Origin of the sequence: Bacillus sp. JCM 19034 (assembly GCF_001310635.1) — a bacterium.
Lineage (GTDB): Bacteria > Bacillota > Bacilli > Bacillales > Bacillaceae_D > Halalkalibacter.
The window spans coordinates 1-57,671 of the sequence record NZ_BAXR01000014.1; the positions used below are offsets into that span (position 1 = coordinate 1).

Annotated in this window: 44 protein-coding genes, 1 tRNA gene and 12 pseudogenes (1 of these 57 running past the window's edge); 55 read left to right on the plus strand and 2 right to left on the minus strand. The window is 38.2% G+C overall.

Translation table 11 applies throughout. From position 1 onward, the window contains the following. Nucleotides 1-127 precede the first annotated feature (127 nt). The 10 genes and pseudogenes from JCM19034_RS15550 to JCM19034_RS15595 all read left to right on the plus strand — a co-directional run bounded on the left by JCM19034_RS15550 (nt 128) and on the right by JCM19034_RS15595 (nt 14,158). Nucleotides 128-2,020 carry an amylo-alpha-1,6-glucosidase gene (locus JCM19034_RS15550; protein WP_062051169.1) on the plus strand — a complete coding sequence of 631 codons (1,893 nt, stop codon included), beginning with the start codon at nt 128-130 and terminating at the stop codon, nt 2,018-2,020. A gap of 643 nt (nt 2,021-2,663) precedes the next feature. After that, on the plus strand, nt 2,664-4,856 hold the full coding sequence (locus tag JCM19034_RS15555; protein WP_231686988.1) for an AraC family transcriptional regulator: 2,193 nt from the start codon (nt 2,664-2,666) through the stop codon (nt 4,854-4,856). Between the two features lie 32 nt (nt 4,857-4,888). After that, a complete protein-coding gene (locus JCM19034_RS15560; RefSeq protein WP_062051174.1) occupies nt 4,889-5,548 on the plus strand; it encodes a YesL family protein in 660 nt (219 codons plus the stop codon). A gap of 315 nt (nt 5,549-5,863) precedes the next feature. Then, the gene (locus tag JCM19034_RS15565; RefSeq protein WP_062051176.1) at nt 5,864-7,414 is read left to right on the plus strand and encodes an extracellular solute-binding protein; all 1,551 of its coding nucleotides are present in this window, start codon (nt 5,864-5,866) and stop codon (nt 7,412-7,414) included. A gap of 155 nt (nt 7,415-7,569) precedes the next feature. Continuing rightward, nucleotides 7,570-8,528, plus strand: a pseudogene (locus JCM19034_RS15570) (ABC transporter permease). Nucleotides 8,529-8,560: 32 nt separating this feature from the next. Next, nucleotides 8,561-9,430, plus strand: coding sequence for a carbohydrate ABC transporter permease (locus tag JCM19034_RS15575; RefSeq protein ID WP_062051178.1), 870 nt, complete (start codon nt 8,561-8,563; stop codon nt 9,428-9,430). A gap of 84 nt (nt 9,431-9,514) precedes the next feature. Next, on the plus strand, nt 9,515-10,615 hold the full coding sequence (locus JCM19034_RS23425) for a hypothetical protein (RefSeq protein ID WP_062051181.1): 1,101 nt from the start codon (nt 9,515-9,517) through the stop codon (nt 10,613-10,615). Nucleotides 10,616-10,653: 38 nt separating this feature from the next. Further along, complete coding sequence (locus JCM19034_RS23430; RefSeq protein ID WP_062051183.1) at nt 10,654-11,694, plus strand: glycoside hydrolase family 105 protein; 1,041 nt, start codon at nt 10,654-10,656, stop codon at nt 11,692-11,694. Nucleotides 11,695-11,717: 23 nt separating this feature from the next. Next, nucleotides 11,718-12,494, plus strand: coding sequence for a hypothetical protein (locus tag JCM19034_RS23435; RefSeq protein ID WP_062051185.1), 777 nt, complete (start codon nt 11,718-11,720; stop codon nt 12,492-12,494). Beyond that, nucleotides 12,464-14,158: a glycosylhydrolase-like jelly roll fold domain-containing protein gene (locus JCM19034_RS15595; RefSeq protein ID WP_062051187.1), complete on the plus strand. Its 1,695-nt coding sequence runs from the start codon at nt 12,464-12,466 to the stop codon at nt 14,156-14,158. The genes JCM19034_RS23435 and JCM19034_RS15595 overlap by 31 nt, the downstream gene beginning before the upstream one ends. 166 nt (nt 14,159-14,324) lie before the next feature. Here the strand turns inward: JCM19034_RS15595 and JCM19034_RS15600 are convergent, their stop codons facing one another. Then, nucleotides 14,325-14,540: a GPP34 family phosphoprotein gene (locus JCM19034_RS15600; protein ID WP_062051189.1), complete on the minus strand. Its 216-nt coding sequence runs from the start codon at nt 14,538-14,540 to the stop codon at nt 14,325-14,327. A gap of 148 nt (nt 14,541-14,688) precedes the next feature. On the opposite strand from JCM19034_RS15600, the gene JCM19034_RS15605 reads away from it, so the two are divergent. The 9 genes and pseudogenes from JCM19034_RS15605 to rsmI all read left to right on the plus strand — a co-directional run bounded on the left by JCM19034_RS15605 (nt 14,689) and on the right by rsmI (nt 21,324). Further along, nucleotides 14,689-14,883, plus strand: coding sequence for a sigma factor G inhibitor Gin (locus JCM19034_RS15605; RefSeq protein WP_062051191.1), 195 nt, complete (start codon nt 14,689-14,691; stop codon nt 14,881-14,883). 61 nt (nt 14,884-14,944) lie between these two features. After that, entirely contained in the window at nt 14,945-16,393 is a 1,449-nt protein-coding gene (locus JCM19034_RS15610) for an aminotransferase class I/II-fold pyridoxal phosphate-dependent enzyme (protein ID WP_197276425.1), read from the plus strand. Then, a pseudogene (tmk, locus tag JCM19034_RS15615) lies at nt 16,390-17,079 on the plus strand (dTMP kinase). Before JCM19034_RS15610 ends, tmk begins: the two are co-directional and overlap by 4 nt. Then, complete coding sequence (locus JCM19034_RS15620; protein ID WP_062051195.1) at nt 17,048-17,377, plus strand: cyclic-di-AMP receptor; 330 nt, start codon at nt 17,048-17,050, stop codon at nt 17,375-17,377. Before tmk ends, JCM19034_RS15620 begins: the two are co-directional and overlap by 32 nt. Nucleotides 17,378-17,388: 11 nt before the next feature. Continuing rightward, nucleotides 17,389-18,378 carry a DNA polymerase III subunit delta' gene (holB, locus tag JCM19034_RS15625; RefSeq protein WP_062051198.1) on the plus strand — a complete coding sequence of 330 codons (990 nt, stop codon included), beginning with the start codon at nt 17,389-17,391 and terminating at the stop codon, nt 18,376-18,378. 4 nt (nt 18,379-18,382) lie between these two features. Further along, nucleotides 18,383-19,198, plus strand: coding sequence for a stage 0 sporulation family protein (locus tag JCM19034_RS15630; RefSeq protein WP_062051200.1), 816 nt, complete (start codon nt 18,383-18,385; stop codon nt 19,196-19,198). Nucleotides 19,199-19,214: 16 nt separating this feature from the next. After that, nucleotides 19,215-19,562: a DNA replication initiation control protein YabA gene (gene yabA, locus JCM19034_RS15635; RefSeq protein WP_062051202.1), complete on the plus strand. Its 348-nt coding sequence runs from the start codon at nt 19,215-19,217 to the stop codon at nt 19,560-19,562. 134 nt (nt 19,563-19,696) lie between these two features. Further along, nucleotides 19,697-20,451: pseudogene (locus tag JCM19034_RS15640) on the plus strand (tRNA1(Val) (adenine(37)-N6)-methyltransferase). Further along, the gene (gene rsmI / locus JCM19034_RS15645) at nt 20,452-21,324 is read left to right on the plus strand and encodes a 16S rRNA (cytidine(1402)-2'-O)-methyltransferase (protein WP_062051204.1); all 873 of its coding nucleotides are present in this window, start codon (nt 20,452-20,454) and stop codon (nt 21,322-21,324) included. Nucleotides 21,325-21,385: 61 nt separating this feature from the next. Here rsmI and JCM19034_RS15650 read toward each other — a convergent pair whose 3' ends face one another. Next, nucleotides 21,386-21,676 (minus strand): AbrB/MazE/SpoVT family DNA-binding domain-containing protein, encoded by a 291-nt coding sequence (locus tag JCM19034_RS15650; RefSeq protein ID WP_062051206.1) that lies wholly within the window; start codon nt 21,674-21,676, stop codon nt 21,386-21,388. A gap of 345 nt (nt 21,677-22,021) precedes the next feature. On the opposite strand from JCM19034_RS15650, the pseudogene JCM19034_RS15655 reads away from it, so the two are divergent. The 36 genes and pseudogenes from JCM19034_RS15655 to hpt form a co-directional block, all read left to right on the plus strand. Continuing rightward, nucleotides 22,022-22,830: pseudogene (locus JCM19034_RS15655) on the plus strand (DNA double-strand break repair nuclease NurA). Between the two features lie 11 nt (nt 22,831-22,841). Then, nucleotides 22,842-24,671, plus strand: a complete 1,830-nt coding sequence (locus JCM19034_RS15660; RefSeq protein ID WP_062051208.1) for an ATP-binding protein — start codon at nt 22,842-22,844, stop codon at nt 24,669-24,671. A 359-nt stretch (nt 24,672-25,030) separates the two neighbouring features. Beyond that, nucleotides 25,031-27,007 carry a methionine--tRNA ligase gene (gene metG, locus JCM19034_RS15665; RefSeq protein WP_062051260.1) on the plus strand — a complete coding sequence of 659 codons (1,977 nt, stop codon included), beginning with the start codon at nt 25,031-25,033 and terminating at the stop codon, nt 27,005-27,007. A gap of 121 nt (nt 27,008-27,128) precedes the next feature. Continuing rightward, nucleotides 27,129-27,893: a TatD family hydrolase gene (locus JCM19034_RS15670; RefSeq protein ID WP_062051210.1), complete on the plus strand. Its 765-nt coding sequence runs from the start codon at nt 27,129-27,131 to the stop codon at nt 27,891-27,893. 229 nt (nt 27,894-28,122) lie between these two features. Continuing rightward, complete coding sequence (locus JCM19034_RS15675) at nt 28,123-29,379, plus strand: G5 and 3D domain-containing protein (protein WP_062051212.1); 1,257 nt, start codon at nt 28,123-28,125, stop codon at nt 29,377-29,379. Nucleotides 29,380-29,604: 225 nt separating this feature from the next. After that, a pseudogene (gene rnmV, locus JCM19034_RS15680) lies at nt 29,605-30,184 on the plus strand (ribonuclease M5). Beyond that, nucleotides 30,181-31,058: pseudogene (gene rsmA, locus JCM19034_RS15685) on the plus strand (16S rRNA (adenine(1518)-N(6)/adenine(1519)-N(6))-dimethyltransferase RsmA). Before rnmV ends, rsmA begins: the two co-directional pseudogenes overlap by 4 nt. Nucleotides 31,059-31,107: 49 nt before the next feature. Further along, nucleotides 31,108-31,976 (plus strand): annotated as a pseudogene (yabG, locus tag JCM19034_RS15690) (sporulation peptidase YabG). Nucleotides 31,977-32,260: 284 nt separating this feature from the next. After that, nucleotides 32,261-32,527, plus strand: a complete 267-nt coding sequence (gene veg / locus JCM19034_RS15695) for a biofilm formation stimulator Veg (RefSeq protein WP_062051214.1) — start codon at nt 32,261-32,263, stop codon at nt 32,525-32,527. Between the two features lie 136 nt (nt 32,528-32,663). Then, entirely contained in the window at nt 32,664-32,840 is a 177-nt protein-coding gene (locus tag JCM19034_RS15700; protein WP_062051216.1) for a small, acid-soluble spore protein, alpha/beta type, read from the plus strand. Nucleotides 32,841-32,966: 126 nt separating this feature from the next. Continuing rightward, nucleotides 32,967-33,341 (plus strand): hypothetical protein, encoded by a 375-nt coding sequence (locus JCM19034_RS15705; RefSeq protein WP_062051218.1) that lies wholly within the window; start codon nt 32,967-32,969, stop codon nt 33,339-33,341. A 181-nt stretch (nt 33,342-33,522) separates the two neighbouring features. Continuing rightward, nucleotides 33,523-33,939 (plus strand): membrane protein insertase YidC, encoded by a 417-nt coding sequence (gene yidC / locus JCM19034_RS25230; RefSeq protein WP_370622093.1) that lies wholly within the window; start codon nt 33,523-33,525, stop codon nt 33,937-33,939. A 361-nt stretch (nt 33,940-34,300) separates the two neighbouring features. Continuing rightward, nucleotides 34,301-35,166: pseudogene (ispE, locus tag JCM19034_RS15715) on the plus strand (4-(cytidine 5'-diphospho)-2-C-methyl-D-erythritol kinase). Between the two features lie 55 nt (nt 35,167-35,221). After that, nucleotides 35,222-36,064, plus strand: coding sequence for a pur operon repressor (gene purR / locus JCM19034_RS15720; protein ID WP_062051220.1), 843 nt, complete (start codon nt 35,222-35,224; stop codon nt 36,062-36,064). Continuing rightward, nucleotides 36,064-36,441, plus strand: a complete 378-nt coding sequence (locus tag JCM19034_RS15725; RefSeq protein ID WP_062051222.1) for a RidA family protein — start codon at nt 36,064-36,066, stop codon at nt 36,439-36,441. The genes purR and JCM19034_RS15725 overlap by 1 nt, the downstream gene beginning before the upstream one ends. Nucleotides 36,442-36,623: 182 nt before the next feature. After that, nucleotides 36,624-36,917: a septation regulator SpoVG gene (spoVG, locus tag JCM19034_RS15730; RefSeq protein ID WP_062051224.1), complete on the plus strand. Its 294-nt coding sequence runs from the start codon at nt 36,624-36,626 to the stop codon at nt 36,915-36,917. A 174-nt stretch (nt 36,918-37,091) separates the two neighbouring features. Further along, nucleotides 37,092-38,459 carry a bifunctional UDP-N-acetylglucosamine diphosphorylase/glucosamine-1-phosphate N-acetyltransferase GlmU gene (gene glmU / locus JCM19034_RS15735; RefSeq protein ID WP_062051226.1) on the plus strand — a complete coding sequence of 456 codons (1,368 nt, stop codon included), beginning with the start codon at nt 37,092-37,094 and terminating at the stop codon, nt 38,457-38,459. Nucleotides 38,460-38,484: 25 nt separating this feature from the next. Next, nucleotides 38,485-39,435, plus strand: a complete 951-nt coding sequence (locus tag JCM19034_RS15740) for a ribose-phosphate diphosphokinase (protein WP_062051228.1) — start codon at nt 38,485-38,487, stop codon at nt 39,433-39,435. Nucleotides 39,436-39,515: 80 nt separating this feature from the next. Continuing rightward, on the plus strand, nt 39,516-40,145 hold the full coding sequence (locus JCM19034_RS15745; protein ID WP_062051230.1) for a 50S ribosomal protein L25/general stress protein Ctc: 630 nt from the start codon (nt 39,516-39,518) through the stop codon (nt 40,143-40,145). Between the two features lie 129 nt (nt 40,146-40,274). Next, complete coding sequence (gene pth / locus JCM19034_RS15750) at nt 40,275-40,832, plus strand: aminoacyl-tRNA hydrolase (protein ID WP_062051261.1); 558 nt, start codon at nt 40,275-40,277, stop codon at nt 40,830-40,832. A gap of 174 nt (nt 40,833-41,006) precedes the next feature. After that, nucleotides 41,007-41,234, plus strand: a complete 228-nt coding sequence (locus JCM19034_RS15755) for an anti-sigma-F factor Fin family protein (protein ID WP_062051232.1) — start codon at nt 41,007-41,009, stop codon at nt 41,232-41,234. Between the two features lie 217 nt (nt 41,235-41,451). Continuing rightward, a pseudogene (gene mfd, locus JCM19034_RS15760) lies at nt 41,452-44,893 on the plus strand (transcription-repair coupling factor); the annotation flags it as partial. Between the two features lie 240 nt (nt 44,894-45,133). Further along, nucleotides 45,134-45,672 (plus strand): annotated as a pseudogene (gene spoVT, locus JCM19034_RS15765) (stage V sporulation protein T). A 194-nt stretch (nt 45,673-45,866) separates the two neighbouring features. Continuing rightward, nucleotides 45,867-47,462, plus strand: a complete 1,596-nt coding sequence (locus JCM19034_RS15770) for a polysaccharide biosynthesis protein (protein ID WP_062051233.1) — start codon at nt 45,867-45,869, stop codon at nt 47,460-47,462. Nucleotides 47,463-47,467: 5 nt separating this feature from the next. Continuing rightward, a pseudogene (gene mazG / locus JCM19034_RS15775) lies at nt 47,468-48,941 on the plus strand (nucleoside triphosphate pyrophosphohydrolase). Then, nucleotides 48,928-49,185: an RNA-binding S4 domain-containing protein gene (locus JCM19034_RS15780; RefSeq protein WP_062051234.1), complete on the plus strand. Its 258-nt coding sequence runs from the start codon at nt 48,928-48,930 to the stop codon at nt 49,183-49,185. Before mazG ends, JCM19034_RS15780 begins: the two are co-directional and overlap by 14 nt. Nucleotides 49,186-49,273: 88 nt before the next feature. Further along, on the plus strand, nt 49,274-49,585 hold the full coding sequence (gene yabP / locus JCM19034_RS15785) for a sporulation protein YabP (RefSeq protein ID WP_062051235.1): 312 nt from the start codon (nt 49,274-49,276) through the stop codon (nt 49,583-49,585). Continuing rightward, nucleotides 49,582-50,151, plus strand: a complete 570-nt coding sequence (gene yabQ / locus JCM19034_RS15790; RefSeq protein WP_062051236.1) for a spore cortex biosynthesis protein YabQ — start codon at nt 49,582-49,584, stop codon at nt 50,149-50,151. The genes yabP and yabQ overlap by 4 nt, the downstream gene beginning before the upstream one ends. 20 nt (nt 50,152-50,171) lie before the next feature. Next, complete coding sequence (locus tag JCM19034_RS15795; protein ID WP_062051237.1) at nt 50,172-50,552, plus strand: septum formation initiator family protein; 381 nt, start codon at nt 50,172-50,174, stop codon at nt 50,550-50,552. A 73-nt stretch (nt 50,553-50,625) separates the two neighbouring features. Further along, a complete protein-coding gene (locus tag JCM19034_RS15800) occupies nt 50,626-51,114 on the plus strand; it encodes a S1 domain-containing RNA-binding protein (RefSeq protein ID WP_062051239.1) in 489 nt (162 codons plus the stop codon). Nucleotides 51,115-51,302: 188 nt separating this feature from the next. Continuing rightward, nucleotides 51,303-51,376, plus strand: a tRNA-Met gene (locus JCM19034_RS15805). 375 nt (nt 51,377-51,751) lie between these two features. After that, nucleotides 51,752-54,222: pseudogene (spoIIE, locus tag JCM19034_RS15810) on the plus strand (stage II sporulation protein E). Nucleotides 54,223-54,332: 110 nt separating this feature from the next. Beyond that, the gene (locus tag JCM19034_RS15815; RefSeq protein WP_062051242.1) at nt 54,333-55,070 is read left to right on the plus strand and encodes a VWA domain-containing protein; all 738 of its coding nucleotides are present in this window, start codon (nt 54,333-54,335) and stop codon (nt 55,068-55,070) included. Continuing rightward, nucleotides 55,042-56,037 carry a serine/threonine-protein kinase gene (locus JCM19034_RS15820; protein WP_062051263.1) on the plus strand — a complete coding sequence of 332 codons (996 nt, stop codon included), beginning with the start codon at nt 55,042-55,044 and terminating at the stop codon, nt 56,035-56,037. Before JCM19034_RS15815 ends, JCM19034_RS15820 begins: the two co-directional genes overlap by 29 nt. Before the next feature lie 158 nt (nt 56,038-56,195). Then, a complete protein-coding gene (gene tilS / locus JCM19034_RS15825; protein WP_197276426.1) occupies nt 56,196-57,581 on the plus strand; it encodes a tRNA lysidine(34) synthetase TilS in 1,386 nt (461 codons plus the stop codon). A gap of 44 nt (nt 57,582-57,625) precedes the next feature. After that, nucleotides 57,626-57,671: the 5' portion of a hypoxanthine phosphoribosyltransferase gene (hpt, locus tag JCM19034_RS15830; RefSeq protein WP_062051246.1), read on the plus strand. The gene runs 497 nt beyond the window's last position; the window shows 46 of its 543 coding nt (coding positions 1-46); its start codon is at nt 57,626-57,628; its stop codon lies beyond the right edge, outside the window.

Consider the following 57,671-nt stretch of genomic DNA (forward strand, 5'->3'; position numbering starts at 1 on the left):
ATGCGTATAAAAGGGAAAGCACAAGGGCCGGCTGGAACAACAGTGAACAAGTTTACATAATCTTAAAATTATGATCTCCTAACCTTTGATAAAATTTAAGAATACAGTCATGTTAGGAGTGTTATAAATGCCTACATCAAAATTAGAGAAACATGCTATAGTAACTGAAGGCTATTGGTATGAGCCGGTAGAATACGATATTTCAAATCAGAAGCTTCTTGCACAATTTAATGGAAATATTGGAATATCTAAATATTCGATTGCAGGAGAATGGGCAATTTTAAAAGATGATAGCTGGTTTTCTGTATGGTCAGTTAACGGTAAACGATTATCAAATAAGGCACGGAAAAAAGTGAAAACGATCGGTAGAATGATGGAGATTGAGTACGATTCATATGAAGAATTGGATAAAGTAAATGTATGGGCTTATCACTATTGCTCCGATGAAAATGCCCTTTATATACAAGTTAATTTTCAAAATAAAGGCGATGAACCAGCACAAGTCTTTTTGAGGCATGGTATGTTTTTAAATATTGAAAGCTATATATCATCTAGTATTAGAAATAATGGGAGATTTGAAAAAGAACCAATGCAACATTCATGGAATAAGCAAAATACGATATGGGAAGCTACGCTTGGTGAGGATTATGCTGTGCATTTAGCAACAAGTCATTCTGCAGTACAAATTGAACAAGAAGATATAAGAATGGTTTTAGATTATAACGATTACGTTCCACCAAAAGAAACGATATCAATAACTATTGCAATCTCCGGTGGTTCAAAACCAATAACTAGTGATAAATTGATTGGAAAATCGGATCGAGCTTATAAACAAGCAATGGACTATGTCCAATGGTTAAAGGATCGCTTTATTTCGGAGCATCCTATACTAAATTCAATGTTTGTATCTTGTTTAAATGCAGCAACTTCTTCATACAAGGAATGCAGTGATTCTTTTAAAGCATTTTATGCTGGTGTTCATTATCAAAGCCCTTCGAGAACATATTTTAGAGATGGTTATTGGACGATTCTTCCTCTCCTACCTTTTAAACCGGACTGGGTAAAACGTGAGATTTTGACTTTGGCCCATGGGATTGGCGAAGATGGTTCTTGTCCGAGTGCAGTTGTATATAACAATAGAAAGAATAGATTTGAGGCGTTTTGGCCAGATCATTATGATTCACCTTCCTTCTTTGTAATGATGGTCCACGATTATTTAGCATGGACACATGATCAGGATATTTTACATATACGAATGAATGAAAAGACAATTTTACAGTTAGTAGCCTTATGTGTAATGAAATTAGACATCCATACTGATAGAGATAGCCATCAACTAGTAAAGCCGAATAATCGGCGTGATTGGTGCGACAATGTTGTTCGTCAAGGATCAGTGACATATGATCAGCTACTCAACATTCAAGCTCGTTCTTGTTATGCGGAAATACTTAGATTTATAGGGCAAGATCAGGAAGCTGAGGATAAGCAAGAACAAACAAATGAGATGATTTGTTCTTTAAAAAAACTCCTATGGACAGAAGAAGGATATGTGAATTACATCAACACGAGTAACGATCACTTAAGCGAGGAAAATATTTCGATCGAACAAGCTCTTGCTGTTTTATTTAACATCGGATCAGAGCAAGAACATAACGTTCTTTTAGATAAAATGACAGAACATTTAGAGACTAAAAATAATGAGCAGCAGCCTTATGGCGATTGGGGTGTTATGTCCGTTTATCCAGCTTATAGTCATGCCCACCACCTTATTGAAAAATCATCATATCCTTTTCGTTACCATAATGGGAGTGATTGGCCATATTTGAGTGGAGTTTATGCTTGGGCAAAACTGAAGAAGAATCGTGATGATTGGCAATACCCCTTAACTCGTTGGTTTACATATAGTTTAGAACAAAGTTGGCTAACACCAGTTGAATATTATGATCCTATTTTCGGGAAAGGGTCTAATTTGCAGGGCTGGAGTGCAATGCTGCAGCAGCTATTCTTTATGGAGGATTAGGATTACAGGTAAAGTTAAATGAAGAGATGCAATGGAAAGCACCTTCATGGGAGATACGGTCGTTAATGGTATAAACTTTCGCGGCAAAACGTATCAATATGTTGCAGAGAATGGAACGGCAGTAATGAATGAGCTTTAATAGGGAGTATATTAATTGAGAAAAGGCAGACGTATTCTGCCTTTTTTTAAATGTCATTTTTAAAAGAGCCTGTAAATGCTTGCTGTTGAATTTGATCATTATATGTTGATGGGTCATTTAACAGAGGAACAGCAGGGCAAAAAAGTATCATTGCTGGAAAATAATCAATCATATATCGTTATAAATATACTTATGAATAGACAGGGAGGGTTAGTCAAAAAAAGCATTTGACCAATGATTGAACTTAATCTTCCAGATCGAATAGAAACTGACTTTTACATAACAGCCATTCTAGTGTAGTATAATAGAAAGAAAGGGCTTACAAGTCCAGATTTCGTATAAAATCGGGGGAATTGAGTTGATTAAAAAATTCAAACGTTCTCAAAAAATAGGTATGGTTGGAAAAGTCAGTATTTTAGGAAAAATTTTGTGCTCATACTTTTCATTACATTTATTCCTGGACTTATGAGTGGAATAGGTATTTACTGGTTCGGAGTAAATGAAGTGGAAGAATCACTAAAGGAAATGCATACAGACCAAATTCTCGAACGGGCTAAAAATATTGATGATCAGTTTGATTACCTAGAGAAATCACTATCTCACTGGGCTTACGACCCACGCTTTAATTCCTCACTACTTAATTTAAATTATGTTATAGAATTTCAAGAGACGAGAGATATTGTTCAAACATTGCTCGTTTTGCAAGGATCACATCCATTGATTGACCATGTGGAACTATTTGTTGATTCTACTGAACCTGTATTATTTAATCCGCATTATAATGTGTTGGAAGAGAATGATTATAATTTTTATTATGACATTTTAAAGAGTAATAAAAATATTAACTGGAATCGACTTAACGATCTTCCAGACGAATCAAGTATTGAAGACCCACAGCCACTAGTCTTGATTCATAGCATCCCTGGCAATAGTAACGATCCATTTGGCTCGATTGTGGTGACATTAGATCGGAAAAAAATTGCTGATCTAATAAAAACATTAACACCATACAATGAAGGGGCAACGTTTTTATTAAATGAAGAAAATAATCTACTAGTATTTGAAAATAGTACAGAGCAATCACAGTTTGTTCGTGATTTAAGACAAGAAATAGTCGAACGAGCAAACTCTGAGACAGAAGGGTCTTTTGTTTATCACTATCATGATGTAGCTTATTCTGTATCTTATGGAACGATGGGACGAGTAAATGCAGAATGGACATATGTATCTGCAGCACCGATGTCTTCTATTACGACTCCGATTGTTACAATTTCAAAGGTGATTATTTCGATAAGTCTTTTTGGTTTAGTGTTAGCATTGATTTTATCTTGGCTTGCATCAAGAACGATTTATAGTCCAGTTGCGAAGCTAGTAAAAGTTTTGGTAAATGATTCAAAATGGACACATCAAGATGATGAATTTAAAGTTATTGAAAATCAATTTAATGAGCTGTTAACAGAAAGTCAATCATTAGAACAACGTTTAAGCACACAATTACCACAGCTAAAGAATAATTTCTTATTACAATTAATTCAAGGTTATTTATATCATTATAAAGAAGATGAATTAAAGGAAAGAATGGTCAATTATGGTTGGGAGTTAGATGATCATCAGTTTATTGTTATGGATATTCAAGTACTAGGTTTAAATGAAAACAAAAAATCATCAATGAAGCAGGATGAGAGCTTATTGGCCTTTGCATTAACAAATATTTCTGAAGAGTTATCAGAAGAATACTTTGAGCAGTATAGCGTCATACATTTTTATGATTTGTCTGCAGTTTTACTGATTGTTTACCCTGAGAACGAGGATATGAGAACAAAGTTTGACGAATTCTCAGAACAAGCTATTCATGTGCTCAATCGTGTTCTTAAAAGACAAATTACAATTACGATCAGTAAGCCTTCAGATAGTATAAAGCGGATTCCTTACTTATTTGAAGATGTGAAAAAAGGTAAGCGTTATCGTAATTTTGATAAGGAGAATCAAGTCATTGATCTTCAAACGCTAGAAACAAATGACAGCCTTGATCAAATTCACTATCCATTTGAGATTGAAAAGGAAATATTACAAGCAATTCGAATGGGGCAGGTTAATGAATCAGAAAAGCTTATCCATGATTTTATTAAAGAGATGAAGGTGAAAGGGACGAAAGAGATTAATATTAAGCCGTGTATTATTCAGCTATTTGGTAGTATACAGCATGAAATATTACATTCAGGTATTCATCCCTATGATATTTTCCAGGGGAAAAATATGTATGAAGAAGTGAACCGAATTGGACATCCAGAGCAAATGGTCCAGTGGTTAACATATGATGTGATCTCACCATTTATTAAAGCATTAGAAGGCAAGGTTAATATTGAAATGAAACAGCTTGTCGAAGAAGTGTGTTCGTATATTAAATCTCGTTATATGGAGGATATTTCATTAGAGAGCTGTGCAGAAGAAGTCAATACAAATCCTTATACGTTAAGTAAAGCTTTTAAAAAAGTTATCGGCGTTAATTTTATTGATTATGTAACGAAGCTAAGAATCGAAAAGGCAAAAGAACTACTTTTAAATACAAATATGAAAATAAATGATATAGCTGAAGAAGTCGGCTATCGTCATAGCTATTTTAATCGTATCTTTAAAAAACATATCGGCATTCCACCAAGCCAATATCGCAAACAGCGGAGCAATGATGCGATTTAAGAGATTTCAGACCAAAATAAGGGGGGAGTGCAATGAATCAAAGCTCTTTAACTGGATTTATCACGTATTTTTATCGATTTGGTGATTATTTTCTAGTTCTGCTATACGTCAATTTATTATGGATTTGTTTTACGTTACTTGGTGGGATTATTCTCGGATGGGCACCAAGTACAACGGCGATGTTTTCTGTTCTTAGAAAAAAAATTATGGAGAAAGATGAACCAATCTTCAAGCAATATTGGCAAGTGTACCGCCAGGAATTCTTAAGATCAAATGGGTTAGGTATAATTGCCATCACAGCTGCTTTTATATTAGCTGTAAACATTCAATATTTTGCTGTGGAAACAGCGTGGTTATTTATTGCTGTACGTTATTTGATGATTGCTTTAATAATTATTGTCAGTATTATGCTCATGTATGTGTTTCCTTTAATGGCTCATTATGAAACGACTTTACATCATCATTTAAAAAATTCACTATTTCTTATGATCTATCAGCCGATTCGAACGATTGTAACGATTGGTTTATGTTTACTTGTTGTACAAATACTAACGTTATTTCCTGTCTTCATTCCGTTCTTTGGAGTTAGTTTACTAGCTTTTGTTATTATGCTGACGACTTATTTTACATTTCGTCATGTAGAGAAACGACAAGAAGAAATTAGAGAAAGCTTAGAGGAGCAGGAAGTGTAAATGTGAGGATAGAAGCGTGATTTATTAAGGATGGTTTATCCAACTAATTAAGTCATGCTTTTTTATATATTGAATTTGAAATGTGTCAAGATTTGATGATTGTGCAAAAAAGTAGTAGGAAACAAAAAAGTGCAAAGAAAGGGCTTACAAACATTGAATCCCACGGCTTTTTCCAGCTTAACTAGCTATCTGAACAAAAATTGAATATTGTTGGAAAAATGTAAGCGTTTTATATTTTAGATAAGCCGAAGAGCAAATAGGAATAACTGTTCGCTCTTAACAGGTTTAATATTTGTAATCATAAGGAGGAACGAAATGAAAAAATCATTACGTTTATTAGGACCATTTTTCGCAATTATTATGTTAGTAGCACTTATTGGCTGTAGTAATGATGCAAGTCAACCAAGTAATGATTCATCAGATTCAGGAGAAGGTTCGTCTGAAGATCTTTCAGATGAAAGAATGGAAGTAACGATTATGACGACATCTTTTGCTCCAGACCCAGTTGATAATTCAAGTCCAGCATTACAAGCAATTGAAGAATATACAAACATGGATATTAACCTACAATATGTAGCAAATGCCAATTACGAAGACCGTTTTAATGTAACGTTAGCATCCGGTGAGCTTCCTCATATTATGATGGCAACTAAATCAGCAAGTTTCATTAATGCGGCAAGAGACGGTGCGTTTTGGGATATTACAGACTATTTAGATGAATATGACAATTTAAGTCAAGCAAATGATATTGTTTTAAACAACATTTCAGTTGATGGTCGTATTTACGGTGTGTACCGTTCAAGACCACTTGGGAGAAATGCAGTAACGATTAATAAAGAATGGTTAGATAATTTAGGATTAGATATTCCAGAAACAATTGATGATTTCTATGAAGTATTGAGAGCGTTTACGTACGATGATCCGAACCAATCAGGCCAAGATGATACGTATGGAATGGTCGTATCTGAATGGCACGGTCCATGGGATGTTATGCAATTATGGTTTGGTGCACCAAATGCATGGGGATTTGATGAGGATGGTCAATTAAAGCCAACCTTTATGTTCGACGAATATCGAGAAGCGTTAGAATTTTTTAAGAAAATTTATGATGAAGGTTTAGTAAACGAAGACTTTGCTGTTATGGATTCAGGTCAATGGTTTGATCCTATTGTGAATGGTACAGCTGGGGTTGCCATTGATGTGGCTGACCAAGCGAATCGTTTACAAAATCGCATTAAAGAAGGCTATACAGATGATGAAATTACGTTAGATATTTTTGGTGGAGTTGAAGGTCCTGATGGCTTAAGGTTAATGCCAACACCTGGATATGCTGGCATGTTAGCGATTTCAACGACAGCTGTTAAAACAGAAGATGAACTACGACGAGTATTACAGTTCTTAAATGATTTAAATGATGAAGTACCGCAGAACCTTTCATACAACGGTGTCGAAGGTATTCACCATGAAATTATTGATGGCGAATTAGTGTTGACATCTCAACAAGATGGCGGAGAGCTATTTGATAAAGAAGTAATGGATTTAAACCAATTCCAAATGGCGATTCCTGAAGAAAGATTTATGAAAGGTCCGCAAACGGCATTACAGCAAAAAGCAGATCAAATCATGGAAGAAAACTTAGAATATGTAATACCTAACCCTGCGGAACCGTTAGTTTCTCCTACTTATACAGAAAGAGGAACTCAATTAGATAACATTATGGAAGATGCTCGTATTATGTATATCGTAGGACAAATTGATGAAGCTGGTATAGATGAAGCAATTGAATTATGGTTGAATTCTGGTGGTACAGAGTACATTGAGGAAATTAATGAAGCTTATCAAATTGCTCAAGATGCACAGTCGTAAGTAAACTTAAAAAGCAGGAGGTAATTCCTCCTGCTTTTCTTGAAAAAGGAGTGAATGTATTATTCGAGGGTATAGAAAATGATGATCAAAGGCTTCATTGATACCCTACTTTCAAGTGAATGTGCTCAGCACTGCTTCTAAGAAAGGAGAAAGAAATGGCTAAAGTTACCGTAAATCAATCGACACAAGTTGAGCAAATACCGATACGTAAATTAACTGTAACAGAAAGACTTATAAAAGATAAATGGATTTATTTCCTATTACTCCCTGGTCTAATATGGTTCATATTATTTAAGTATGTTCCAATGTGGGGAACGCTTATTGCATTTCAAAACTATTCGCCGTTTCTAGGTTTTTGGGGAAGTGAATGGGTTGGATTCACTCATTTTGAAAGGTTATTCCAGAACCCGGACTTTTATAGAATATTAGAAAACACCCTTATATTAGCATTTTTTGAAATTGTCTTTGTGTTCCCGGCACCGATTATTTTAGCACTCATGCTAAATGAAATTCGCTTTAATCCTTATAAACGAACGATTCAAACGTTAATTTATTTACCAAATTTCTTATCTTGGGTTATCGTAGCTAGTTTAACTTATGTGTTCTTTACAACAAGTGGTGGAATTGTCAATGTTATCGTTGAGAATATCACTGGTAGTACGATCTTCTTCTTGGGAGACCCAGACTGGTTCCGTCCGATGATTGTTGCCCAACAAATTTGGAAAGGTGCGGGCTTTGGAACAATCATTTTCTTAGCGGCATTAGCAACGTTAGTAAGGAGCAATATGAAGCGGCAATTGTTGATGGTGCCGGGCGTTTTAGACGAATGTGGCACGTTACGTTACCAGCGATTAGACATGTTATCGTCATTTTACTTATTTTAAATATGGGGAATTTCCTTGATCAAGGATTCCAACAAATATATTTAATGACAAACTCATTAAACCGTTCAGTTGCTGATGTATTTGATGTGTACATTTATTTCTCTGGTATTACACAAGGTGCGTTTAGTCATAGTACCGCAGTTGGTTTATTTAAAGGGGTTGTTGGAATTATTTTAATTTTAACAACGAGATATATTGCCAAGAGATTAAAACAAGAAACGCTATTTTAAATGTCTAGCTTAGAAATGGAGGGAAAGTGGTTATGAAGTCACATAACACACCATTAGGAAGAGTATTTGATGTGTTTAATCATATCATTTTAGCACTTATTGCGCTTGCCATGATTGTCCCATTTCTTTATGTTATAGCCGGTTCTTTTGCAACCGAGGCTGAGTTAGCAAGTAGACCGTTTTTCATAATACCTGAGACGTTTACGCTTAGTGCGTATGAGTATATATTTTCAACAGCTACTTTCGTTCGAAGTATTGGTGTATCGGTCTTAATTACAGTTTTAGGGACAGTCGTGAGTTTAGCTTTAACGTTAACGATGGGATATGCTCTTTCAAAAGTATACATCATCGGCCATAAAGTTTTTCTTTACTTAGTCATATTCACAATTATTTTCCAAGGCGGGATGATCCCAACGTATATTTTAGTAAGAGATTTAGGATTATTAGATTCTCTTTGGGCTTTAATTCTACCAATTGCGATGAATCCAATGTGGTTGATTATCGTCATTTCCTTTTTCCGCACGTTACCACGGGAGTTGGAGGAATCAGCAAGAATTGATGGCTGTACAGATATCGGTGTATTTTGGAAAATTGCCCTTCCGCTATCGAAACCAATCATTGCTACATTTACGTTGTTTTATGCCGTTCAATATTGGGGTGACTACTTTAATGCACTTCTTTATATTTCGGATTCGGCGAAATACCCAGTTATGCTGTTGTTACAAAACATTATGACGATGGCTGATATGCGCTTCGGTGAAGTTGATGCACTCGTTCAAGCACCTGATGAATCGTTGAAGCTAGCTGTTATCGTTGTTGCGACATTGCCAATTATGTTTGTTTATCCGTTTTTACAAAAGCACTTTGCTAAAGGGATGTTATTAGGTTCTGTTAAAGGATAAAAATGATTTAGAATAAGCTAGTGAAGGAACTTCGTCTAATGAAGAGTGTGATAGATTATAAGTTCGTTGTAGGAGTGATATAAAGTGGAGAGCTATATTCATTTGAATGAGAGCATATATGCGAAATTTAATAGTAGAATAGAAGACACTTTGACGACGATCACAAATCGTTATATTGGCAGTAATCCACCGCATCCAATGGTTTACCGGGCATTTAGCAAAGATAGTCTCACTAGGTTAAAGGATTACCGCTATGATTTTCATTTTGCCGACAGGTTTCCTCATTGCGAGAATGGACAGTACATTTATGCTTGGGGGAAGCTATGGCAGGAAGAAGAGACCGAATTAATGTTTGCGATAAATTGCTATGGGCCTGTACAGCTTTATTTGAATGGGGAATTAGTGTATCGTTCGTCAATCGTCGAAGAGTTAGACCCTAAGCTTAGACGTGGCTTTCGTTTTACGTTACAAAAAGGCTGGAACCATTTTGTGTTACGCTTTGAAAAAACAACATCTGGAATTGGTGGCATATTTGGTACTGGTTCTTTTAAAAGGCATCCTATGCATTTTCTTTCGCCAACAAAGGAACGAGAAGGGCAAGAAGGCTGGATTTTTACAGAGCCATTGGACCAACCGTTACAATCCTTGCCTGAAGAAGGAAAAGAGTCTGAATTAGATGTAACGTGGCTTCCATTAGTAGAATGGAAGGATGAAGATAGGCTGCAAATGGCACGATTGTTTGGCGAAGGACTCGAACAATCAGCCTATGCTTGGACAACATTAACCGTTCCACATACGAGTGAACAAGACATAAGGATAAAAGGGTATTCGCGAGGCTCGATTGACATTTCGGTCAATAATCAAGTCGTCTTTTGTGCTAATGATTCAACTGAGATCGATCTCTCATTACGTTTACCTTACGGTGAGCATGAGTTGATCGTAAAAAGTACGTCTACGTGTGAGAATTGGGGATTTGAGCTTGAGCCTATTCAGGAACATATTGAATTTAAACTCCCTTACCCTGTAAAAGGTGCAAGCGGAAGGTGGCTATATATCGGGATCTTTGATGATAATGAACAAATAGATCTTACAGCTGCAAAACGGATGGATACATTAATAGAAAGTAAGAATGGTCCTACATTTTGGCGGTTAGATCAACCAAATATGTGGGTTAGACCTACTTAGAAAACCGTTTATATGGGAAGTGGGATTATCCATTAGGGGTGACGTTATATGGCCTCATTCAAACTGGGAAAGCATTAGGACGAAACGATATTGTTGATTATGCCTTAAATCATATTGAAGCGAGTACGTCATTGTATTCTTATTCTCTGTGGGATAAAGAACAGTACGGAGCAGCTGGAGTGAATAATCAGCTTTCTGCGATAGATAGTTTAGATGACTGTGGATCATTTGGCTCCACGATGTTACTCGCAACGGAAACTAGAGAGATTCGAGAAGCGTCGATCATTGCAGATGATATTGCTGATTATATAACGAATGTACAGGATCGGCTGTCAAATGGGACCCTTTATCGTCGATTCGGTAGTGTTGATTTTATGAAGGATACGATATGGTGTGATGACTTGTATATGAGTACACCGTTTTTATGTCGTTATTATAAAAAGACAGGGGATCTTTCATATGTAGAAGACGCGGCAGAACAGTTTCTTCATTATAAAAATCTCATGTATATACCAGAATTCAAAATTATGTCCCATGTTTATGATTTCAAGTTTGATACAGCAACAAATGTGCCGTGGGGCCGAGGTAACGGCTGGGTCTTATTTTCTCTTTCAGAATTACTAGAAGTATTACCAGAAGATCATGCGAAACGCCCTGAGTTAATGAGCTTTTTTAAGGAGCTATGTGAAGGCTTTTTACACTTACAAGGAGAAAATGGGCTTTGGCATCAAGTGCTAACGGATCCAAGTTCATATGAGGAGACGTCATGTACATCAATGTTCATTTATGGGTTTTCTAGAGGAGTTCGATTCGGCTGGTTAGACGATCAAAAGCAATATATCAACGCAGCTCTTAAAGGCTGGAAAGGGATGACTAGTCGAGCAATTGACCAATATGGAAACGTCTATGGTGTATGTCAAGGATCTGGCTATGCATTCACGACGAGCTATTATCGTGACGATTTGACGTGGATATTAAATGATACTCACGGAATCGGGATCGTGTTGTTAGCTGGAATCGAAGTTCTAAAGTTGGAAAAAGCGTTACAAGAACAAGAGGAAGCATTTGTTGACCTGTAAAAGGTGCAAAAAAGAGGTGACTTATGGAGTCTAGTTTACATCAATCATTTCTGAATCCTGCAAATGAATTTACACCGATACCGTTTTGGTTTTGGAATGATCAGCTAACAAATGAAGAAATCATTAGACAAATACACGAGTTTGCTGCCAAAGGTGTGAACGGCTTTGTCCTACACCCGCGAATTGGAATTCCAAAAGAAATCGGCTATTTGTCAGATGAATTTATGGAGTTTGTACGAGTGGCAGTTGCCGAAGCAAATAAACTTGATATGTCGGTTATTTTGTATGATGAGGCAATGTATCCGTCTGGATCAGCGAAAGGAAAGGTAGTTGAGCGTAATCCGGCATTTGCTAGTCGTGGCTTAATGGTAGTTGAGCAAACTTGTAAAGACGATCAAGAAGAGTATGACATTACATTAAAGAAAGAGGAAACGCTGATTGCTGTATTTGCAGCAAAAAGAATAGATCAGTCTACACTAGAGCCTGACTCATTACAAGAATTGAGCTTTTCTAAAGGATATGTGCAGTTTCAGCCACCTGACGATGCACAATGGGTGATAGTAGCTTTTATTGAAACTAATACAGATGGGACGATTAGAGGTATTCATTTTGGCGAAGATGATGGTGAGGAGCATGCACCACCTTCTGCTGATCTGTTAAATCCAGAAGCAGTAAAAGCTTATATTGAAATTACTCACGACCGTTATTATGATGTCCTTCAGGATTACTTTGGTAATACGGTAATGGCGATGTTTACCGATGAGCCGATATGCTTGGACGGAATGCAAAAGCTGGCTTAAAGCCGTGGACAGGTGGCTCATTCACTTGGTATGAGCAGCAAGGTGGAAAGAAGAGCGACCTACCCGCATTATGGTTTGATATAGGCCGGGAGACGGAAGCGATTCGCAAGCGTTATGAGCAAGCTGTTTATAGACGACTATCAACGGTCTATTATCGCCAATTAAGCCAATGGTGTGAACAGCATGGGATTGCCTTAACAGGCCATCCAGCCGAAAGTGATGATATTGGTTTGCTTGAGCATTTTCAAATTCCCGGTCAAGATGTCGTTTGGCGCTGGGTGGCACCAGAGGAAGAGAAAGGGTTAACTGGACGACATTCGACTGCAGGGAAATGTTCTGCAGATGCAGCGAGACATCGAGGGAGAAGGAGAAATGCCGATGAAGTACTAGGTGTTTGCGGTAAAAATGGCAGTTGGGATCTACCGCCCGGTGATATGAAATGGTATTTCGATTGGCTATTTGTCAGAGGTGTCAATCTAATCATCCCACATGCGTTTTATTATTCGATTGATGGGAAAAGACGTAGTCATGAGCGACCGCCAGATGTCGGGTTGCATAGTAGCTGGTGGCCATACTATCAATTATTTAGTCAATATATAAAACGGCTAAGCTGGTTGTTGACTGATAGTGTTAATACGACGAAAGTAGCTGTCCTTTGTCAAGAGAATCATTTGCCATGGGAATTGGTAAAACCACTTTTTGAACAGCAAATCGAGTTTAATTATTTTGAAGAGGCGCTTCTCCATTCTTCTGCCAAAATTAAGAATGGCCTGATTCATATAGAAAAACAATCGTACTCGACGGTCGTTATAGAAGCAGGTTTGCTGCTCTCTAATGAGACGATTACTCGATTAAATGAACTCATCACTCAAGGTGGGTCGGTGTTTATCGTCGGAAAAAGTACAAATGTTCTAGAAGCAGCTATTACTATTCAGCAAACAGAAGACCTTATAGAACATTTAATAGAACGTGGACATAAAACGGCTCAATTGACTCCACAAAGTGCAAACATTCGTATAAGCCATATGAAAAAGGAGGGCACAAGCTTCTATTTGATCGTTAATGAAGGTGAAGAAGTATATGATGGTCACATAACATTGTCTGAACGAGGAGCGGTTGAACGATGGGACGCATGGACTGGTGGCATCAAGGAGCTTGGAAATGTAGCTGAGTTCCCATTAACATTACAGCGACGTGAAAGTTTGGTTGTTATGGTTGATCCGAGTAAAGAGCAGCCTGTAAAGGTGAATGGGCAAAAAGAAACCAGACTTAACGAGATAATGATACTTGAGCAAGAATGGAGTATAACAGGAGAACGGATTCAAAAGAGGACGTCGAACTTGCAATCGTGGACGGAATGGCCCGAATTGGCATTTTATTCAGGGTCTGTTATATACACGGCTACATTTGAATTAAATAATAAGATTCAAAAGGCAGTCATAGATTTTGGCGAAGTTCATGAAATAGTGGAGCTTTCCGTTAACGGTCAAAAGGTTGGAGTGAAGCTATGGGCTCCTTATACGTTTGAAGTAGATAGTATGTTGCAGCAAGGCATAAATAAGATAGAGTTGAAAGTAACAAATAGTAAGGCAAATGAAATGGATCAGATCGCCTTACACTCAGGGTTAATTGGGCCAGTTAAGGTTTTAGGAGATTGTGAGTAATGAGTACTTATTTGAGTAGACGTTAATCCAAGAGGTTAACGTCTATTTTTGTTACTAGAATTACGTATTATCGATAAGTAAGTGAATATAAAATAGCGACAAATGAATTGTCTTTAAATGTATTTTGGCAAAAATGATGGAATTAAACTCGTCTGGATGAGCATTTTTAATATAATAACTTTGCTTTCGTCTTTTGTTGTCTCATCCCTGCAAAAGTAGCATTGGAAAGCTTCACTTTGTCATTGATATTGTAAACTAATTCGAGGTTGGCAATGATAGCACCAGCTAAGCCATAAGAAATTGATTGTGATGCGTTCATATTCATTTTCCCTGGTTGATCATCTAATGCAATTAACAGTAGCTTTTCTGCAAGAGCTAGCATGTCACAAACCTCCTTATTTGTCCTATCTATATTTACGCTTCTCATAGCAAAAGAGGTTCAAATAGGATAGGCACAATCGTTTATTTAGTTGAATAAACTACGGTATGAAAATCGCTTTGTTAACCGATAATGGGTATGAGGTGATAAGATGGTACAATTAAAGGTGAACTATATTAATCCTTGTAAATGTAGCATATGTAAGCAATGGTGTGTGGAACGTGTAACCTTTGATACGGTTTCGATCTGTGAGGATTGTGAAAGAATGATGGTTCAAACAGATAGTACTGATAAGGAATATGATCATTATATTCAGGAGCTAAGTGAAACATTGAAAAAAATTTAACCCAACTATGGTACATTATAGTTGGGTTAAAATTATTTTAGTAAGCGTGGGTGAAGGAAAAATGGAACATTCAACACCATTAATTCAGGCGATTAGAGAGCATATTAACCAACACTCCCATTCATTGCATGTGCCAGGTCATAAGAATGGTCAAATCTTCTTATCAGACTTACAAGCTGACTTCAAATCGGTATTACCATATGATGTGACAGAGCTTACTGGTCTGGATGACCTTCATGCCCCAACTGGGCCTATTGCCAAAGCACAACAGAAGGCGGCTGATTATTACCAAATGGGGGAAACTCATTTTCTTGTCGGTGGTTCAACGGTTGGCAACATCGCGATGATCTATGGTTTATTCGAGCGAGGAGATCAAATCCTTTTACAGCGAAATAGTCATAAATCACTTTTTCATGCTTGTGAAATAGCTGGTGTGAGGCCTATATTAATGACACCGGAGTTTGATATCAATACAGGTCAATATGTTGGTGTTACAGCTGAATTGATCCAACACGCAGTCGAGCGTTTTCCGCAAGTTAAAGGTGTTATTTTAACCTATCCAAATTACTTCGGGGTCAGTGTGGATATTCGTGCAGTGATTGAAGAGGCGAAAAAATTCCGATTAACGGTTTTAGTAGATGAGGCACATGGTGCTCATTTTTCAGTGAGTAAACAGCTTCCACCATCATCCTGTGAACTCGGGGCAGATGTAGTCGTGCAATCAGCACATAAAATGTTACCAGCATTAACAATGAGCTCATTTTTACATATAAGTAAGCACCTTCCTCGTAGAAAGGCACATAGAATAAAAGAGGCATTAACGATGTTCCAGTCAAGTAGTCCGTCTTATTTATTACTCGCGTCACTTGACGGGGCACGAGAGTTTGCAGAATGTGTCACGGAAGAACAAATGACTGAAATAGTAGCAGGAATTGAAGCTTGGAAACGAGAATTATCTACAATTAAACAAATAGAAGTAATCGAATGGGACAATCAAAGCTATCAATCTGATCCGTTAAAAGTTACAATTAGATCAAGAACAAAATTATCAGGCTTCCAATTACAAGATATTATGATGGAGTGCGGGCTTTATCCTGAGTTAGCAACTGATACAGATGTATTGCTCGTATTCGGGTTAACCCCACTGTCCGTAGGTGCTTCTGCTATAGGGAGATTAAAAGAAAAGCTAGCGAGCTACTCAGTGATCGCTCATACGAAGCCATTCCATTTACCGGTGTGGATGCCTGAAACGAAGCTGACTGAAATGGTGCTAGATCGCCAAAATGAACAGCTACTTCAAAAAAGAATTCCATTAAAAGAAGCGTGCGGGTATATTTCGTTAGAGTCAGTCATTCCATATCCTCCGGGCATTCCAGTGTTAGTACGCGGAGAAGTGATTCAGCAAGGGACCATTGACTATATACAACAATTAAAAGAGGCGGGAGCTCGTTTTCAAGGTAATGAGCAAGCTGTTGATGTTTTAGTAGTAGATTCGGAGGAAATAAAATGAGTAAAGGATTGTTTATAACAGTAGAAGGTGGCGAAGGTGCGGGTAAGACGACGGTATTGGATCGCCTTGAAGAGGAGCTTATCGGTCGCGGCTACGATATTTTGAGAACGCGTGAACCTGGTGGGATACCGATTGCAGAGCGAATTCGTGAGGTTCTGTTAAATCCAGAGCATAAGGACATGGATAGTCGAACTGAGGCACTCCTTTATGCAGCTGCAAGACGACAGCACTTAGTTGAAAAGGTTATTCCAGCACTAGAAGCAGGTCAGGTTGTACTATGTGATCGCTTTATTGATAGTAGCTTGGCTTATCAAGGGTATGCACGTGGCATAGGTATTGATGAGATTCAGTCAATTAATGATTTTGCAATTGATGCTTTATGCCGGACTTAACCCTTCTATTTGATGTTGACCCAGATATTGGCTTGGCACGGATTGCCGCGAATCAAACACGGGAAAATAATCGTCTTGATCAAGAAAAGAAGAGCTTTCATGACCGTGTTCGTCAAGGCTACGAGCTATTGTTAAAGCAATATCCCGATCGGATAAAGAAAATGAATGCGAATGAAGATGTTGATACTGTTTATAGAAGAGCACTGAATGAGGTGGAAGCTTTAGTCTTAACTTATTTTAATGAGTAAGGGAGCTGAGGAGAATGAAATTAATTATGGCCGTCGTACAGGATAAAGATAGTGTGAAGTTATCAGATGCACTTGTAAAAGCCGATTACCGAGCAACGAAGCTTGCAAGTACAGGTGGATTCTTAAAGGCTGGCAATACGACTTTTTTAATTGGAACTGAAGATGAGAAAGTGAAAGATGTTATGCGAATTATTAAAGAGAACTGTCAAAGCCGAGAACAGCTCGTGGCACCTATTTCACCGATGGGTGGGAATGCCGATTCGTATGTGCCATATCCTGTTGAGGTTCAAGTTGGTGGGGCGACTGTATTTGTTTTGCCTGTTGAACAGTTTGAGCAATTTTAAGGTGATTTGGAATGAATACATGGAACAAATTAGCGGAACTTCAACCGAGAGTTATTGATATCCTCATTCGTACATTAAATAAGAAGCGATTAGCTCATGCGTATCTTTTTGAGGGAAGTAGGGGAACAGGAAAAAAGAAGGTAGCTCTTCAATTGGCGAAGAGCTTCTTTTGCGAGAATATACAAGAAGCAGAGCCGTGTCAAACGTGTTCCTCATGCAGGCGAATTGAGAGCGGAAATCATCCAGATGTACATATTATTTCACCAGAAGGACAATCAATTAAAAAGCACCAAATTGAGCATTTGCAAAAGGAATTTGCCTACCGTGGTGTCGAATCAATTAAAAAGGTATATATTGTCGAGGATGCCGATAAGATGACTGCAAGTGCTGCTAACAGTATTTTGAAGTTTTTAGAGGAACCGAACGGGGCGACATTAGCCATTCTTATGACAGAGCAAGGAAAAAACATTTTACCTACTATCCAATCGAGAAGTCAGTTGCTTAGTTTTGCCCCACTAGCAAGGGACCCGTTTATTCATCTTATTGTAAATGAAGGGATATCTAAGACGAATGCCCATTTGCTGGCTAGCTTAACAACAAGTTTTGAGCAGGTGAAGGTGTTTGTCGAAGATGATTGGATTGCACAAGCACGAAGCGTAGTGATACAATTGATGGAAGAGCTTTACGATCGCCCGTCACAGCTTCTTTTTACGATTCAGGAAAAGTGGTTGGGAACGTTCAAAGAAAAAGCTCAGCAAGAAATAGGACTAGATATGCTCCTATTATGGTTTAGAGACCTATTGTTTGCCAAGGTTGGCAATTTAGATACGATCTCTTTCATTGACCAAGTGGATTTGTTAAAAAAGCAGGCACTTCAGAGCTCGCAAGACAAGATTAGCAACCATATGGCGGCTGTGCTTACAGCGAAGAAGCAGCTACAGGCGAATGTGAATCCTCAGTTGGTGATGGAGAAGTTAATGCTTTCAATACAGGAGGGATAGAAGATTGCATCAAGTTGTAGGTGTACGCTTTAAAAAGGCAGGCAAAATCTATTATTTCTCTCCAGGTACGTTTCAGTTAGAAAAGAATGAAGACGTCATCGTTGAAACCTCTCGCGGGATTGAGTTTGGACGAGTTGTAATTGGAACGAAAACTGTGGGTGAGAATGATGTCGTTCTACCGTTAAAGCAAGTTATCCGGGTTGCTACAGACAAGGATAAGCTTGTGGTAGAAGAGAATCAAGAGGCGGCCAAAAATGCGTTTCTTGTTTGTGCAAAAAAAATTCATGAGCATCAGCTTGATATGAAGCTTGTCGATGTTGAGTATACATTTGATCGTAATAAGGTATTATTTTATTTTACCGCTGATGGTCGAATTGATTTTCGTGAGTTAGTAAAGGACTTAGCATCTATTTTTCGAACGCGGATTGAATTAAGACAAATCGGAGTTCGTGATGAAGCGAAGATGTTAGGTGGGATAGGACCTTGTGGCCGTGTTTTATGCTGTTCATCTTTTTTAGGAGATTTTGAACCTGTTTCTATTAAAATGGCCAAAGACCAAAATTTATCGTTAAATCCAGCGAAGATATCTGGCTTGTGTGGCCGTCTCATGTGTTGCTTAAAATATGAAAATGACATATATGAAGAAGCAAAGCAGAAGTTACCGGATGTCGGTAAAGTGATTCGTACACCACAAGGAAAAGGAAAAGTAACGGGGTTAAATTTACTTGAGCATCTTATTCAGGTTGAATTAGCTGACGGTGGAACGGTAGAATACACATTAGAAGAATTAACGGAGAAACCAGTAGAAGCCACAGAATAGTGGGGTGAGGTACAGCGTGGATAAAAAGGCAGTTTTTACGCAAGTGAGTCAATTGGAAGAGCGTCTTGGTGAATTGCATCATGAGCTTAGAGGATTGAAGGAACAACTAGCCTATTTAATTGAAGAAAATCATTATTTGCAAATGGAAAACGAAAAGCTTCGCGAACGGCTCGATGTCCAAGATGATGATGTAGAGAAAAAATCTGGAGATATGCAAAAAAAGAAGGCTTTTGTTGGTGAAGGTTATGATAATTTAGCAAGGCTCTATCAAGAAGGATTCCACGTATGTAATACCCACTATGGTAGCATTCGCGCTGAAGGTGAGGATTGCTTATTCTGTCTTTCTTTTCTACATCAGAAATAATGAATGTGAGTACTTAAAAGGTTAGGGATTTACCTTTTAAGGGTCTTTTCTATAACTATTTAAAGGAATCATAGAAAACGCGGTTGATCGAGAGAGAAATTAAACTCGTGTTTTTTTGAAGAATGGAGATAGCGATGAAAGTAGAGTTAATAGATGGTGAGCGCGTAGATCGAATTGCTGGCACGAGCCTACAAATTATTCAAAGTAAAGACGTTTTTTCTTTTTCAATAGATGCCATTTTGCTGGCCCGTTTTGTCCATGTGCCGATTCAAAAAGGGCGAATTCTTGATTTATGTTCAGGAAATGGCGTTATTCCGTTAGCACTATCGACGCGAACGGAAGCTGACATTGTTGGTGTAGAGATTCAAAAGCGACTTGCAAATATGGCACAACGCTCATTTGAGTTGAATCGATTAGAACATCGACTTTCGATCATTTGTGATAATATTGTTAATGTTCAATTAAAAGGGACTTATGATGTGGTGACATGTAATCCACCTTATTTTCAAACGGAAGCGATAGAAAATCGAAATATGAATGAATATGTGGCAATTGCCGTCACGAATTACATTGCACGTTAGCGGATGTCGTCCGTGTAGGGAGTAGGTATGTAAAGTATGGAGGCAGGATGGCTTTGGTTCACCGACCAGAGCGATTAACGGATGTGATGAACGAAATGAGAGCGAATCGAATTGAACCAAAGCGAATTCAATTTGTTCATCCTAACAAGAGTAAGGAAGCAAATATCGTGCTTGTTGAAGGTCGTAAAGAAGGGAAGTCAGGTGTCATTTGTTTGCCGCCTATTTTTGTATACAATGAAGATGGAACGTATAGTGAGTCCTTTCTAGAAATATATGAAGGAGAATTTCGGACAAAGGTGGAGGTATAAATGAAACAGCAAAAGAGCTTTGTTCATGATGTGGGAGTAGGGAGTCTTTATTTAGTACCTACTCCAATTGGAAATTTAGAGGATATGACGTTTCGTGCCGTCCGTCTCTTAAAAGAGGCGGATCTCATTGCGGCGGAAGATACGAGACAAACGAAAAAGCTTTGTCATTATTTTGACATATCGACACCTTTAGTGAGTTATCATGAGCATAATCGTAAGGAAGCGGGTACTAAGCTTATAAGTGAAATGAAGAATGGAAAAACAATTGCTTTAGTAAGCGATGCGGGGATGCCGGCCATTTCCGACCCAGGCGAGGAACTTGTTCGTGATGCAATTGCAGAAGAGATTTATGTGATCCCTTTACCTGGAGCAAATGCTGCTTTAATGAGTTTAGTTGGTTCAGGATTGTCAACTTCCTCCTTTCAATTTGTCGGCTTCTTGCCTCGTCAAGATAAACGGAAAAAGGAAGAACTCGAGAAGCTTGTGCATTTAGAAGCTACTTTATTATTTTATGAATCACCACATAGGCTTAAATCAACCTTGAAAACAATGCGAGACGTATTAGGTAATCGTCATGTAAGTTTATGTCGAGAGCTAACAAAGAAATTCGAAGAGTATATAAGAGGATCATTAGATGACATGTTACAATGGGTGGAAACAGGACAAGTGAAAGGGGAATTTTGTCTAGTTGTTGAAGGGTTCCACGGTGAGGTTCAAGCTGAAGAGTGGTGGGGGTCGTTTTCCATAAATGAGCATATTGATTATTATATTGCCAAAGGATTAACTTCGAAGGAAGCAATTAAGAAAGTAGCAGTAGAACGAAAGCAGCCGAAGCGTGAAATTTATGCGAGCTACCATCAAACGAATGAATAAGTGCAGAAAAAGGCCTCAAAAGAAGTTCTCTTTTGAGGCATGGTTGTTCGTTAAATTAGGCTTATTGCCCTTTTGCTGCTGCTAAGTATTCTTGTAAATCTTTTAAGATTTCTTCTGCACCTTGTGGGCTTAAGATAATTTTACCATTTGCAATTGATAAGTTATCATCAGATACTTCACCTGTAATTTGGCAAGTCATGTTCGGCTTGTATTTCTTTAAAATAATACGGTCATGGTCAACGTAAATTTCTAAAGCATCCTTTTCAGCAATATCAAGTGTACGACGTAATTCAATCGGAATAACGACACGTCCTAGCTCGTCAACTTTACGTACAATTCCTGTAGATTTCATAATATATGTCCCCTCTCAAAATGTTTGTATTTTTAGTAGTTTATTAGTCATTATTCGACATAATTCTGCCTTTTTTTAGAGTACCAGTGTTTCCAAAACAAGTCAATTACTTTTTTACAAATTTTTAATATTTTTATCGTAATTGACAATGAATATCATTGAGAAATAGCGATTCCTTAAAGGGGGGCTGTAAAATTTATGCTTGAGATTAATCAAGGTTTATTAGAAAAGTTACAAGATGTTAATCGCCATTTGGAAGAAACGTATTCATTTTTAAGGAAAGAAAATGAGATTATTCGACAAAAACTAACGACAATTCAGACCGATTATCGACAAGTTCGTCAAATGTCAGCAGCAGCATTAAAAGACTGGTTAAAAGGTAAGGATTTGGCTGCAGTTGATGGATCGGTTAATCAAACGAAAGGTGAATATCCGCACGTCCTTTATTTCTTTCAAGCGTTAGCGAAGACGACAACAGGTTATCAATGTACGGCATCAGAAATCTATACCCCATTAATGGAAAAAGAAACAAAGGACGACCAATCAATAAGTCAATTACGTTCTCATAAGCTTGCAAAGCATGAACTTGAGGTAGCATATCAACTAATCGAGGAGAAAGATTTGCGACTAGTACTTATGGATGGTGCCTATACCATTATCGAATTGACGCACCTGATGAGTGGGAGCGGCTACGACAAAAGGCTTTGGAGCGGGATGTTCTATTAGTTGGTGTATCTGAAGAAATTACGACAGAAAATTTAGTTAAGCTTACTGAATTTGCTTCTTATAAACGTTATTCACATACATATGACCGCGATTTGTTATTTGGGGTGTTGCAACCTGGTGAATGGTTGTATATCAAAGAGCTGCAGCATAAAGCAGGATTACAATCTGTATGGGCACGATTTAGTTCTGATCCCGCGATTACTGGTTTTGATTTATTAGAAGAGCAGGAAAATGAGCGTGATACCATTGCCGAGGTACTTTATACGTTAACACCTCAGGATGGACGTGGTATTCCGTTATGGCTAGATATGATTGACCACGAAGTTCGAGTAACAGATCAATTTGTCAATGCAATGGTTGATCAATATATTCACCCAGAATTAAAGCAACGGTTTTTCACGAAAAAACGATCAAATCGACCATATTAGGAGGAGTTTATATGCAAATTGTCGGTGTAACGACACAGCATGAAGTGTATGTTGCTTCAAAAACACATAAATTTCGGATGAATGAAATGCTCGTTGTCGAAGATGATTCGCTTTACCAGCCCAAAGGTGAGGTTGTTGAGACTTTTTCCTATAACCGCTATATTCCGATGGGATTTGATAAAGGAATTGCCGATGATCAAGTGTTAAAAACATTAGAGCAAATTGGTTATGATATTGGTGCAGATGATATTCATTTAGCAAAGGTTCGTTTGTTCGAAGAGGCGATTCAACCGATTCAAACAGGGGCACAAGTTCGTCATCCTCACTTTTCAGAAATCGAGCATTTGCTTGTGAAGGCAAAACCGAAGGATGGACTAGTACTCGGAGAAGTAAAATCAACTGATTTTATTGTCGAATCGTTACCATCATCTTTGACCAATTTATTATCAATCCATGATCATGATGGATTACGCATGCAAAACGGCGTACCGTTTATTTTTGACATTCGTTCGATGCAACAATACCCACATATTGGCGTATTTGGTGGTTCAGGGTCTGGTAAGTCATTTGGATTACGCGTAATGTTAGAGGAATTAATGAAGCTTCATATACCAAGTCTCGTTTTTGACCCCCATTTTGAAATGAATTTCGCTGCAAAGGCGGAAGGAGTAGATGGACAAAGCTATGAACAAGGTTTTACAGTTGTACAAATAGGAAAAGATGTTGGTGTCGACTTTTCAGCGTTAACAACACGTGATGTCGAGCGCTTATTAGCAGCTGCAGGTTCACTCACAGAATCGATGGTGAACGTTATTCAGTCCATTCATAAACGGAAGGATAGTTATCAGTCATTTAGTGATAGAGTTGCTCATTTGTCTGAAGCACTTGAATTAGGGAAGCAAAAGGTCGAAGGGCTACTACATGACGGTGGAATGTCACGAGAGGAAATTGAACGTTATCAATTATTTAAACGACTTCTAGACCAATACGGAAGTTTACCGCTTGCCTCCATTAAAGGGATTCAATGGCGTGTAAATCGTTTGCACCAAGCTGGCTTGTTTCAGCAAAATATTCGTGCCATTGAAGAGGGAATGCATGCAGGTAAGCTGATTGTTGTACAAGGTGCTGTCTGGTTGCTACAAGTGTTTTCTAGTTATGTGATAGGGGCATTGTACGGGAAAAGACGAGCCTACCGCGACGCAAAGCTACAACATATGCAAGGAGAGTTTTTCCCTCCGTTTTTAGTCGTAACCGACGAAGCACATAACTTTGCTCCTAAAGGGTTTGATGCACCAGCCAAATCTGTTTTAAAGGAAATTGCTCAAGAAGGACGTAAATACGGGGTGTTTCTGATTTTTGCTACACAAAGGCCGACACTACTTGATGAAACAATTACGGCCCAGTTAAATACTAAGTTTGTTTTTCGAACCGTTCGTGGAACAGATATTCAAACGATTAAGGAGGAAACAGATTTAACAGCGGAGGAAGGGAAGCGTCTCCCTTATTTACGCTCTGGAGATGCCTTTGTTTCATCGGCGATTATGGGGAGGACGATGGCGATTAGAATTCGTATGGCTCATTCTACGAGTCCTCATACACTTAATCCGTTTGATGAGCTCAAAGAAATGAACGTTAAAGGGATTGAAGGGATTGTGGAAGCGTTAGAAGAGCACTTACCGTTTGCCGAGATGGATTTAATGAATTTACTTTCACAATTAAATAAGAAGGCAAAGAAAAGCTGGGATATAAAAAAGTGGAAAGAGGAGCTTTTGCGTCTAAGTGAAGAGGGTTATATTAAAAAAGAAAAAACACCTTTTGCAACGATGTATACACGTTCTTGACGATGCTGCTTAATTTCGGTATATTTTGGTTATACTATGAAAAAACATGATATCGAATTGTCCGATGAAGGGAAGAGTACATCACGTTTGTCTATTGGTAGCAAAGGCTATGCAGAGAGCTGGGGGAGCTGAGAACCAGTATAGATGATGGATGGAAGATGGTCCAAAGAGGACTGATGTGTGAATGCTAGAGCATAAGCACATGACGTAACTGGCGTTAACAGTGGAGTTTGTGATAACTTCGTAAGTCCTTTTTCTGTGAAGAAAGAGGAGAATTAGGGTGGTACCACGTGAGCAATGCTCTCGTCCCGTTGTGGATGAGGGCTTTTTTTATGCAAAAAAAGGAGGAAATGATTGTTATGTCAAAAAACAATACGTTTTATTTAACGACCCCAATTTATTATCCGAGTGATAAGCTACACATTGGTCATGCTTATACAACCGTAGCAGGTGACGCGATGGCGAGGTACAAGCGTTTAAGAGGCTATGATGTCCGATATTTAACAGGAACTGATGAACATGGACAAAAAATTGAAACGAAGGCAAAGGAGAAAGGATTAACACCACAGCAATTCACGGATGAAATTGTTAAAGGAATTCAAGCACTTTGGAAGAAGCTTGATATCTCTTATGATGATTTTATTCGTACGACAGAGGTTCGTCATAAACAGGTTGTAGAGCAAATCTTCGAACGCCTCATAGATCAAGGTGATATTTACTTAGATGAATATGAAGGCTGGTATTCAATTCCTGATGAGACGTTTTATACGGAATTGCAGTTAGTTGATCCAGTTACAGACGAGGATGGGAACATTATTGGTGGAAAAAGCCCAGATAGTGGCCATCCTGTCGAAAAAGTTCGAGAACAGTCATATTTCTTTCGAATGAGTAAATATGCAGATCGCCTTTTAAAGTTTTACGAAGAAAATCCTGATTTTATTCAACCAGAATCCCGCAAAAATGAAATGATTAACAATTTCATAAAGCCGGGACTCGAAGATTTAGCTGTATCACGGACGTCTTTTACATGGGGTGTTAAAGTTCCAAGAAACCCTAAGCACGTTGTCTATGTTTGGATTGATGCATTATCGAATTATATTACTGCTTTAGGTTACGGACACAAAGACCAAAGCTTATACGAAAAGTATTGGCCAGCAAATGTTCATATTGTTGGAAAGGAAATTGTTCGTTTCCACACCATTTATTGGCCAATTATGTTAATGGCACTAGATTTGCCATTACCGGAAAAAGTGTTTGGTCATGGCTGGTTATTAATGAAAGATGGGAAGATGTCCAAGTCAAAAGGTAATGTCGTTGATCCAGTTCCACTAATTGATCGTTATGGCTTGGACGCTCTTCGTTACTATTTATTACGTGAAGTGCCATTTGGCTCTGATGGGGTATTTACACCAGAAGGGTTTATTGAACGGGTAAATTATGACTTGGCCAATGATTTAGGGAATTTATTGAATCGTACAGTAGCGATGATTCATAAATATTTTGATGGAGAAATACCTGCATACAAAAAGGATGCAACACCGTTTGATAGCTCGCTACTTGAATTGGTTGAATCAACGATAACAAAAGTAGAAAATGCACTTGAGGATATGGAGTTTTCTATTGCACTGTCAGCCATTTGGCAATTGATAAGTCGAACCAATAAATATATTGATGAAACACAGCCTTGGATGATGGCCAAGGAAGAGGATAGAAGAGAAGAGCTTGGATCGGTTATGTACCATTTAGCGGAGTCATTACGGATTATTTCTATTATGTTACAGCCGTTTATGACTGAAGCACCTAAAAAAATGTGGAAGCAGCTTAATATTCGTCAAGAGGAAACAGGATGGGATACGATTCACTCCTTTGCACAGCTTTCTAGTGGAGTTAAGGTTGAAAAAGGAGAGCCCATCTTCCCACGTCTAGATGTAGAAGAAGAGGTAGGTCATATTGTTAAATTGATGGGTGGTACTCTGAAGGTAGAAGAAGAGGTTAAAGAAATTGAAGATGAAAATGAAATAACGATCGAAGACTTTTCGAAAGTAGAATTAAAAGTTGCAGAAGTAATAAAGGCGGAAAAAGTAGACGGTGCGGATCGCTTATTGAAAATTCAGCTCGATGTAGGGAGTGAACAGCGTCAAGTAGTATCTGGCATTGCAAAATTTTATACCCCGGAGGAGCTAGTAGGTAAAAAAGTGATATGTGTGACGAATTTGAAGCCTGTTAAATTACGAGGTGAACTATCACAAGGGATGATCTTAGCAGGAACAAAAGGAAAGAAGCTTCAATTAGCTACCATTGATGGAAACTTGCCGAATGGGGCGAAAGTGAAATAAGTTAGGCTGGTCATAAGCAGCACACGATATAAGTATAAGGCATGATACTCCACATGAAGAAATGTTACATTCATGTGGAGTTAAACCTATATAAATCTCTGGTTAGGAAAAGGAGAAGAAGATGTTATTTGACACACACGTACATTTAAATGCAGATCAATTTCAAGATGATTTAGAGGTCGTAATTGATCGTGCCAAAGCAGCTGGTGTTCAAAATATGGTCGTTGTTGGTTTTGATGAATTGACCATTAAACGAGCGATTGAGCTAGTTGAGACATACGAATGGATGTATGCTGCTGTTGGGTGGCATCCTGTTGACGCAATTGATATGACAGATGAGCACCTGCAATGGCTTGAACATTTAGCCTCCCATCCGAAAGTAGTTGCGTTAGGTGAAATGGGCCTTGACTATCATTGGGATAAGTCGCCAAAGGAAGTACAAAAGGAAGTATTTCGCAAACAAATAGCGTTGGCGAAAAAAGTCGAATTACCTATTATTATCCATAACAGAGAAGCGGACCAAGACATTGTAGATATATTAAGAGAAGAGAACGCATCAGAAGTAGGGGGTATTATGCACTGTTTTGGCGGGAGCATCGAAATAGCCCAACAATGTATCGATATGAATTTTTATATATCATTAGGTGGGCCTGTTACTTTTAAAAATGCAAAACGGCCTAAACAAGTCGCTAAAGCTATTTCGTTAGATCGACTATTAATCGAAACCGATTGCCCGTATTTAGCTCCTCACCCAAACCGTGGGAAACGAAATGAACCTGCTTATGTTCGTCTAGTTGCTGAGCAAATTGCCGAGTTAAAGGAAGTTGATTTGGAGGAAATTATGAAGGCGACAACAGCAAATGCAAAAAAAATTTTCAACATTTAATTTCGGTATTTAATGGGATTATATGTAATTATATGTCAAATAAACAACCGTTTCGAAGTAGTTCTACACCTTGTTGTTATTGCATAAATTGGACTTGTCGATAAGTTTTTGTTTTCTTTTGAGGCGTCTTAATAGATAATGGAGAAGATGTGTCATTCAAAAACAATCAGTTGACAAAGAGGAGGTACTGTGTTTATAATTCGATCGATACCAAAGAGGAGGGCATAACATGGATTTAAACAGGATTAAGTTTCTTCCCAAGAAGCTTTTAGGGAAGAAAACAATCATATCCTCGGTTTGTCTAGTACTCTTCGTTAGTTTGATCACATACGCTGTGTATGAGACAACAAAGGCTTCAGTTACCGTATTAATTGATGGGGAAGAAACGGTTGTTGAGACACATGCTAATACAGTTGCCGATCTGTTCGAAGAGTATGAGTGGAAAGTCCAATCATATGATTATATTGAACCTAGTGTTGATACAGAGATAGAGAACGGAATGACAGTTAGCTGGGAGCAAGCGAAGCAAGTCTTCACAATGATTGATGGTCAAGAGGAGACCGTTTGGACGACGTCAAAAACGGTAGAAGAGCTAATAACCGAGTTGGAAATTGAGTATAAAGAGCATGATGTGGTTGAACCTGAATTAAGTGCTACGATTGAAGAACATATGGAGCTAATCTATGAATCTTCTTTTTTAGTCGAGCTGATTAGTGATGGTGAGCAACAAGAGATATGGACAACTTCGACGACTGTCGCTGACTTTTTAGAGAGAGAAGAATTAGAGCTTAACGAACTAGATCGTGTCGAGCCAGATTTAGAAGAACGACTAGAAGAGGAAACGTCAATTCAAGTCGTACGTGTAGAAAAAGTCACCGATGTGGTGGAAGAAACGATTGACTTTGCTACTGTTACTCGTAAAGATGATGACTTGCTTGCTGGTAAAGAGGAAGTCGTCCAGAGTGGAGAGAAAGGTAAAATCGAAAAGCATTATGAGGTTATCCTTGAAGATGGTGAAGAGGTATCTCGTGAACTCGTCAAAGAGGAAACGGTAAAGGAAAGCTCCGATCGTATTGTTGCTGTTGGAACGAAAGAACCAGCTCCGACAACATCAAGAGGTCATGATCCGGTTCAAACATCGAATAATAGTAGTAATAGCAGCAGTAGTAACGAAAGTAGCTCTTCTGCTTCAGGTGGAACAACAATGACAGTTCAATCGACAGCATACACTGCTAACTGTAGTGGTTGTAGTGGTGTAACAGCAACTGGAATCAATTTAAATGAAAACCGAAATATGAAGGTTATTGCTGTTGACCCAAATGTCATTCCGCTTGGCTCCAAAGTACATGTAGAAGGCTATGGTACAGCCATTGCTGGTGACACAGGTGGGGCTATTGTTGGGAATAAAATTGATGTTCATATGCCAACAACAGCAGATGCGAAAAACTGGGGTAATAGAACGGTTGAGATAACGATTTTAGACTAATGATTTAAACACAGAGTTGCATTGTGACTCTGTGTTTTTTGTTATATGATAAAGGATAAATTAATAGGTGTTATATTAGTTAAGTCATCAGGTAAAGAGTGTTGGATTAACTCTTTACGGTTAGCGGGAAACCGTTAAACTCTGACACTTAATGTTAAAAAACGACCCCGAGGCTTTTACGAAAAAAAGGAAGCTTGGGGGAACGAACAAATAATGGAGAGATAAATGGATGCAAGAAACGAACGACCGAAGATAACAGAAATAATCGTAGTAGAAGGAAAAGATGATACAGTAGCAATTAAACGCGCTGTTGATGCGGATACAATTGAAACGAATGGCTCAGCAGTTGATGATCGTGTGCTAGCAAAGGTGAAATTGGCTCAAGAGAGGAGAGGGGTTATTGTATTTACGGATCCTGATTTTCCTGGAGAACGAATCCGGACAATTATTCGTCAACATGTTCCTGAGTGTAAGCATGCATTTTTACCGAAGTCAGAGGCACTTGCAAAACGAAAAGGAAGCGTAGGGGTAGAGCATGCCTCACCAATAGCGATACGTGAGGCATTGAAGCATGCTCATACTGAGAAGCGATTAAAAGACGTATTGATCCCATTAAACGACCTTATCGATGCGGGTTTAATTGCTGGAGTGAACGCAAGGAAAAGAAGGGAACAGTTAGGAGAACTTCTTCACATTGGTTATGCTAATGGTAAGCAGCTGCAAAAACGTTTACAAAATGTTTCGAATTTCAAAAATGGAATTTATAGCAGCAATGGAGAAAGTATTTAAGGAGGAACAACGTTGATAAAAGATATAGCCACTCCGGCTCGTACAAAAGGAATTTTAAGTAAATATGGATTTGAATTCAAAAAAGCTTAGGTCAAAATTTTTTAATTGATTTAAATATATTGCGTAATATTGTTAGTCAGGCAGAGTTAACAGTTGATTCAGGAGTGATTGAAATTGGTCCGGGAATCGGTGCGTTAACCGAACAGCTTGCTAAGCAAGCTAAACGGGTTGTGTCGTTTGAAATTGATCAAAGGCTGTTACCTGTATTAGATGATACTCTTGCTCCATATTCAAATATTACGATTGTTCATGCAGACGTTTTAAAAGTTGATTTACATCATTATATTGAAAGTCACTTTCAAGGAATGGAAGATATTATGGTAGTCGCCAATTTACCTTATTACGTGACGACACCTATTTTAATGAAATTATTAGAAGAGAAGTTACCGATACGTGGCATTGTCGTTATGATTCAATCAGAAGTTGCAGATCGGATTGCAGCAAAGCCTGGTTCAAAAGACTATGGCTCTTTATCGATAGCCGCTCAATATTATGCTAAAGCTGAGAAGGTGATGACTGTTCCAGGCTCGGTTTTTATTCCTCAGCCACGCGTTGATTCAGCAGTATTAAGGCTAACGCTTAGAGATAAACCACCTGTTAGCGTCATTGATGAAGCTTTCTTCTTCCGAGTGTTTCATGCCTCATTTGCCAATAGGCGGAAAACGTTATTAAATAATTTAACGCATAATTTATTTAGTAAAGCGGAAAAAGAGGAGATTGAGTATGCGTTATCTGATGTAGAAATAGATCCACGAAGACGTGGCGAAACGTTGTCATTGGAGGAGTTTGCATCTCTTAGTAATGCTCTTTACAAAAGGGTGTTGGACTAGCACTTTCCATATTACCTTGACATAGGGTAAGTGGAGAGGAGGCGTCTATATGAAGCTTAATAAGGGAGATCTTGTGACCCGCCTATCCTATGGCCATGATTTATTGTTTAGGGTATCTGAAATCCATTCAGAACTAGTGGAGCTCGTAGGTGAAGATATGCGCTTATTAGCGGATGCACCGATAGAAGATCTTGTCCTCGTTTCTGAAAAAGAGCGTGCGGAAATGAGCCAGAAGTCTCGAGAAGTTGAAGACTACTCTTATCAACTCTTTCGTCAGGATGCAAAGCTTTTAAAGCAACGTGGAGAATATGAAGTGACATCTGGTTACAAAAGTGACATAGATTTTTTTGAGTTACGTGGGCGAGTTTTGCATATTGATGGCGATAGCTTTACTTAAAAAAGTGCACGGCTTTATATGAAAAGCTTGGAGTTCCTGTTTACGGGGTGCATGCGCATGAGAAGGAAATGCCTGAACAAATAGGATCTCTAATTGAAATGGTGAAACCGGACATCATTGTTGTAACAGGCCATGATGCGTATTTAAAATCGAAGGGCAATATGCGAGATATTCGCTCTTATCGGAATACGAAATATTTTGCGGAGTGTGTCCGAATTGCACGGAATTATACATGGCATCGTGATGACTTGGTGATTTTTGCTGGTGCATGTCAGTCCCACTTTGAAACGCTTATCAAAGCAGGAGCTAATTTTGCCAGTTCTCCTGAACGAGTTAACATTCATGCGTTAGATCCAGTTTATATTGCTTCTCGTGTGAGTTTAACATCTTTCAGGGATCATATTCATTTAAGCGATGTGTTAAGAAATACCATTACAGGGGAGAAAGGATTAGGTGGAATTGAAACGAAAGGTGTCATGCGGCGTGGGATGCCTTTAAAAGAAGAATATGATCGTCTATAAAGGAAAGTAGTGTCTCAAAGGGTCAAGGCCTTTTTGAGACCTTTTTATTTTAAATGGAGAAGAGTAGTAGCATTCTAAAAGAAGTAAATGGGAAAAGCCATTTAGTTAATTTATACATAATTTTTCAATTTTTTTGACATACTATGCTCAGATATGAAACTTTTGTGAAACAAATGCAGGTAAAAGCATTGACAGGTAAGTTATACACTTGTTATAATTTTACGTTTACTTGACTTATGGGAGTGGGTATGGTAGTATAAATATACAGTGAGGTGGGTGTTCGAATGCCAAAATCGTTAATTGAGATTAAGCGTACATTAGATGCAAATATCGGGAAGCGAATTACCATTAAATCGAATGGTGGTCGTAAAAAGACGTCAGAGCGTTCAGGCTTGCTTGAAGAGACATACCCTTCTGTTTTTATTGTGAAGTTAGATGAAGAACAAAATGCGTTTGAGAGGGTTTCTTATAGCTATGCCGATATCTTGACGGAATCAGTAGAATTGCTGCTATGTGAAGAGGGCTCAGAGTTCACGGCTTTAAAGGCATAACAAATTCATGACAAAAAGATGCTTACTTAATGGATAGATTAGGTGAGCATCTTTTTGTGTACAATGACACATAATAACGGTACACCTATTAGATCATAGGTGTCATTAGATCTTCTGAATAAGGAGTTGGAAAGGCATGAGCAGACGTAGAGGAGTCATGTCAGATCAGTTAAAAGAAGAGCTTGCCAAGGAGCTAGGCTTTTATGATACGGTCCAAAAAGAAGGATGGGGTGGCATAAGAGCAAGAGATGCAGGAAATATGGTAAAGCGAGCGATAGAATTAGCTGAACAACAACTTGCCCAGAAGAAATAACAGAAAAATTTATCGCCTTTAGAGAGCGTTAGCACTCTAAAGGCATTTCCCTTTTTAAGACAGTTGACTAAAGGGGGAACTTATACGAAGATATAGAGAAGATATTATAAGAGGGGGTGAATACAGATGATTGTTGAATCGTTTCAAGACATTATTCCACTATTGCTGTCGATGAGCATTCTGTTAACAGTTGCTAGTTATAAAGTGCTTCAATATATGGAGCGGTCTGTCATTATAAAGCAGCGAATGTTAACGAAAAGAAGTTTTTATTTGTGTGATGGATTCGTACCAAAACAGCTGGATTCGTTTGGTCCAAAACAGCGTCTTCAAGTTTGGCTAACTTGTTTTGTGAAACGAAAAGAATCACCAGAAGATGATGGCGATTATACAGCCTCTTCGTTTAAAAATGTATTAAAACGAGGAGGACAAAAATGGAACAGTTATCTGTATTCACACGTTTTAAAGGGAAAGGCATTTTATTATTCATCGGGTTCGTACTGATCTTAAGTGGGTGTCAGGCGGCGACAGAACCGATTAATGCAGAATCTACTGGCTTTTTCAATCATTATGTTATTTACCCTTTGTCATATTTAATAAAGTCAATAGCAACGCTATTTGGTGGGAATTATGGTTTGTCGATAATATTAGTCACACTTATCGTCCGATTAGTTTTGATGCCCTTATGTTAAAGCAATCTAAGAATCAGCTTGCCATGCGTGAAAAGATGAATGTTATACAGCCTGAATTAAAGGAGTTACAAGAAAAGTATAAAGATAAAAAGAGCCCAGAAGAGCAACAGCAATACCAAAAAGAAATGCTTGAATTATATACGAAACATCAATTTAATCCGATTGCCTCAATGGGTTGTTTACCGATGCTCATTCAGTTCCCAATTTTAATCGGTTTATATTATGCGATAATGCGAACACCTGAAATTGCAGAGCATTCGTTTTTATGGTTCAATTTAGGGGAAACGGATATGGTTTTACCGCTGCTAGCGGCATTCGTTTATTTTGTGCAATTTAAAGTTTCACAAATAGGTATTGATACGAAGCAGCAAAAGCAATTAGCGATCATAGGGTATATTAGCCTATTCTAATGGGATTCTTTTCTTTTACTGTACCGGCAGCACTTCCACTTTATTGGACGGTCGGTGGTTTGTTCCTAATCGTACAAACACTTCTTTCGAAGGCCATTTACAAATCAAAACCAGTGAACAAGAATAATGAAATAGTTAGTGAGAAATAGAAGGGGAATCCGGGTTAACACAAAAATCATGTGTTGATCCGGATTTTTTATAGTAGAAACGAGTGATAAATTTAGAAGGAACAAAACGGAAATAGCAGATTTCGTGAAAAGTCACTTTCGTGTTTTTCTTATAAAAATCATAATGCTGTGGTATGATGTTTAGACTAGTGATAAAATAGCGTAAGCAAAAGGAAATATAGAAGGTGACTAGATTGAAATGTTCGGTGAAAGCTCCTGCAAAAATTAATTTATCGCTTGATGCGGTAAAAAACGTGATGATGGTTATCATGAAGTAGAAATGATTATGACAATGGTTGATTTAGCCGATCGTATTGATTTAGAGTTAACGGAAAATGGGCGTATAACTGTCGAAGTGTCGGAAGGATTTGTTCCAAATGACCATCGAAACCTAGCGTATAAGGCAGCTGAATTATTAAAAGAACGTTTTGCGGTTAGTCAAGGTGTTAATATATACATAACTAAATGTATTCCGGTAGCTGCGGGGTTGGCAGGTGGAAGTAGTGATGCTGCTGCAACGTTAAAAGGTCTAAATCAATTATGGAAATTAGGTTTAAGTACAGATGAATTAGCTATATTAGGTGCAGAGATCGGTTCGGATGTCTCATTTTGCGTATATGGTGGGACAGCTTTAGCAACTGGTCGAGGTGAAGTTATTAAAGCGATTCCATCTCCGCCGTCATGTTGGGTTATTTTGGCCAAACCGCCTATTGGGGTATCGACTGCAGATGTGTATAAACGTTTGGATTTGCGTCAGATTAAGCACGCACCAACAGAGAATATGCTTGAGGCGATTGAGCAACAGGACTTTAAAGCCATTTGCCATAATCTGCATAATGTATTAGAATCGGTTACATTAGACATGTATCCGGAGGTTAAAAGAATTAAAGAACAGATGGCACGTTTTGGTGCAGACGGCGTATTGATGAGTGGGAGTGGACCAACTGTCTTTGGGCTTGTGGAACATGAATCACGTATGCATCGAATTTATAATGGACTGCGCGGTTTTTGTAATGATGTCTATGCTGTTCGCTTAATTCGTTCAACGAACTCTTGCTAAAAGCCGTATAAAAGTGTTATGTTATATTAAAAATATTCGGTTTTGTGGAGGTAGCATGAAAAAAATAAAGCGCAGTGGACGTTTGGTTGATATGACTTATTTTTTACTGCAACACCCACATGAGGTCATATCCCTTACTCATTTTTCAGAACGATATCAGTCTGCAAAGTCTTCAATCAGTGAGGACTTGGTCATAGTCAAGGAGATATTCGAAGAAGAAGGTTACGGCTCATTATTAACGATATCTGGAGCAAGTGGTGGAGTGAAGTTTATTCCGCGTATTGATGTCAATCAAGCTGAGTTACTTGTTGATGAAGTGATTCAATCGTTAGCTGTTCCTGAACGGATATTACCTGGTGGTTATTTGTATATGATGGATTTATTAGGGAACCCGACGTTTATGCAGCGTGTTGGTCGTATATTCGCCTCTATTTTAGCTACTGAGAAGATTGACGCTGTCTTAACGGTCGCAACAAAGGGGATTCCACTTGCATATGCAGTTGGGCAACAGTTAAATGTTCCGGTCAGTATCGTTCGCCGTGATCATTTAGTAACAGAAGGATCAATGGTTAGTATCAATTATGTGTCAGGATCATCGAAACGGATTCAAACGATGACCCTTGCTCGTAGAAGCTTAGCTCCAGGATCTAGAGTCCTTATTGTTGATGACTTTATGAAAGCAGGCGGTACAATTCGTGGGATGATGGATTTATTGGAGGAGTTCCAAGCAGAGCTAGTCGGTATTGGTGTTTTAGTGGAAACAGTAGGAGTGGAAGAACGATTAATTGATGAATATATGTCAATTACTCGCTTATCAGAAGTAAATGTACGCGATAAGTCTATAAACGTAGAACGTGGGAACGTTTTAGGATTATTAAAGGAAATAGAGGAGGAATAATAGATGAAAACGATTTATACACCGAATGCACAGATGCGATTGGACCTTATTCACAGGGGGTAGTCGTTAATAATATGTTCTATAGTTCAGGACAAATTCCGCTAACAGCAGATGGAGACCTGATTTCAGGTACGGTTGAAGAGCAAACTCATCAAGTTTTCAAAAATTTGCAAGCTGTTCTACAAGAAGCAGGGGCCTCATTAGAAACCGTTGTTAAAGCAACCGTCTTTATTAAAGATATGAATGATTTTCCATTGATTAATGAAGTGTATGGACAATATTTCAATACTCATAAGCCGGCACGTTCGTGTGTCGAAGTTGCAAGGCTGCCAAAGGATGTGCTTGTTGAAATTGAAGTAATCGCATTAGTAAAATAGGTTCTGATGTTTAAGAAGGTAATTATTTACCTTCTTTTTTTGATCTTTTAGAGTTAACGGTACAACGCTTATATTAACAACCTTGTAAAAAATAAAAAAAAATTAGAAAAAAAGAAGGAAATCCCATTTTTTTAGAGAATTTGTCTTAGTATGAATTACTATTCTTATAGGTGGTGACTGAAATGCAAGTAACAGATGTGAGATTACGTCGGGTTAATACGGACGGACGAATGCGTGCTATTGCTTCTATAACAATTGATCATGAGTTTGTTGTTCATGATATTCGTGTTATTGATGGTAATAACGGGCTGTTTGTTGCAATGCCAAGCAAGAGAACTCCAGATGGCGAATTTCGAGATATTGCCCACCCAATTTCTTCTCAAACGAGAGAAAAGATTCAAACAGCCGTTTTAAATGAATACGAAAAGGCTGGAGATGCAGAAGAAGTGGAATTTGAAGAAGCAGGAGCTTCTTAAAAAATGGTAGAATAAGCGAAACCACTATGATTCATAGTGGTTTTTTGCATGTTTTTTTGAACAGAAGTTTCCAAATTTTCATAGCATATTTGTGAAGGTTCTTGATAACTTCTTGAAATACCCTTAGTTTTAGAGTATATTCGTAAGGGAAAATGGAAGATCTGGAGGGAAACCATGAGCAATCGTTACGCGGTTATTTTAGCAGCGGGGCAAGGCACACGAATGAAGTCGAAATTATATAAGGTGTTACATCCTGTTTGCGGAAAGCCAATGGTTCAACATGTCGTTGATCAAGTCTCAGCTTTGGGCGTACAAGAGCAAATAGCCGTTGTTGGCTTTGGAGCTGAAGTCGTAAAAGAGCAATTAGGGACTAAGGTTACTTATGTCGTGCAAGAGCAGCAGTTAGGTACGGGTCATGCAGTTATGCAGGCAGCTAGTCTTCTAGAAGATAAAGAGGGAGTTACTCTTGTACTTTGTGGAGATACCCCATTGCTAACATCGGAAACACTGCATCAGTTATTAGAATGTCATGAACATGAAAATGCGAAAGTAACAGTTTTAACAGCCGAAGCAGAAGATCCAACTGGATATGGGCGGATTATTCGTAATGGAGAAGGGCTTGTTGAACGAATTGTTGAGCAAAAAGATGCTACAGAGGCTGAACTTTCTGTACAAGAAATCAATACAGGAACGTATTGCTTCGATAATGTATTACTGTTTGAAGCTTTAAAACAGGTCGGTAATGATAACGCCCAAGGTGAATATTACTTACCCGATGTGATTGAAATTGCAAAAAAGAAAGGCGAAACGGTAGCTGCTTACCAAACAGCTTCTTTTGAGGAAACGTTAGGTGTAAATGATCGGGTTGCATTATCTCAAGCTGAAACTGTAATGAGAAAGCGGATAAATGAATACTGGATGAGACAAGGGGTAACGATTATTGACCCAGAAAATACGTATATTTCTGCTAGTGCAAAGATTGGGCAGGATACAATTATTTATCCTGGCACACACTTATTAGGGGAAGTAAATGTTGGTGATGATTGTATAATTGGACCTAATACAGAATTGAAAGATAGCTCGATAGCCGAAGGAACGGTCATTCGTCAATCAGTTGTTCATGATAGCGAGGTTGGTAAAGTCGTTTCCATCGGGCCTTTTGCTCATATTCGTCCGCAATCAAGCATTGGGGATGATGTTCGAATTGGGAATTTTGTTGAAATAAAGAAGTCGACTCTTGGGCAAGGAAGCAAAGCTTCGCACTTAAGCTACATAGGGGATGCAACTGTTGGATCGAATGTAAACTTTAGTTGTGGTGCTGTAACTGTAAATTATGATGGGAAGAATAAGTTTAAAACGGTGATTGAAGATGGTGCATTTATCGGCTGTAATGCGAACCTAATTGCACCTGTGAAAGTTGGGAAACAAGCATTAGTGGCTGCCGGGTCCACCATTACGGATGATGTCCCAGAGGCTTCGCTTTCTATCGCACGTTCTAGACAAACGAATAAAGAAGACTATTTCAACGAGAATAATAGATAAAATAGACATTGCGGAGGGAAAAAAGATGCCCAAATACGGCGATCCACGGTTAAAAATATTTACTCTTAATTCAAATCCAGATTTAGCACACCAAATTACAAAGCACATTGGAGTTCCAATGGGTAACTGCTCTGTTACACGTTTTAGTGATGGTGAAGTACAAATTAATATTGAAGAGAGTATTCGTGGGTGTGATGTTTATTTAATTCAATCAACTTCAGCACCTGCGAATGAACACATTATGGAATTACTAATTATGATTGATGCATTGAAACGGGCATCAGCAAGAACGATTAATTTAGTATTACCGTACTATGGTTATGCACGCCAAGACCGGAAAGCGCGTGCAAGAGAGCCGATTACATCTAAATTAGTAGCTAATTTAATGCAAACAGCGGGTGCAACAAGAGTTTTGACATTGGATTTACATGCGACCCAAATTCAAGGCTTCTTTGACATTCCGGTTGATCAATTGGTAGGGGTGCCAATTTTAGCTGATTACTTCCAAAAGAAAAATCTTGAGGATCTAGTGATTGTTTCACCAGACCATGGTGGTGTTGTTCGTGCTCGTAAGCTGGCCGACCGTCTGAAAGCACCTATTGCGATTATCGATAAGCGTCGTCCTAAGCCAAATGTGTCTGAGGTTATGAATATTGTTGGTCATATTGAAGGTAAAACGGCCATTATTATTGATGATATTATTGATACAGCAGGAACGATTACCCTTGCTGCTAATGCACTAGTTGAATCTGGAGCAAAAGAAGTATATGCTTGCTGTACTCATCCAGTTTTATCAGGTCCAGCGATGGAACGCATTAATAATTCAAAAATCAAAGAGCTTGTTGTTACGAATTCTATTCCTCTTTCCGATGAAAAAAGAAGTGAAAAGGTAACGGAGCTTTCTGTAGCAGCCTTACTTGGGGAAGCAATTATTCGTGTTCATGAACATGCTTCTGTAAGTAAGCTATTTGATTAATAAGAACGGGTTTGAAATAGTGTATTCAGGGAAACCATGATATAGAAACATCTAAAACGATAGTAGAGGTGGTTTTAATCATGGCAACCGTTTTACAAGCAAATCCGAGAGGAGATTTAAGAGGTTCTACTACGAGGAAAATTCGCAAAGATGGTTATGTGCCTGCTGTCATATATGGTAGCAAGACAAAAAGCAAACCAGTATTGGTTGAAAGAGTAGAACTCGTAAAAACGATTCGGGATGTAGGTAAGAACGGACTATTTTCCTTGAATATTGAAGGAGAATCGAACCATCAAGTGATGGTTTATGATATTCAGATTGAACCGTTGAAAAATGATTATCTACATGTGGATTTTTTTGAAGTAGATATGGAATCTGAAATTGTTACAGATGTAGCGGTTCGATTAGAGGGAGAGGCTCCTGGAGAGAAAGAGGGCGGAGTTGTTTCCCATTTATTATATGACTTATCAGTAAGATGTTTACCAGGAGAAATCCCTGAGGAAGTTGTTGTCAATATTTCCAACCTAGCAATCGGTGATTCGATTCAAGTAGCGGATATACGTTCTTCTATAAATGTTGAAATTGCTAATGATGATGAAGAAACGATTGTGACTGTGCAGGCAGCAGCGGCAGAGGTTGAGCCTGAGGGAACAGAGGTAGAAGCGGATAACGAACCTGAAGCTACGAATGATCATCCAGAAGCAGAATAACGGTTTAAATGATGTATATAGCCTATAATGAGATTTACTCATTATGGGCTCTTTTACAGTTACATGTAAGGGGCTAAACAGAATGTGGAGCTAAAAACTCCATATGTCATTGTAAGGGAGAGAATGGCCTTGAAATTAATTGTTGGACTTGGAAATCCAGGTGGAAAGTATGATGGTACTCGCCATAATGTAGGCTTTGATTGTATTGACTATTGTGCTAATATGCTTGATATTGAACTAAATCAATTAAAATTTAAAAGTATTTTTGGTACGGGCATAGTGAATGGAGAAAAGGTAATCCTTTTAAAGCCGCTAACATATATGAATTTATCAGGAGAAGCCATTCGTATGATAAGTGATTATTATAAACTATCTGTTGAAGATTTAGTTGTTATTTATGATGATATGGATTTACCTCCGGGAAAAATTAGATTACGCCAAAAAGGAAGTGCTGGAGGACACAATGGTATTAAATCAATAATCCAACATTTAGGCACGAAAGAGTTTAATCGAATTCGCATCGGAATTAATAGACCAGATCCCGGTGAGGCTGTGGTAGATTATGTTTTAGGACATTATAAGCCAGATGAAAGGCCAGCTATGGAAGCTGCCGTCAAGCTAGCGGCAGAGGCAGTAGAGGCATGGACTGAGGTACCTTTTTTACAAGTGATGAATCGTTATAATTAAATATAGGAAGAAATGATAAATGCGTTTTAAAAGAAAAAGATAACATATATGAATGTAAGACGATAGCCAACATGTGTATACTAAAGAAGCTGCTAAACATGATTTATCGAACGTATAGAAGTTGCCTAAATTCCTCATACTACATAGTAAGTATGTGTGAAGGGGGCGGTGTTGTTGGCGATACATTATCAATGTCGTCATTGTCAAGCAAAGGTAGGTACAATTGAAGAGTCGATTGATGCACAGCGTTTAGGTTTTAATACGCTTACTAGCCACGAACGAACTGAAATGGTTTCTTATTTAGATAATGGTGATATTCATGTAAAAGTGATCTGTGATGATTGCCATGAAGCACTTCTTCGTAATCCTGACTTGTATGAAGTAGATCATGTCATACAATAAATTGGAAAAAGATGTATAAGGCTTCGAAGGTATCTCAAAAGAATGGCGTGCCCTTTTGAGATGCCTTCCTTTTACTAGTGTAAGCTGGAAGATATTGTTTCCTCTTTTTGCATCATCTTATTCTATGGAAGGAAGTTTCATTAAGGGGACGAATACAAAAGAAACAGCATTCATACATATATTATCATGTTGAACGTGTTATAACAGGGGGAGAAACATGAAAGGTTTGCAACAGCATTTTCGGACAAATGAAGAAATACAGGCGATTGCATCAATGATTGAAGCTGGGGTGAGGGAGCAGTTAATTACTGGACTCACTGGATCAGCACGAGCATTGTTTGTCTCGTCTTTATATTCAGAAACAGCACGACCGCTTTTAGTCGTAACACATAATTTATATCAAGCACAAAAGCTTTATGAGGATTTTATTGAATTTCTAAATGAGGACCAAGTCCTTTTATATCCAGTCAATGAGTTGATTTCTGCAGAAATTGCGATTGCAAGTCCAGAAATGAAAGCGCAACGCATTGAAGTGTTAAATCGACTTGTTCAATCTTTTAATGGAATTGTTATCGCCCCAATAGCTGGTTTACGAAGACAATTACCACCTAAGCATGTATGGGAGCTTCATCAAATTGAATTAAAGACAGGGGCAGATATCGGTGAAACAACAGAGTTAATCGAGAAGCTAGTAACGATGGGATTTCAACGAGTAGATATGGTGTCATCACCTGGGGAAGTAAGCGTACGTGGTGGTATTATCGACCTGTACCCACTAACAGTTTCAGATCCAATTCGTATTGAGCTATTTGATACGGAAATCGAATCGATTCGCAGCTTTCAAATAGAGACACAGCGTTCGGCAGAAGAAATGGATAGCGTACTTATAACACCTGTTCAAGAAGTTTTGTTGCGTAATGTTGATTATAAGCGAGCGGAGGAACAATTAAGGGAACGTTTATCAGCAACCCTAAAGAAGGTAAAATCAAATGAAACAAAAGAAAAGTTAACACAAAATGTATCGTTTGAAATTAGTCAATTAAAACAATTAGGATCCTTTCAAGGGATGTATAAATATATGTCTCTGTATTATGAGGATGAGTATTCTCTATTATCATACTTGTCGGAAAACACGTGCATTGTATTTGATGAGTTGTCACGAATTAAAGAAACAGCTGATCATTTAGATCAAGAGGAGGCTCAATGGAGCACAGCGTTATTAGAACAAGGAGAGATGGTTCATGACGTTCGGATGTCCCTGCCTGTTTTTGAGGAAATTAGACAGAAACGCTTCTCTTCCATTTATTTATCACTATTTTTGAAACATGTGCCTTCGACAAATCCAGAAAATGTACTTTCTATTACATGTAAATCGATGCAGGAGTTTCATGGACAGCTGTCACTTTTAAAGTCTGAAGTTGGACGTTGGCAGAAACAAAAACAAGCGATTGTTTTTTAGCAAGTTCATTAGACCGAGCCAAACGATTACTGCTGCAGCTAGAGGAAGAAGGAATAGATGGTCAGGTCGTAGAGGGTCAGACACCACTTCTATCAGGTAAAGTTCATATATTTGTCGGTGCACTGCATAAAGGATTTGAGCTCCCTAAAAGTAAGCTAGTAGTAGTAACTGAAGAAGAGGTTTTTACGAAAAAAACGGTAAAACGACAGCAGCGTAAAAGTAAGCTTTCCAATGCTGAACGAATAAAAAGCTATTCTGAACTAAAAGTTGGCGACTTAATCGTCCATACAAACCATGGTATTGGAAAATACTTAGGTGTTGAAACTTTAGAAATTAATGGACTTCATAAAGACTACCTTCATTTGCGTTATGCAGGAAATGATAAGCTCTATGTACCGGTCGAGCAAATTGATCAAGTGCAGAAGTATGTTGGATCAGAGGAGAAGGACCCAAAATTATATGCGTTAGGCGGTAATGACTGGAAAAAGGTTAAAAGAAAGGTCCAATCGTCCGTCGAGGATATTGCCGATGATTTAATTAAGTTATATGCTGAACGCCAAGCGAGTAAAGGGTATGCTTTTTCGAAAGATACTGAAGATCAAAGGGCGTTTGAAGCATCGTTTCCTTATCAAGAAACAGAGGATCAGATTAGGGCTGTAGAAGAAATTAAGGCAGATATGGAAAAAGAACGGCCAATGGATCGTCTTCTATGTGGTGATGTTGGTTATGGGAAGACAGAGGTAGCAATTCGTGCCGCGTTTAAAGCCATTATGGATGAAAAACAGGTGGCGATTTTAGTTCCGACAACCATTCTTGCCCAGCAACATTATGAGACGATTAAGGAACGCTTTGCTGATTATCCAATTAACATTGGTGTGCTAAGTCGTTTCCGTTCACGTAAGGAGCAAAACGAGACGTTAAAAGGGTTAAAGGCTGGTACCGTTGATTTAATTGTCGGGACACATCGCCTTTTATCAAAAGATGTAGAGTATAAAGATTTAGGGTTGCTCATTGTCGATGAAGAGCAACGTTTTGGTGTTACACACAAAGAGAAAATAAAGAAGTTAAAGGCTAATATCGATGTGTTGACGTTAACAGCCACTCCGATTCCACGGACGTTACATATGTCGATGCTAGGGGTTCGTGATTTATCAGTAATTGAAACGCCTCCGGAGAATCGTTTTCCTGTCCAAACATACGTTGTAGAGTACAATGGAGCCTTATACGAGAAGCGATTGAACGAGAACTATCTCGCGGCGGTCAAGTTTATTTTTTATATAATCGTGTAGATGATATAGAGCGGATGACAGAGCAGATTTCTATGCTCGTTCCTGATGCACGTGTTAGCTACGCTCATGGACAAATGAATGAGCGAGAGTTAGAGACAATTATGCTTGATTTCCTCGAAGGAAATAGTGATGTTCTTGTAACAACAACGATTATTGAAACAGGTGTTGATATTCCAAATGTAAATACGCTCATTATTTATAATGCTGATAAAATGGGCTTGTCCCAACTTTACCAGATTCGTGGACGAGTGGGACGCTCTAATCGGGTTGCTTATGCGTATTTTACGTATCAACGGGATAAAGTATTGACAGAAGTAGCAGAAAAGCGATTACAAGCCATTAAGGAATTTACGGAATTAGGATCCGGGTTTAAAATTGCGATGCGTGATTTATCGATTCGTGGGGCAGGGAATTTGCTAGGTGCTCAACAGCATGGCTTCATCGAATCTGTTGGTTTTGACCTTTATTCGCAAATGCTAAAAGAGGCCATTGATGAACGAAAAGGGGATAAGCCAAAGGAGAAACCGTTCTCAGTAGAGCTAGATGTAAAAATTGATGCGTACATTCCGGAGACGTTTATTCAAGATGCAAAGCAAAAGATTGAAATTTATAAACGGTTTAAAGGTGCCGAAACAATTGAAGATATTGATGATTTAAAAAAGGAAATTTTTGATCGCTTTGGTAAATGCCCTAAGCAGGTTGATTTCTTATTAAGGTTAACGAGACTAAAGCTACTCGCCAATCAATTAAAAATTGAAAAAATTACTGAGCAAAAGGATCAAATTGTCATGATGTTGTCTCAAGAGAAGACAGGTCATACCGATCCTGCTAAATTAATGGAGCTTCTGATGCCTATGGGTAGAGAAGTGAACATTGGTTCAAGTAATAATCAGATAAAATGTACGATCAAACGAAGTTATTAACAGATGATGTAATTTTGGAACGGATGGAAAAATCATTGCTCTGATTCCAAAGGCCAGTAAGACTTTACAATCAAATGCATGACATGTTGAAAATGACTAAGTTGAAATAAATAGATAATTGGTGAATAGTTCTTTTTTTACGAAAGATACTATAGTTAAGAAAGGAAATGGATATTTTCTTGCATATCATCAAGTGAATACATCATTAGAAAGAGAGGCTATACAATTATGAAAGCTACAGGTATCGTTCGTCGTATTGATGATTTAGGTCGAGTTGTTATACCAAAAGAAATTAGACGGACCTTCGTATTCGAGAAGGTGATCCGTTGGAGATCTTCGTCGACCGTGATGGGGAAGTTATTTTAAAGAAGTATTCGCCAATATCCGAGCTTGGGGACTTCGCAAAGGAATACGCAGAAGCCCTTTATGATAGTTTAAATCAAATTGTGTTAATTGCAGATCGAGATACGTTTATTGCAATGGCAGGGGCATCTAAGAAGGAGTTTCTAAATAAAGCAGTTGGTCAAATTGTTGAATCCGTTATGGATGGGCGTAAAACAGATGTTACTACAACAGAGGGTGAATATAACATTGTAAGTGATCATGACGAAGAATTAAAAGGGTATGTTGCAACACCGATAATTGCAAATGGCGATCCAATCGGAGCTGTAATTATTCTTAGTCGTGATGAAAATTTGAACGGAGCAATGGAGCAAAAGCTTGCAGAAACAGCAGCAGGATTCCTAGCTCGGCAAATGGAACAATAAGTGAAGAAAATAAAAAGTCGTTGCAAAAAAAAGTATTTCTTTTTTGCAACGCTTTTTTTCTAATTAGCAATCAACATTGTTCTATAAACAAATGGAAGTGCATCTGAGGTTGAAAAGCCCGCATTTTTTCTTTTGCTGTTTTGCTGTTCTTTCAGTATGATAGTACGAGATGAAAGAAGTGAGGAGAATTAAAGGTGGAAGAACAACAGCGTGTTATGAAAGGGCTGGCACTTGTCTCGATGGCTGCGTTAGTCGCAAAAATGTTGAGTGCCATTTACCGAGTCCCTTATCAAAATTTAGCTGGAGATATTGGTTTTTATGTGTATCAGCAAATATATCCATTGTATGGTTTTGTCATGGTATTATCGATGTATGGATTACCGATTGCTTTATCAAATAAACGAGTGGAATTGATTCAACTCGGAAAGAATACGGAAGCAAAGCAGGTTACGAGTTTATTTTTTTATAGTTTATTGGTTATTATTGTCATCCTCTGGTCAGCTATTTATGCTCAAGCGGATTCAATTGCTATATTTATGGGAGACGCTTCGTTAAAAGAGCCAATTAAAGCAATGAGCTTTATTTTATTCTTTATTCCGTTTTTAAGTGTTGGTCGCGGATATGCTCAAAGTGAAGGTGAATTAGCATCAACAGCTGTTTCTCATATTGGTGAGCAATTGACTCGTGTAAGTTGTATTATTGGTTTGACCGTTTATTTTGTATTTAAAGGAGCAAATGCTTACGAAATAGGAGCAGGTGCTGCCTACGGATCCTGGATTGGAGCTGCAATTGGAGCTTTTTTGCTTGTAGTTATGACAAAAGGTCGTTGGTTAAATGAAGCTGTTTATATAAGTTGGCGTCATATCCCTTTCAAGCAGATTATGATTTTATGTCTAGCACTAGTGAAGAATAGCTTTTTTATTTGTATAAGTGCTCTTGTTTTAATTTTATTTCAGCTAGTCGACGCATTATCACTTGTTCGATTGTTAGAGTTCTCAGGCATGGAGCAAACGCAAGCATACATTGAAAAAGGGGTGTATGATCGCGGTCAGCCACTTATTCAAGTCGGAGCGGTATTAACGACAACGTTTACGCTCGCTTTAGTCCCGCTAATAACAAAAGCCGTGACAATAGGAAATAATAACGAGGCACATGAACATCAACACACTGCTTTTCGGTTAACGTTATTAATTGCAGGTGCAGCTACGATCGGGTTGTTCGTTATTATGACTGAGACGAATCATATGTTATTTACAGATAGCAATGGCTCTGATGTTTTAAGAATTTTAGCTCTTGTCGTCATGTTACAATCGTTATTTGTCACAATGGCTGCTATTTTTCAAGGGTATTCCTTAAGCGAAATACCTGTAAAAGCAGTATTATATGGCTTAATAGTAAAAGTAGGAGGCCACTTAATATTTGTTCCTCAGTTTGGAATAACTGCTGCAGCATGGTCGACTATCGCTGGATTTGTCTTTATGGTTTGCTATTTATTGTATAATGGGTATAAAAGGCGAGTCCTCTCGTTAGGAAGTCGCCATTCTTATCGGGCTATTCTATTTGTTTTAACGTGTTTACTGATTATATGCTTTCTGTTTAAACAGACACTCCTTTTATTTTTTCAGACATCAAGTCGATTAACCGATGCGATGATCGCTGCTTCAACCTCATTGGTTGGAATCGGTGTTATCATTGTTTTGATGATCGTTTTTCCTATTTTTAATGAAAGTGAATGGGAGAAAGTGCCATTTCTACATAAATTGCGAGTATTTCTTATGAAAAGAAGGTGAAGAAAATGAAAAAAGTGACAGTGATCGGTTTAGGTGCGGGCGATCTTGACCAAATGCCATTAGGTCTTTATCGCTATATTAAAACGCAAGATAAGCTGCTCGTACGTACGAAGAACCATCCTGCTATTAATGATTTGGAAAAAGAAGGGGTGAAATTCGACTCGTTTGACCATTTGTATGAAGAGCATGATGACTTTGCAGCCGTTTATGAGGCGATTGTTGAACAAATAAAAAAGCAACCAAGTGAAGAAGTTGTTTATGCTGTTCCTGGACATCCTTTTGTAGCAGAAAAAACGGTACAATTATTAAAAGAAGATGATGATGTGACGCTACGGGTGTTAGGAGGGCAAAGCTTTCTAGATGAAATGTACACGGCTTTACAAATTGATCCGATAGAAGGTTGTCAAATTGTGGATGGTACGAATATGAATCGGGATGAACTACAATTGACACATCATATGATCATTGTACAAGTGTACGATGCCTTTATTGCATCGGAAGTGAAACTAACATTAATGGAGCGCTTACCGGATGATTATGAAATCAAGGTGGTAACGGCTGCTGGTTCAAAAGATGAAGTCATTCAAACCATTCCGTTATATGAGTTAGATCACGACTTATCATTGTCAAATTTAACGGCCGTTTATGTTCCACCTGTTCGAGATGAAAAACTATTGTACAGTGAATTTACAACATTGCGTCAAGTCATTGCACAACTGCGCGGGCCGGGAGGTTGTCCTTGGGATCAAAAGCAAACGCATTCCTCATTAAAAAGGTATTTATTAGAAGAGGCGTATGAGGTATTAGAGGCAATTGATGAAGAAGATGATCAACATTTAGTTGAAGAATTAGGTGATGTCCTCTTACAGGTGATGCTTCATGCCCAAATAGGTGAAGACGAGGCTATTTTTCAATTGATGAGGTTATTCGTACGCTAACGGAAAAATGATTCGTCGCCACCCGCATGTGTTCAGTGATATTGAAGTAAGCAACAGTGATGATGTTGTCACAAATTGGGATGAAATCAAACGACAAGAAAAGGGCAAAGACGAGTCAGATGAGCTTTTGCTCGATTCGGTTCCTAAAGGCCTACCCGCGTTGATTGAATCAAGGAAGCTGCAAAAGCAAGCAGCAAAGGTCGGTTTTGATTGGGATGCTGCAGCCCCAATATTCGTCAAGCTACAAGAGGAGATAGGGGAGTTTTTGCAGGAAGTGAAATATGATCGAACTAAAGAAATGAGACAAGAACTGGGCGATATTTTATTTGTTCTTGCCAATTTGGCAAGATTTTATGATATTGATGCGGAAGAAGCTTTATTAGGGGCTAATCAGAAGTTTAGAAGACGTTTCAATTATATCGATGAAACAACGAAAAGGCGTGGGCTATCCATGAGTGAGCTTTCATTAGAAGAGTTAGATGAGATCTGGGATGAAGCAAAACAATTAGAGAAAGAAGGGGAATCATATGAGGCTAGATAAATATCTTAAAGTGTCAAGAATAATAAAAAGAAGAACGTTAGCAAAGGAAGTTTGTGAGCAAGGGCGAATTACGATTAACGGTCAAGTAGCCAAAGCAGGTTCAGCAGTTAAGCCTGGTGATACACTTGTCATTCGCTTTGGACAGAAACTAGTGACGGTCGAAGTCAACGATGTTCAAGACGTTGTTCGTAAAGAACAGGCTGGAATGCTCTATACGATTGTAAAGGAAGAACCCATTTCATAACGAATATTAATAAGTGGTTAGGAGCTTGTTCTAAATAAAATCCATCATTCATACATTTTGAGTAAGAGTGAATGGAGGAGGAATGAGCATGGATAATCAATATGAATATGGAACACCGATGGGTAGAAAAAGAGAAACCAATGATCACGATATTCGCTTAATTGGGAGAAAACAACTCGATATAACTGGTGTGAAGCAAGTTGAGAGCTTTGATAATGAAGAGTTTTTACTTGAAACGGTGATGGGCTTTCTATCTGTTCGCGGTCAAAATTTGCATATGAAAAATTTAAATGTCGATCAAGGGATTGTATCTATAGAAGGGAAAATATACGACCTAATTTATTTAGATCAAAGTCAGCAAGACAAAACTAAAGGATTATTTGGGAAGTTGTTCAAGTGAGTGTAACCGTTCAATTATATACAATCCTATCAATGGTCGGGATGGGACTTTATATAGGTATGGCAATCGATACGTATCATCGGTTGTTAAAGAGTAGAGCCGTTCATTACTGGTTAATGGTGATCAATGACGTTTTATTTTGGATTGTTCAAGCATGTATTGTGTTTTATGTACTTTTACATGTCAACAACGGAGAAGTTCGTTTCGCCATTTTTTTAGCACTGCTATGTGGGTTTGCTGCTTACCAAGCAATATTTCAACGAATTTACTTAAAATGTCTAGAATATATAGTTATGAAACTAATCGCGTTGTATCGGTTTATCATACGACTAATCGTTGCACTATTTATACATCCGGCAAAGTATCTCTTGAAAGTCCTATATACCTTATGTATGATGATATTATCAGCTATTGTAGCTTGTTTACATGGTATATGGAAATGTATTTCCTGGATCGCCAAGCTGTTGTTTAAATGGACAGGTCTTGCGAATCTAGCAAATAAAATAGAAGAGCTTTTGAAAAAAATTAAAGGGTTTTTCCGCTTTAACAAGAACAAAGATGAATAGGTAAAAAGGGAGGGAATAGGATGGTCACAAATCGAATGTCTAGAGTAAGAGAATTAGATAAACAATATATTCAACAAAAAGAACGGGAAATGGAATTCGCAGCTAAAAAACGTCGTGGTCTTATTCGTCGTCTGATCGTTATTGGTATAATAGCAATCGCACTTTTAGGCTTTGGTAGCGTGACGATCTATTCCCAAATGGCAATCGTTGAGGATAAGAAACAAGAAAAGGCTGAATTAGAAACGAATTTAGCTGAATTAAAGCAGGAAGAAGTAATGTTACTGCAAGAAGTGGAAAACTATCAAGATGTATATTACATAGCAGAAATTGCTCGACGTGATTATTATTTAACGATGCCAGGAGAAACATTGTTTAAAATACCTAACATATCAATAGATTGACACATTTTTTTCGATTCGAGTATAATGTAATTAAATGAATATTTTTTGATTTCTTAAGGAGGATCTATTTTTCATGTCAATCGAAGCAGGCAGCAAGTTACAAGGCAAGGTTACCGGTATTACACATTTTGGAGCATTTGTAGAGCTACCCGATGGTTCCACAGGCCTTGTCCATATTAGCGAAGTCGCTGATAATTATGTGAAGGACATTAATGAGTTTTTAAAAGTTGGAGATGAAGTGACAGTAAAGGTTGTAAATGTTGAGAAGGACGGAAAGATTGGTTTATCTATTCGTAAAGCACAGGATCGTCCAGAGCGACCGGCAAACAGCGAACGTCCGACTCGTTCTAGTCAGCAAAGACCGCCACGACCACAAGGTGGAGGGCCACGTCCACAAGGCGGAAGCAGAGGCGGAAGTCAGCGTCAAAATCAATCGCGACCTACTACTTTGTCTTTTGAAGATAAGATGAGCCGGTTCTTAAAAGATAGTGAAGAGCGTATCTCTACCTTGAAACGTCAGACAGAATCAAAACGTGGAGGTCGAGGTGCACGAAGAGGATAACTTGCTGCTAAAGCTCATATCATAAAGATAAACACCGAGGAAGTATTCTCGGTGTTTTGTTGTTTTGATTAAAAGGAAGGATGCTAGGAATCAAAGAAACAAGAGCTTCTCATATTGAAAACAAAATATTGACTTCACAAAATGGTTGTAGTATATTATTACTTGTCGTGATTAAAGCTAATACATATGGCGGTGTAGCTCAGCTGGCTAGAGCGTACGGTTCATACCCGTGAGGTCGGGGGTTCGATCCCCTCCGCCGCTACTAATGAAAGAAGACTATCTCTTTAATGAGGTAGTCTTCTTTGTTTTTGTATGTTAATTCGGGATAGTAACCCTTCCGACTAATTAGATAACAACGATAAGAAAGTATATCTAATGAAGCGTATGAAGGTGTACTGTTTCAAGCAAAACGTGGCAACGTTTCATTTATGATAATTTTCTTTCCCCATCATGTTCAATAATCTCCTAAATTTGGAGCTTTTCTTTGCAGATGGAGGCAGTAGTTTTGGTAAGCGTACCTATTTAAGCCGAATTAAGTCGAACACTTTTTATAGATTGGCTCTTCATTTTGACAAAAACTGTGAGAAAGGCTCGCTATAATGAAACCACGATTCTAGATGAGGTGGTGGAAGTAAGTATGAAAAAAGAAGTAGTCTTAGGACAAGCTCAACTAGTTGGTGGGCAATTTTTAAAGCAGTCAAAAGCGTGGATGCGATCCGTTTTATTTCAGTATGGATTCCTAATTGGAGTTGTAGGTTTCTTGCTTGGGCGTGCGATGATTTTAGCTGAACTAGCCCCATTTGCCCTTCCTTACTTAGCGGCCATTTACATATTAAAGAGGGAACGTGCTGGATTAGCTGCTGTTACTCTCGTGTTAGGAGCACTATCAAGCTATCATGGACAAGCATTTTTCATTGTTATCGCAATATTTATCTATTTCTTGATTTATAAAATTGTTTCACGATATGTGCCTGATTCAACAAAATCTCTACCTTATATGGTGTTTGGGGCAAGTATGCTAACGAGAATCGGTATGGTTTTTATAGTGGAAGGTAGTGTAAGTCAATATGTTTTGATGATGTCGACAGTTGAAGCTGGATTAAGTTTTATTTTGACGATGATTTTCCTGCAAAGTGTCCCTTTAATTACCGAAAGACGCTTTCAACAACCATTACGCAATGAGGAAATCGTTTGTTTAATTATATTATTAGCATCGGTGATGACAGGAACCGTTGGTTGGGCGTTATATGACGTGACCGTTGAGCACGTGTTAGCAAGATATCTCGTCCTTGTATTCGCATTTGTCGGTGGGGCTGCGATTGGTTCGACCGTTGGTGTTGTGACGGGTCTTATTTTGAGCTTAGCGAGTGTGGCGAGCCTCTATCAAATGAGTTTGTTAGCCTTTTCAGGTTTATTAGGAGGTTTATTGAAGGAAGGAAAACGTTTAGGTGTTAGTCTCGGGCTTCTCGTTGGGACATTGTTAATTGGCTTATACGGTGATGGTGCTTCTCTGTTATCAGTGACGTTAGTAGAATCCTGTGTGCGATCCTGATTTTCTTACTAACACCTAAAGGGGTCATTTATTACTTGGCTCGATATATCCCCGGGACTGTAGAGCATTCAAAGGAACAGCAACAATATTTACGAAAATTGCGGGATATAACTGCTGGACGAGTTGAACAATTTTCGTCGTTATTTCAAACATTATCAAATAGCTTTCAAGCATCAGACCGGGTATCAAATGAAGAGGATGAAGAAAGAGAGATGGATTATTTATTAAGTAATGTCACAGAAAAAACGTGCCAGACATGCTTTAAAAAAGAACGATGCTGGGTGAAGAACTTTAATAAAACATATGACTCCATGCAACGAATGATGACTGAAATGGAAAATCAAGGTGAAATAAGAGATCAAGTATTAATGGCAGAATGGAAGCGCCATTGTATAAAACCAGAAAAAGTGATGCATGCAATAGACCAGGAACAGCAGCAATTTCAAGCAAATAAAAAATTGAAAAAACAAGTAATGGAAAGCAGAAGACTTGTAGCTGATCAATTATTAGGGGTCTCTAGAGTAATGGGAGATTTCGCAAAAGAAATTCAACGTGAGAAAGAAGCACATTTCGATCAAGAGGAGCAAATGGTAGAGGCACTACGGAGTGTAGGCTTAGAAGTCGGTCATATCGATATATTTAGTTTGGAAAAAGGCCATACAGAAATTGAGATGAGTGTTGCCAATCAAGGTGAAGGTCATTGCGAGAAGATTATTGCACCGATGATTTCTGATTTATTAAAGGAAACAATTATCGTCAAGAAAGAGGAGAGTGGTTTTTATCCTAACGGTTATAGTCATGTTTCGTTTGCATCAGCTAAACAATTTGTTGTTGATACAGGTGTTGCCCACGTTGCTAAAGGGGGGGCTTGGGTGTCGGGGGATAGCTATTCGACGATTGAGCTCGATACAGGGAAATATGCGATTGCCATTAGTGATGGAATGGGTAATGGAGAACGTGCACATCTTGAAAGTAATGAGACACTACAACTTCTACAGGAAGTATTACAATCGGGAATAGAAGAAACGGTTGCGATTAAATCAGTTAATTCCGTCCTATCATTACGAACAACAGATGAAGTATTTTCAACATTAGACTTAGCGATGATTGACCTCCAAAATGCGAAAACACGCTTCTTGAAAATAGGCTCCATACCAAGTTTTATTAAACGAGGTGAGAGCATTATAAAAATAGAAGCTAGTAACTTACCAATGGGTGTCTTTCAAGAATTTGATGTAGATGTTGTTAATGAACAGCTAAAGCCAGGAGATGTTGTCATTATGATGAGCGATGGAATCTATGATGCACCAAAACAAATTGAAAATAAAGAAATGTGGATGAAGCGTATGATCGGGGAAATTAATACAACGAACCCGCAAGAGGTAGCCGATTTAATATTAGAACGAATTATTCGTCAAGGACAAGGGGATATTGAGGATGATATGACTGTGATTGTTGCAAAAGTTGAGCGAAACACACCGAAATGGTCTGCTATTCCAATGTATAAATCTCCGCACCTTTTTAGAAGACAAACGCAAAAAGCCGCATTATCTTAACAATCATGCTTAGTGTTACTCTAAGTTTCGTTCGACATTATCCGTATGAACGTATAAAACCTTTTAAGCTAGTGAATGATGTTACTATTCAAAGCTTGGAGGGGATTTAGATGAGTAAAGGAACATTAAGGCAAATTCTATTACTGACGGATGGACATTCTAATAATGGCGAAGATCCAGTTGCAATCGCCGCATTAGCTAAAGAACAAGGAGTAACTGTCAACGTTGTCGGAATAATAGATGACAATCATTTAAGTGAAAAAGGGATTGAAGAAGTTGAGGCGATTGCCATGGCAGGTAATGGAGTTAGCCAGATCGTCTATGCAAAGCAATTACCTCAGACCGTACAAATGGTAACACGAAAAGCAATGACACAGACGATTCATGGTGTCGTTAATAAGGAGCTTTCGCAAATACTAGGTGACCAGACAGATATGGAAGATTTACCACCAAATAAACGAGGGGAAGTAATGGAAGTTGTTGATGAGTTAGGTGAAACAATGAATCTTGAAGTCCTTCTATTAGTCGATACAAGTGCTAGTATGAAAAATAAACTTCCAATGGTTCATGAAGCATTAACAGATCTATCGATTAGTTTAACTTCTAGAATGGGAGCAAATCGATTTGCTGTGTATGCCTTTCCTGGAAAGCGGAAAAGTATCGATAAGCTGTTAGATTGGTCACCTCAGCTCCAATCATTATCAAGTCTATTTCAAAAAATATCATCAGGTGGGATGACACCGACAGGTCCAGCATTAAAGGAGGCACTGAGTAAATTTTCGAAAGCAGGTTCAAAAAGGAGTCTGATTGCTAGTGAAGATGAACTATTCAAAGAATCGGGGATGTAGACTAGCTGTTGGTGAAAAATTTCTCGGGAAATGGCACCATAATCCGTATAAAATTATCCGTAAATTAGGAGAAGGAGCAAACGGGACGGTTTACTTAGCAGAATCAAAAAATGGACAAGTGGCACTGAAGGTTGGATTCGATCAAATGTCGATAACATCAGAAGTGAATGTGTTAAAACATTTTTCGAAGGTTCAAAGCCAAAAGCTTGGACCTTCTTTGTTTGATGTTGATGATTTAATGTATGAAAACAGAACATATCCGTTTTATGCAATGGAATACTTAAAAGGACCGGGCTTATTAGAATTTATGCAAACAAGAGGAATTGAGTGGCTCGGTCTTTTAGTTGTACAACTTCTAGGTGACCTTGACCGATTACATCGCTCTGGTTGGGTTTTTGGTGATTTGAAACCAGATAACATGATTGTTGTCGGTCCGCCTGCAAGAATACGGTTGCTAGATGTCGGAGGAGTAACATTAGTTGGACGTTCGATAAAAGAGTTTACTGAGTTTTACGATCGAGGTTATTGGGGCTTAGGGACGAGAAAAGCAGAGCCTAGTTATGATTTATTTGCTGTTGCGATGATTATGTTAAACTGCGTGTATCCGAAACGTTTCGAAAAACAAGGAGATAAACCATTCTTACTGTTAAAGCAGCAGATTGAACGAAAACAAGTTTTAGCTCCATTTAAGCAAGTATTATTAAAAGCTTTGCAAGGAAAATATGAAAAGGCTAGTGTGATGAAAGAAGAGCTATTAAAAGCATTATCAAGCGGTCTGGAATATGAGAAAGTAAAAAAGCCCCCAAGACAAGCAACGAAGAAGCGAACTTCAAAAAGGAAAGAAGCAAAGAAAAGTCATACTAACGATAATAAGGAGAAAAAGCAAAGTTACTTTGTGGAAATCTTTTTGCTTTCCTCTTTTCTTCTACTACTTTATGTCCTATACTTATTTGGACAAATGATGTAAAGGAAATCCCGCGACTTTTATGCTTGGCTGAAAGATACCACTTTCAACCAAGCTAACCCTCTATAAAACTCGGAACGAGGCATTACAGTATATCGCAAGCTTTTTATATCGTTCGTGTAAAATCATAGATGTTTCTTAATAATGAGGTGAGTTTATTGATGGAAGCAGCTGTGTTAGCTTTTATAAAGAAACATCAATTAATAAGAAAAATGCAAACCGTATGGGTCGCAGTATCAGGTGGGCCTGATTCAATGGCACTTCTACATTTATTATGGGTGAACCGTGAGCAATTGAATATTGATGTGCGGGCATGTCATGTTCATCACCAGCTTCGTGGAAAGGAAGCGGATGAGGATGCAGCTTTTATTAAAGAGTTTTGCCAACAACGCTCTATAGAACTTGTCGAGAAAAAGGTGAATGTCAAACAATACGCCTTAGAACAGAGAGTGAGTACTCAAATGGCAGCACGCCACTTGCGTTACCAATGGTTTAATGAATTAGTTCAGAAAATGAAAGGAAGTGTTGTGGCAACTGGGCACCATGGCGATGATCAGATTGAAACGCTGTTAATGAAAATGGTACGAGGAAGCTACGCTTTGAGCCCATATGGAATCTTACCTAAAAGGAGAATAGGGGAATTAGAGATCATTCGCCCTTTTCTTGGAATAACAAAAGCCGAAATTGAGCATTATTGTAATGAAGCTTTCATTACACCGAGAAGGGATTCAAGTAATAAATCTAGAACCTATACAAGGAATCGGTTTAGGGAAGACCTACTACCGCATATGAAAAGGGAAAATCATAACGTTCATTTGCATATGCAGCGGCAAAGTGAATGGGCGCATGAAGATGAGGCTTTTTTATGGAAATTAGCTGAAGAGAAACTACCTTCCATAATTGTTCAAAAAAATGAACAAATCGTTACAATTTCACGCAGTGCATTTGTAGATGAGAACATGCCTTTACAAAGGAGAATGATTCATCTAATATTAAATTATCTCTACGGGAAATATTCTCCATTGGTCACATCTATACATATTGAGCAAGTGATTCACATGATTCAACGTGAAGATCCTGGCGGAGAGCATTATTTGCCTCATTCTTTTTTATTTCAACGCGACTATGATCGTTGTTATTTTATGAAGCAGGCGATGAATAAACAAGCTAATCAATCATATATTCTATCTGTACCTGGTTTTGTGCAGATTGATGAATGGTCTATTCAGGCTCGTATAACAGAGGAAGATCACCAGGAGGCAAGTGATCAAATGATACTCGACTTCGAGCAAGTCATTTTACCTCTTTCTATTCGCTATCGGCTTCCAAATGACCGAATGAACTGCCGTGGGATGGATGGTACGAAGAAAGTGACGCGTTTGTTTATTGATCGAAAAATTCCTAAGAAAGAGAGAGAGACGTGGCCGATTGTTGTTGATGGTGCTGGAACGATTTTATGGGTGCCATTTTTGCATCGATCAAAGGTAGCAAATGCTCATTCTCATACGAAGGAACGTCTCATTTTGACCTGTAAAACAGAGCGATAGTATTTGTCTGTAGATTTGATAGTCACTTAGGAGGTTTATGGAACTTGATGAAAGACGAAATTAAAGAGGTATTGATATCAGAGGAACAAA

Excerpts from the sequence above, each read along its gene's own strand:
- JCM19034_RS15550 (WP_062051169.1), top strand. The coding sequence starts at position 128 with ATGCCTACATCAAAATTAGAGAAACATGCTATAGTAACTGAAGGCTAT.
- JCM19034_RS15560 (WP_062051174.1), top strand. The coding sequence starts at position 4,889 with ATGAATCAAAGCTCTTTAACTGGATTTATCACGTATTTTTATCGATTT.
- JCM19034_RS15565 (WP_062051176.1), top strand. The coding sequence starts at position 5,864 with ATGAAAAAATCATTACGTTTATTAGGACCATTTTTCGCAATTATTATG.
- JCM19034_RS15575 (WP_062051178.1), top strand. The coding sequence starts at position 8,561 with ATGAAGTCACATAACACACCATTAGGAAGAGTATTTGATGTGTTTAAT.
- JCM19034_RS23435 (WP_062051185.1), top strand. The coding sequence starts at position 11,718 with ATGGAGTCTAGTTTACATCAATCATTTCTGAATCCTGCAAATGAATTT.
- JCM19034_RS15595 (WP_062051187.1), top strand. The coding sequence starts at position 12,464 with ATGCTTGGACGGAATGCAAAAGCTGGCTTAAAGCCGTGGACAGGTGGC.
- JCM19034_RS15600 (WP_062051189.1), bottom strand. The coding sequence starts at position 14,540 with ATGCTAGCTCTTGCAGAAAAGCTACTGTTAATTGCATTAGATGATCAA.
- JCM19034_RS15605 (WP_062051191.1), top strand. The coding sequence starts at position 14,689 with ATGGTACAATTAAAGGTGAACTATATTAATCCTTGTAAATGTAGCATA.
- JCM19034_RS15610 (WP_197276425.1), top strand. The coding sequence starts at position 14,945 with ATGGAACATTCAACACCATTAATTCAGGCGATTAGAGAGCATATTAAC.
- JCM19034_RS15620 (WP_062051195.1), top strand. The coding sequence starts at position 17,048 with ATGAAATTAATTATGGCCGTCGTACAGGATAAAGATAGTGTGAAGTTA.
- holB (WP_062051198.1), top strand. The coding sequence starts at position 17,389 with ATGAATACATGGAACAAATTAGCGGAACTTCAACCGAGAGTTATTGAT.
- rsmI (WP_062051204.1), top strand. The coding sequence starts at position 20,452 with ATGAAACAGCAAAAGAGCTTTGTTCATGATGTGGGAGTAGGGAGTCTT.
- JCM19034_RS15650 (WP_062051206.1), bottom strand. The coding sequence starts at position 21,676 with ATGAAATCTACAGGAATTGTACGTAAAGTTGACGAGCTAGGACGTGTC.
- JCM19034_RS15660 (WP_062051208.1), top strand. The coding sequence starts at position 22,842 with ATGCAAATTGTCGGTGTAACGACACAGCATGAAGTGTATGTTGCTTCA.
- metG (WP_062051260.1), top strand. The coding sequence starts at position 25,031 with ATGTCAAAAAACAATACGTTTTATTTAACGACCCCAATTTATTATCCG.
- JCM19034_RS15670 (WP_062051210.1), top strand. The coding sequence starts at position 27,129 with ATGTTATTTGACACACACGTACATTTAAATGCAGATCAATTTCAAGAT.
- JCM19034_RS15675 (WP_062051212.1), top strand. The coding sequence starts at position 28,123 with ATGGATTTAAACAGGATTAAGTTTCTTCCCAAGAAGCTTTTAGGGAAG.
- veg (WP_062051214.1), top strand. The coding sequence starts at position 32,261 with ATGCCAAAATCGTTAATTGAGATTAAGCGTACATTAGATGCAAATATC.
- JCM19034_RS15700 (WP_062051216.1), top strand. The coding sequence starts at position 32,664 with ATGAGCAGACGTAGAGGAGTCATGTCAGATCAGTTAAAAGAAGAGCTT.
- JCM19034_RS15705 (WP_062051218.1), top strand. The coding sequence starts at position 32,967 with ATGATTGTTGAATCGTTTCAAGACATTATTCCACTATTGCTGTCGATG.
- yidC (WP_370622093.1), top strand. The coding sequence starts at position 33,523 with ATGTTAAAGCAATCTAAGAATCAGCTTGCCATGCGTGAAAAGATGAAT.
- purR (WP_062051220.1), top strand. The coding sequence starts at position 35,222 with ATGAAAAAAATAAAGCGCAGTGGACGTTTGGTTGATATGACTTATTTT.
- spoVG (WP_062051224.1), top strand. The coding sequence starts at position 36,624 with ATGCAAGTAACAGATGTGAGATTACGTCGGGTTAATACGGACGGACGA.
- glmU (WP_062051226.1), top strand. The coding sequence starts at position 37,092 with ATGAGCAATCGTTACGCGGTTATTTTAGCAGCGGGGCAAGGCACACGA.
- JCM19034_RS15740 (WP_062051228.1), top strand. The coding sequence starts at position 38,485 with ATGCCCAAATACGGCGATCCACGGTTAAAAATATTTACTCTTAATTCA.
- JCM19034_RS15745 (WP_062051230.1), top strand. The coding sequence starts at position 39,516 with ATGGCAACCGTTTTACAAGCAAATCCGAGAGGAGATTTAAGAGGTTCT.
- JCM19034_RS15780 (WP_062051234.1), top strand. The coding sequence starts at position 48,928 with ATGAGGCTAGATAAATATCTTAAAGTGTCAAGAATAATAAAAAGAAGA.
- yabP (WP_062051235.1), top strand. The coding sequence starts at position 49,274 with ATGGATAATCAATATGAATATGGAACACCGATGGGTAGAAAAAGAGAA.
- JCM19034_RS15795 (WP_062051237.1), top strand. The coding sequence starts at position 50,172 with ATGGTCACAAATCGAATGTCTAGAGTAAGAGAATTAGATAAACAATAT.
- JCM19034_RS15800 (WP_062051239.1), top strand. The coding sequence starts at position 50,626 with ATGTCAATCGAAGCAGGCAGCAAGTTACAAGGCAAGGTTACCGGTATT.
- JCM19034_RS15815 (WP_062051242.1), top strand. The coding sequence starts at position 54,333 with ATGAGTAAAGGAACATTAAGGCAAATTCTATTACTGACGGATGGACAT.
- JCM19034_RS15820 (WP_062051263.1), top strand. The coding sequence starts at position 55,042 with ATGAACTATTCAAAGAATCGGGGATGTAGACTAGCTGTTGGTGAAAAA.
- tilS (WP_197276426.1), top strand. The coding sequence starts at position 56,196 with ATGGAAGCAGCTGTGTTAGCTTTTATAAAGAAACATCAATTAATAAGA.